This is a genomic window from Roseibium sp. AS2, from assembly GCF_038900065.1.
GTDB lineage: Bacteria > Pseudomonadota > Alphaproteobacteria > Rhizobiales > Stappiaceae > Roseibium.
In genome coordinates this window covers 1-57,392 of sequence record NZ_JBBMQN010000003.1, presented here as the reverse complement: position 1 = coordinate 57,392, position 57,392 = coordinate 1, and the positions used below count along the sequence as shown (strand labels likewise).

Sequence of the window (57,392 nt, the reverse complement as noted above, 5' to 3'; positions counted from 1 at the left end):
GTCCGATTCCCGAGCCTGCCTGTCCTCCTCATATTAAAAGATATGATTTTTTGCATATGTTATGCAATAGGTCTTTTTACTAGCATGCTCCGGATTGCCGGGTCCAGACCCGCAGCTACTCGGATCCGAGCCGGCCTTCTTCCCGTAACTCATTGATAATACGGGCATGATACTTCTGAAAATGCTCGTCGCTGTCGTAGCCCTTGTCATGAACCCAGCGGAACATGTTGAGGAAAGTCCACTTGCCGAAGGCGCCCGGCATGGTCGCGACGGCGGCGTCCGAGACGGTTCCGTCCGCCGGCACGTCCTCGGGAAGAAACACGATGGTGGGGGTGAAGACATAGCCCCATTTGCGCGCGGCGGTCTTTTCCGTCAGCTCCTCGCCGTCCAGGTCGATCACCTCCTCGTCGCCGAACATGTTGTACTGGACGACCATGAAATTCTCTTTGATGTAGTCGCTCACTTCCGGGTCGGAGAGCAGCTTTTCATGCATCTGCCGGCAGTAGATGCAGCCGCGCTGTTCGAAAATGATGGCAAGGCGCTTGCCTTCGTCCGAGGCGGTCTCGATGTCCTCGGCGATGTCGCGGAAGGTCACGGTGAACCAGGGCTGCTTGTGCAGGCCGTCTTCACCCATGGTGGCGGCAAAGGCCGTGGCGGCAAGGACCGTCGTGCCGACCGCGACCGAGATCTCGAGTGCCAGGATCAGATATTTCCAGATACGCATGTCACAATCCTCCCAATAGAACTCTTTTGATGTCAGCCGACCTGCGTGAAAACCGGGAAGGTTTCGAGCAACCAGAAGGCGATGGCGGACATCTGGCCGGTGATGAACAGCAGGCCGGTGAGGACCAGGAAGCCACCCATGATCTTTTCAACCGTACCCATGTGTTTTCGGAACCGGCCGGCGAATTTCAGGAACCGGCTTGCGAACGCAGCGGCCAGCACGAAAGGCAGGCCGATGCCCAGGCCGTAGACAGCCAGAAGGCCGGCGCCCTGCCAGGCGGAGCCGGAAGAGCCCGCGACAAACAGGATGGCGGCAAGGACCGGACCGACGCAGGGCGTCCAGCCGAAGGCGAAGGCCAGTCCCATGAGGAAGGCACCTGCAAGGCCTGCCGGCTTGCTCTCCACATGGACACGGGCCTCGCGCAGGAGCAGGCCGAGGCGGAGCACGCCGAGGAAGTGCAGGCCCATGAGGATGATGATGGCGCCCGCGATATAGGACAGGACGTCGTAGTAGCGGGCGATCTGCTGGCCGATGACACTGGCTGTCGCGCCGAGGGCCACGAACACCACGGTGAAGCCGAAGACAAAGGCGATTGCGGCGAAAATGACGCGCCGGCCGGTCTCCGCCGTGGCGGCATCGCCCTTCAGTTCGTCGACGCTGACACCAGCGAGATAGCACAGATAGGGCGGCACGATCGGCAGCACACAGGGCGAGACGAAAGAAAGCAGCCCGGCCAGAAACGCCCCGCCGAGAGAAACATCCAGCATTCATCACCTCCCTGTGAGTCTCGAGCTTGGATGCTTTAAAATATTCAAAAAATACTATATATTGCAATCAGAGAAATTCGGAGATGGCAAAATGGCCTTCACAAATCGCTTGCCGGCACTTGCCGGCGCCCTGATTGCAGGGTGTCTGGTTGCGCTGCCCGCGGCGGCTGCGGAGCTGATCATGCTGGAGCAGCCGGGCTGCGTCTGGTGCAAGCGCTGGAACGAGGACATCGGTGTTGCCTACCCGAAGACCGAAGAGGGCAAGACGGCGCCGTTGCGGCGGGTCGACATAACCGGCGCCTGGCCGGAAGATCTGTCCGGGATTGCGCGCGAGCGGCTCACGCCGACTTTCATACTTGTGGCGGACGGGGTTGAATACGGCCGGTTGCGGGGGTATCCCGGCGCGCATTTCTTCTGGCCCCTGCTGTCGGACATGCTTGAAAAGCTTCCCGAAAAGATCAACTGATCTTGTTGATCCGGGCAAGAACTTCGGGCATGTATCAGGGATGTTCCGTATTGTGCGGTGCGGCGCAGCGGGCGGATGGAGTTTAAGGCGTTCATGGACTTACCGGTCTTCGACAAAGACATGAATAAGAAGGACCTCGACCGGCTTCTGGCGCAGGCGCGCAAAGCCAGCGATCTTCTGAAGGCCCTGTCGCATGAAGTCCGGCTCGTCATCCTGTGCTTGCTGTCGGAAGGGGAAAAATCCGTTTCCGAGATCGAGGACATCCTGACCATGCCGCAGGCCGCCGTCTCGCAGCAGCTCGCGCGGCTGCGCCTGGAAGGCCTGGTCCAGTCGCGCCGCGACGGCCGCATGATCTACTACAAGCTCATGGACGACGAGGTGAATTCGATCATCACCAGCCTGTACGAGCTTTTCTGCAAGGATGTCCGGCCGAAAGCCGAGTGACACGGTGTCCTGTCACGCGGCCGGGTGCGCTGCAGCATCGACGGCGATTGCCGCTGATTTCGCCGCCTGTTAGGCTCTTTCACACAAGCCGTGTCAACGCGGCGGCCGGGAAACGTGGCCTTGAACCTTTGTTCAGGTCACCACCGTGGGAGGGAAAACGGGCATGATCGTTTCGGATCCGGTGCTGCTGGCGCCGCTCCTGGGGGTGCTGGCGGGATGCGTTCTGGGGTTTGCCGCCCGTGCGACCCACTTCTGCACGCTGTCTGCGCTCGAGCGCTACTGGTATGCGGGGGACGGCAGCAGTCTCAGGACTTGGGTCCTGGCCTCGGTTTCCGCTCTGATCGGCACCCAGGTACTGGCCGCCTTCGGGCTGGCCGACATAGGTGCGTCTTTCTATCTGTCCCCCGAATTTGCCTGGACCGGAGCCATTCTCGGCGGGTTCATGTTCGGGATTGGCATGGCGCTGGTCGGCACTTGCGGCTTTGGGGCCGTGTTGCGCCTGGGCGGCGGCAGTCTGCGGGCGCTGGTGGTGCTGACCGTCATCGGCCTGTCCGCCCTTGCCGCGCAGCGCGGCATTGTCGGGGTCCTGCGTGTTCCGCTTGTCGACGACCTGGCCGTGTCCCTGGCGGGCAGCGGCAGCCAGTCAATGGGCGACATCCTGTCCGCCTGGACCGGCCTCGATCTGCGCACTGCCTTGGCGGTCACAATCGCGCTGGCCGGGCTTTTCTGGATCTTCAAGTCGGCCGCCTACCGCAGGCAGGGCAGCAGCATTCTGGCTGCCGTGATTATCGGAAGCGTCATCACCTTCGGCTGGTGGGCGACCACCTTTGTTGCCGCGCGTTCCTTCCAGGAGGTGCAGATCGAAGCCGGATCGTTCGTGGTGCCGGTCGGGGACACCATCCTGCAACTGATCACCTATACGGGCACCTGGCCCGACTATGGCGTCGGCCTGATCGTCGGCACCCTGTTTGGCGCCGTCGCCGCAGCCCTGTGGAAGCGGGACATTCGCTGGGAGGCGTGTGACGACGCCCGTGAACTCGGCCGGCACATACTGGGCGGCACGTTCATGGGGGTCGGCGGCGTCTTCGCGATGGGGTGCACCGTCGGCCAGGGCATCACCGGGTTCTCGACACTCGCCATTTCCGCGCCGGTCGTGATGGTGTCCATGGCGCTAGGCGCCAGGGTCGGTCTTGCCTGGCTGCTGGAAGGATCGGTTCGCGGCGTGTTCCGCCGCAGCCATGACGGAGCCCGTCAGGCCGCCGCGGAATAGTCTCCTTCGTGTACAGGACCCGTTCACCGGATTGATTCACCGGAGTTTCATCCGGCGGTAAACCTGTAGGCGCCGCCGGCTTTTTCCACGCGGCCACTGCCGGGGTGGGGGAAATGAAACCCGATCACCCGCATGCGGTCCTGGGCCAGACGGTCCAGAAGCCGCCTGCGGGTCTTTATGCCCATGTCGCGGTCCTGATCCGATCCGGATGCCCAGCCCGGTTTTTCGAACGAGATGACCGAATTGGTGATCGCGTCGCCGATGACCATGACGCTTTCCGAGCCGCCGTGGATGACATAGGACATGTGGCCGGGCGTATGGCCGGCGGTGTCGACGGCCTCCACGCCCGGCAAGACTTCCTGTCCGGGGCGGATCATGGAAACCTGATCCTCGATCGCCTCGAAGCGTGACTGGGCGCCGACCACGAAGCTCTTGCGTTCCTCCGGCGTCGCGGCCAGCGTGCCGTCGGCACGCCAGTAGTCCCATTCGCCCTGGGGTACCCAGATGCTGGCCTCCGGATAGAACGGATCGTCAAAATCGTCGAGGATGCCCCAAAGGTGATCCGGATGGGCGTGGGTCAGGACAACGTCGGTGATTTCCGAGGGATCGATTCCGGTGTCTTCCAGCTTGGCCGGCAGTTCGCCCGCACTCGGCTGAAAGTTTGCCCCTGCGCCGACGTCGAACAGCACCACACGGTCTCCTGTCCTGAGCAGGGTGACGTTGCAGTCCGGGGTCAGCATGTTGGTCGCCATGCCGTGCGGTTTCAGCAGGGCGGCGATGTCTTCCTCGCTCTGTTCAGGCAGGACGAAATTCATCGGCAGGGACAGGTGGCCGTCCGAGAACACCGTGATGTCGTGATCGCCGAGTGTCAGCTGCGCCTCGGCGGACGCCGTGCGCGCCGCACCGGCCAGTCCGGCCGCCGCCACGGTCAGTCCTCCTGCGAGAACGGAGCGCCTGGAAAGGTCTTTGCGCGATGATCCGGACATGTCTTCCTCCACATATTCAAACTTTTGAATTTATCTATGTTTCCTTGAGAGAGGTCAATGCCTCATGGCCGGAAATGAGGCAGAACAGCCCTTCCGGTTGCCGAAGCGGCCGTTCTGGAGGGGGCGATGGATCTGACATTCCTGCTGGAGACGATCTCCGAACCCTGGCTGCTCGCGTTTGGTGGCCTTGTGGTCGGTGTTCTGTTCGGCGCTTTCGCCCAGCAAAGCCGGTTCTGCCTGCGCGCGGCCAGTCTGGAGTTTTCAAGAGGCACGCCGAATGACCGCCTGCCGGTCTGGCTGCTGGCGTTTTCCGCTGCTGTTCTCGTGACCCAGGTACTTGCCGCGATCAATGAGGTTCAGGCCAGCGAAGCGCGTCAACTGGCCTCGCCTCAAAGCCTGTCGGGCGCGTTGCTGGGCGGGCTGATGTTCGGGGCCGGCATGGTGCTCGCGCGGGGCTGCGCCAGCCGTCTGCTGGTGTTGTCCGCGACGGGCAACCTGCGCGCGCTGCTGTCGGGTCTGGTTTTCGCCGTGATCGCGCAGGCGAGCCTGCGCGGCCTGTTCCGGCCGCTGCGCGAATGGCTCGCGGGACTATGGACCACCGGGGATATCGGCGGCAACGATCTGGCCGCCCATCTGGGACTGACGTCCGCCATGACGATTGCGTTCGCCTGCCTCTGGCTTGCCGCCGGGCTGGTGTTTGCCTGGCGCGCCAGACTGAAGCTCTGGCAAGCGGTCGCGGCTGTCGGTGCCGGCCTCGCGATCCCGCTTGCCTGGTGGTTCACGTCGTCCACGGCGCGGCAGGCCTTCGATCCGGTTCAGGTGGAAGGGGTCACCTTTACCGGACCGTCGGCGGACACGCTGATGCTGCTGCTGTCGCCGCCGGGCAACGTGCTGGATTTCGATATCGGCCTGGTGCCGGGGGTCTTTCTCGGGTCCTTCCTGGCCGCGCTTTTGACCCGCGAACTGAAACTGCAAGGCTTCGAGGGCGGCAGGTCGATGGCCCGCTATCTGACCGGCGCCACGCTGATGGGATTTGGCGGCATGCTGGCGGGGGGCTGCGCCGTCGGCGCGGGCATCACCGGAGCGTCCATTTTCGCGGTCACGGCCTGGATCACGCTGACCGCGATCTGGGTTTCGGCGGGTCTCACCGACCGGGTGCTCAGCGGGATCGAAACCGGCCGCCTGCAGGCGGCGCAATAACCGGGCCGACGGAGCGGTCGACCGCCAAGCTTTCTTCGCGTCTGCCGTCCCGGTCTTGAGCCGAGACCAATTCGCATAAGGGGAAGGTCCCGGCTCAAGGCCGGGACGGCCAGCAATTGGTGCGTGCGCCCGGTGGCTGCCGTTAAGCGCCTGTTTACCATAATCATGTTGCCTTCCCTGCAGGATAGAGTGATTAGTTCCTTGGCTTTTTGAACTTATTGACCGTGCGTTCCCACGCCGCCGCGAGGCTGGTACAGGAGCGCTGAAAGGACGCGACATGGCGTTGATGATGAACCGCCGCACATTTGCAGCGGGGGTCGGGCTGCTTCTGGCTGGCTGCCAGAGCAAGCAAAGCTCGATATTGCAGGCCGGCCTGACGCCCCTTGCGGACGGCACACCGGATTACGCGTCGGCCTATGCGCCCGTGACCGACGGGGGATTTTCCCTTCCCGGGATCCAGTACCAGAATTTCGATCCGCAATATCTCAGGCAGGTCGTCTACTATCCGAGCAAATATCCGCCGGACACGATTGTCGTCGATCCGAAAAACAGGTTTCTCTATCTGACCCAGCCGGGGGGACGTGCGATCCGCTACGGGATCGGGGTCGGCCGGGCCGGGTTCGCCTGGAACGGGGAGGCGGTGATCCGCTTCAAGCGGGAATGGCCGAAATGGTTTCCGCCGGACGAGATGATCGAGCGCGATCCCAAATTGGAGAAATACCGGGACGGCCAGGACGGCGGGCCGCGCAACCCGATCGGCGCCCGCGGCCTTTACCTGTGGCAAGGCAACAAGGACACGCTGTACCGCATTCACAGCACCAACCAGCCGAGCAGTATCGGCACCAATGCCTCCAGCGGCTGCATCCGCATGTGGCACCAGGACGTCATCGATCTTTACGACCGGGTGAGCCTGGGTACCAAGGTTGTCGTGCTGGGGTGAGCGGTGTACCCGGGTCACCCCGGGGACAGCCATTCGCCCTGGTACAGCCATTCGAAGGCATAGCCGGCGAAAAGCGACCCGGAGACCGCCAGCAGCAGGTAAAGCAGGAACGGCCGCAGCGCGAGCACGGGAAAGATCGCGAGCGCCCCCCAGATGCTGACCACGCCGCCTGAGACCAGAAAAGCCATCGCGGCTCCGGGGGACATGCCGTTGTCGATGAGGCCGCGTGTCAGCGGCAGCGCGGCGTATCCGTCTATATAGGCGGGCGCGCCCACCAGAACCGCAGCGGGTATCGACCACCATTTGTCCGCGCCCGCGTAGGCCGCCAGCGATCCGGGCGTGACGGCTGCGTTCAGAGCATATTCTGCGGCGAAGGCCGGTATCAGGCACAGCAGGATCAGGCGGGTGGTGGCAACCGCCTGACCGGCGAACAGGTGGCGCCTGTCCTTGTGCCGCCAGATGCGCGGGGCAAAGGACCTGTCGGATCCGCAACGCCGGGCGGCCAGATTTCTTGCCAGGGCGTTGTCGCGCAGCATCGGGCGGTTGCCTACCAGGCGCGGGAGTGCCGCCGTTACGGCTCCGCCATAGATGCCCAGGGCAAAGGCCGCCAGCGTCTTGCCGACCGCGAAGGCCAGACCGAGGGTTGCCGCCGTGGTCGCCAGCATGGCCGGATCGGTGACCGGGGACGACAGCCAGAATGCCATCACCGGGGCAAGCGGAATGCCGGCGGCGAGCAGGCCGGTCATCAGCGGCAGGACGGTGACGCCGCATACCGGCGTGAGCGCACCGATGGCCGCTGCGATGACGATGGCGGCCGGGGTCCGGGTCTCGAACGCGCCGGCAACGTGACTGTCCGCGCCGCTGGCGATGATCCATGCGGTCAGGACAATGCCGAAGACGACGATGGGGGCGACCTCGCCCAGGCCCAGGATCACCGACATGGCCATGCCGGACATGAAGTGTGGCCACAGGCCGGCGGACACTCCGCTCAGTGCGAGCCCTGCCGCCGCCGCAATGCCCCATCTCATGCGCCGGGTGTTCTTCGGAATTGTCTGTTGTGCGTCCATGTCGGCCTCCGGTTTGTCCGGCTTGCACGATAGGTGGCGATGCGTCATATATAAAACGAATATCTTCAATATCAGATATATGATTTTCCGATGCAAGATCTCGACAGCGACCTTCTCAGAACCTTTCTCGCGGTTGCAGGCACCGGCAGCATCACCGAAGGCGCGCGCCGGATCGGCCGGTCCCAGTCGGCGACCAGCCTTCAGATCATGCGGCTCGAGGAGGTGCTGGGACGGGCCGTGTTCGCGCGGACCGGGCGCGGTGTGGCGCTGACCGATGCCGGACAGCGCCTGATGCCGGTCGCAAGAGACGTGACCGGGCGGCTGGACGTTGCCTTGCGCGATATCACGTCCGACGGGTTGCGTGGCAAACTGCGCCTCGGCATCCCGGACGATCACGGGCGGGCGAAACTGGCGCAGATCCTGGGAGCGTTCGCGCAGTCCCATCCGCAGGTGGAGCTGGAGGTCACCTGTTCGCTGAGCACGGAGTTTCCCGCACTGCTGTCGCGCGGGCAGCTCGATCTGGCGGTCCATGAAGTCGAGACGCCTGGCCCCCGGGAAGAGGTGATCCACGGAGACCCGACCTGCTGGGTCACGTCCAGTTTTCAGGATCTCGCGGCAGCCGATCCGGTGCCGGTTGCCCTGTTCGACCGGGCCTGCTGGTGGCGCGATGCGGCGATTGCCGCCCTGGAAAGCCGTAGCAAGCCTTACCGGATCGTGTTTTCAAGCCAGAGTGTTGCCGGGGTGACGGCGGCCGTGGAGGCGGGTATCGCCGTCGGCCTGCTGGGCCGGTCTTCGCTCACGGATCACATGAGGGTGCTGGGCGCCGGGCAGGGCTTTCCCGAAATGCCGGTCTCCCGGCTTGTCGTTGCCACGGCGGCGCATGCCGACGAGACCCTGGCCGGCACGATGACGGCAGCCATCCGCGCGGCGTTTCGGGACTGAGCCCGTACATCCGGGGCAGGGACGCAGCCTGCGGGCCTGTCCGCCCGTGCCCGCCCGTGGCCACCCGTGCCCGGTCAGATCGGCGGTCTGCGGGCAATTTCGGTGATGACGTCGAAGGCGGTGTCGACATCGGCGGCGGTGCAGTCGAACTGGCCGACCTGGAAGCGGATCACCTTGCGGCCCTCCAGAAGTGTCTGGGTCAGGTAGATCCTGCCGTCGTCGTTGATGGCGTCGACCAGTGTCTGGTTCAAGGTGTCGAGATCGTCCACGCCGGCAGGCGCATGTCGGAAAGTGAACAGCGACAGAACCGGCTCGGACGTGATCTCGAAATCCGGCTCCGCGCGCAGGCGCCCGGCAAGCGTCACCGACCAGGCGACATGGTTGCGGATGCGCCCGCGCAGATCTTCCAGGCCGTGGTAACGTAAAAGGAACCACAACTTGAGTGCCCGGAAACGGCGGCCCAGGGGGATCGACCATTCCGAATAGTTGACCACGCCGTCATGGCCGTGGGTCTTGAGGAATTCCGGACGGATCGCCAGCGTGCGGACCAGGTCTTCCGGGTCGCGGACGAAATGGGCGGAGCAATCGAACTGCGCGCCCAGCCACTTGTGCGGGTTGAACACCATGGAATCGACGCCGTCCACACCGGACCAGAGGTCCCGGAACTCCGGAACGATCATGGCCGCCCCGGCCCAGGCGGCGTCGAGATGCACATAGAGGCCGTGGTCCCGTGCGACCGCGACAACGGCGGCGACATCGTCGGAGCCCCCGACGCCGGTCCCGCCGGTGCAGGCAATGATGCCGGCGGGTGTGTGGCCCGCAGCCAGATCCGCCTCGATGGCGGCGCGCAAGGCGTCCGGGTTCATGGCCCGGCGAGGCCCTTCTACCGGAATGCGCACCAGATTGTCCTGGCCAATGCCGGAGATCCAGATCGCACGGTCGATCGAGGTATGCACCTCGTTGGAGGAATAGACCCGCAGCCGGGGCTGGCCCGACAGTCCTGCCTGGTTGCCTTGCCAGTTCAGCGCGCGCTCGCGCATGGTCAGGACGGCGGCCAGCGTCGCGCTCGAGGCGCTGTCCTGAATGACGCCGGTGAAGCTCTCGGGCAGGCCGACGGCCTGGCGCAGCCAGTCCATCATCCGCGTTTCCAGTTCGGTCGCCGCCGGCGATGTCTGCCAGAGCATGCATTGGGCGGCCATGGCGGAGACGAGCTGTTCCGCCAGCATCGACACCGGCGCGGCATTGGCCGGGAAATAGGCAAAGAAACGCGGGTGTTGCCAGTGGGTCATGCCCGGCAGCACGATCTTCTCGAAATCGGCGAAGATCCGCTCCATTTCCTCGGCGATCTCGGGCGCCGCCGCCGGCAGGGCATCGAGGATCTCGCCCGGCGCGACCTGCGCGCGGACGGGACGGTCGCGCAGGGTGCGGTGATAATCCGCGGCCCAGCCGGCGATGCGCCGGCCCCAGCCGGCAAAGTCGGTCCAGTTCATGTCTTATACCAAGCGCAGTTGAAAGGAACCCGTTTGAAGGCATTGTCCCGGCTCGCCGACGAGGCGCCTTGCGAAGGGCGGTCTGGTCGACCGTTCAAGCAGCGCAACGCTGCCCGGTGAGCCGGAACAAGCCACCGCAGGCCGCGTTTGGAGACTGTTCTGCCGTTTCGCACGTCTTGACCGATGATCCACATCGCTCTGCGACGTGCTCCTTGCCGAACAATCTCCAAACGCGGTCAAACGGTTTCCTTTCAATTGCGATTTGTATAACCTATGGCGCAGCAACCGGCCTTGCCGCAAGTCCTGGCGACTTGCAGCAGAAAACCGCCTAGGCCTCGCTCAGCCATTTCTGCAGGTCGCGTTCGGCGCTTTCCAGGCTCTCCGCGTTGATCGCCCTCAGGTTCAGGGCGCGCGTGATCGCGCGGGTGCGCTTGTTGATGGCAAAATCACGGGTGCCGGCCTCGATGCTGTCCACGCCGAGCTTGTCGTAGAGCGACAGCAGCCGGTTCTGGACCGTTCGAAGGGAAAGCCCTTGCCGTCTGGAAATCATCTTGTCGGACAGACCGAGCGCCAGATCCAGCAACACGGCGTATTCGCTGTCGGTCAATGTGTCGTGGGTCCTGACATTGCGCTGCTGGACCCTGTGTATTTCCTGATCGACGACGATCTGGGATTCCAGAAGAACCGCGCGCAGGGCGAGCTGGAGCCGCTCCCTGGTCGCCGTCTTCAGGACATAGCCATAGGACGCCTCGTTGGGAACGATCCGGGCGATGCCGCGCATGTAGGCCTCGTCGGAATAGTTCGACCAGAACAGGATGCGTGTCTGCGGCCGCTCCCGCCAGATCGTGCGCGCCGCGTCGATGCCGTTGCGCTCCTTCATCTGCAGGTCCATCACGATCGCGGAGACGACTTCCCGGCGCGCGAGGGCCTCGCCTTCGACGCCGTTGACCGCATGGAGGATCTCGTCGACTTCCGGCAGGGCCTGTCGCAGGGCGTCGCTCATGAATTCGGCGTGGAACTGGTCATCCTCGACGAGAAGCACCTTCATGCGATCTCCTCCGTGGATGCGCCGGTCATGTCTTCCGGCATGGCAGGCGGATCCAGAGGCAGCCTGACAACAATCCGGGTGCCGGATTCGCAGGACATGGTGAATTCGGCAGCCACCAGCCGTGCCCGCGTCCGCATGTGCGCAATGCCTCCGGTCGCCTTGAGGGGCAGGGATCCGGCCCGGCTGGCCGATAGCCCCACGCCATTGTCGGCGATGACCATGATGAGTTCGCCGCCGTCGCTTGTCAGGGTGACGCCGATCCGATCGGCGCGCGCATGGCGACCGGCGTTGTTGATCGCTTCCTGCGCGATCCGGAACAGCGAAATCCGTGTGCTCGAATCCAGCCGGTCGATCAGGCCGTCCGTGTCATCGGTGATCTGCAGGGTGGTCGCCTCGACGTCTTCCACGGCGCGCTCGAGATGAATTCTGAGGGCGTGGGCGAAGCCGAACATGTCCAGCACGCTGGGAACGGCGGTGTCGATGATGCCGCGCAGATCCTGGATGCAGTCCCGGATGCTTGAGATCACACGCGCCTTGTCGGCTTCGGTGTCCGCCTTTTCCAGCGCGCGCATGATGCGGGTCAGGTCAGCCAGTGTCTGGTCGTGCAGATCCATGCCGATGCGCTGGCGTTCCTGTTCCAGAACCCGGGTCAGCTCGAACGCCCCCTGCCGCAAACCTTCTTCCCTGGCCTGAGCCTCGGCCCGGACCACGGCCGCCTGCTTCGCCTTTTCGTTGGACTTGAGCGAATAGAAATAGGGTGCCAGCACGTCGGCGATCTGGTGGACCCGTTCCACGGTATCCATGTCGTAGATGCCCGGGGTGCGCGAGGAGCAGTTCAGTGCCCCGATGGTGCGCCCGAGCACCTTCATGGCCACATTCACCCGGCTGCGCAGCTTGTGCTTGATGATCGGCTGCGCCAGCGACCCTTCATAGGTGTAGCGCGGATCCTCGATCGCGTTGCCGGTGAGCATGTAGTCGGTCTCGCCCAGCAGAATGCTGCGGATCGGCGAATTGACCACCGGTGTCCGCGACAGGCTCCAGCGGGTTTTCAGGCCGACTTCATAGCTCGTGTTCCAGGTGACGGCCTCATCCACGAGGCAGACATCCAGATGATCGATCGGCAACAGGTTCTCGATTTCCGCCTTGACCGAACGCAAGGCGGAGCGAATTTCGACCTGCCCGGCCAGGTGTCTTGATATGCGCAGCAGGGAGAAGAGCGGATTGGGGTCGCTCTCTTTCCCCTTGCAGTCGGCTTCCTGTCGCATGGCAACAACAAGCTCCTCCCGTTATTGCCCTGCAGTTTGCGGCAGCCCGGCGCCGACGGCAAGGCATCTATATGGGGCGCAGACGCAGCGCAGATGCGGGAACCCGCAACTGCGGTGCGCGTGTGCGGCTTTACCGGCTGCTTTTCACCAAGCAATCTGATGGATGGAGGCGGCTGGAGAACCGTTTCCGCATAAGGACGGCGCAAATCTGCGCCAGGGAGGAAAAATGAATATCAAAGCCAAGCTTCTGGGGGCTGCCGCAATCGCCGCGGTTGTCCTTCCGGGACATTCGATTGCCGATACCGCAGACAAACGGATTGCACTTTCCAACAATTATGCCGGAAATTCCTGGCGACAGGCGATGCTCACCAGTTGGGAAAAAGTCGGTAACAAGGCCGTGGAGGACGGCGTTGTCGCAGCGGCGGACGCCTTCACCACGTCAGAGAACCAGGCGACCGAGCAGGCCGCCCAGATCCAGAACATGATCCTGCAGGGCTATGACGCCATTGTCGTCAACGCCGCGTCGCCGACGGCGATCAACGGTGCCGTCAAGGAAGCTTGCGATGCCGGCATCGTCGTCGTCTCCTTCGACGGCATCGTGACCGAACCCTGCGCCTGGCGCATCGCGGTCGATTTCAAGGAAATGGGCCGCCAGCAGGTGGAATACCTGTCGTCACGGCTGCCGGACGGCGGCAATCTCCTGGAAATTCGCGGGCTGGCCGGCGTTTTCGTGGACGATGAAATCCATGCGGGCATCGCTCAGGGCGTCGAGGAATTTCCGAAATTCAAGATCGTCGGTTCGGTTCACGGCGACTGGGCGCAGGATGTCGCGCAAAAGGCGGTCGCGGGCATTCTGCCCAGCCTTCCCGAAATCGCCGGTGTGGTGACCCAGGGCGGCGACGGCTACGGTGCCGCGCAGGCCATCAAGGCCGCCGGCCGGGATGTTCCGATCATCGTGATGGGCAACCGCCAGGACGAGATGAAATGGTGGGCCGAGGCACGTGACGCCGACGGCTACGAGACCCTGTCCCTGTCCATCGCGCCGGGTGTCAGCACGCTTGCGATGTGGGTGGCCCAGCAGGTCCTGGACGGCGCCGATGTGCCCAAGGATCTGACGGTTCCATATTTGAAGGTGACCCAGGACACGCTTGACGAAACCCTTGCGGCAACCCCTGAAGGGTCCGTTGCGAACGTCGAATACAGTCTGGAAGATGCCCAGGCCGCCATCGCGTCCGCGCAGTAGGGGAGACGCCATCTTGCAGCAAGCAACCGGCGCCGGTGAGCAAAAGCCGGATGTCCCGCTGGTTGCCTTGTCCGGGGCGAGCGTGCACTTCGGTGCCGTTCGCGCCCTGGACGGGGTCAGCTTGTCCATCAGCCCGGGCGAATGCCTCGGGCTGATCGGACACAACGGGGCGGGAAAATCCACTGCGGTCAATGTCATAAACGGGGGGCTGACGCCGACAACCGGCCGCATCGAATACACAATGCCTGACGGCAGTACGGCAACCGGCCGCCTGGCGGCCCGGGCCAGCGGCATTCGCAGCGTGTTCCAGGAACTTTCCCTGTGTCCCAACCTGACCGTTCTGGAGAACCTGAGGATCCCGCATCGCGATCTGACCGGATCCGGATGGCGGCAGCGCGCGGGCACGCGCATCCTGCAGTCCCTCGACACGATTTTTTCCGGACACAGGATCAAACCGGGCATGACCGTCGGTGACCTCACCATCGCGGAACGGCAGATGGTCGAGATCGCCTCCGCCTTCGCAGACGGCAGCGACGCGACCCGGCTGGTCATTCTCGATGAACCGACCTCCTCGCTCGATGCCTCGATCGCCCGTCAGCTGCTGGATCACGTGCGCGCCTTCTGCGCCGGCGGCGGGGCCGTCATCTTCATCTCGCACATGCTCAACGAGATCTTCGACGTGGCAACACGGATCGACGTGATGAAGGACGGCAAGATCATTGCAAGCAGACCGGCCGGGGACTTCACCCAGAAGGGGGTGATCGACGCGATGGGGCATGTCGTCGGCGACGACGCGCAAAAGCAGTCCAGGGATCGCGACACGGAGCGGATCGGCGAAGAGGTGCTGCGGACCCCGGAAGGGCTTGCCGCCAGAAAGGGCGAGATCGTCGGGCTGGCCGGACTTGCCGGACACGGTCAGGCGGAAGCGCTGGCACGGTTCTATTTTTCGCGCTCGGGAAGCACACGCCGGGTCCGCGCGCCGGAAGTCGCCTTCGTGGCCGGTGACCGGGGCCGCGACGGGGTTCTTCCGCTCTGGTCGATCCTGCGCAATCTCTCACTGACGCACCTGCCGCGCCTGGTCCGCCGCGGGTTGGTCGATGGGGCGGCCGAGCAGGCGCTCGGCAACGAATGGAAGTCCAGGATCGGTATCAGAACCGCCAGCATGGACAATCCGATCCTGTCCCTTTCCGGAGGCAACCAGCAGAAGGCCCTGTTCGCCCGCGCGCTTGCCTCCACCGCCCCCATCGTGGTCATGGACGATCCGATGCGCGGGGTCGATGTGGGGACAAAACGCGAAGCCTACGACCTGATCCGGCGCGAGGCGGCCGCGGCGCGCACATTCCTCTGGTATTCGACGGAAACCGAGGAAGTCTGCCAGTGCGACCGGGTGTTCGTGTTTCGCAACGGCCGGATCTCGGCCGAGTTGTCCGGGGCCGAGATCACGGAGGAAAACATCCTCTCCGCGTCGTTTGAAATGCAGGAAACGGGTGAAGTGCCGGAAACGGGCGAGAACCTGGAGGCCGGCCGATGAACGGACGTTTCAGGATCCTGCTGCCGGTGCTGTCCCTGGCGGTGCTGCTGGCGGCGGTGTTCTATCTGCAACCGCGAGCCATGAGCTACTTCGGTCTCAACCTGTTATTCAACCTGGCAGTGCCGATCGCTCTGGCGACCATTGCCCAGATGATGATCATCATGGTCAACGACATCGACCTGTCGATCGGTGCCTTCGTCAGTTTTGTGGCCTGCGTGACCGCGACCTATCTCAATGACGCGCCGCTGATCGGGGCGCTGATCCTGCTGGCGTCGATCCTTGCCTATGCGGCTCTGGGGGCGCTGATCCACCTTCGTGACCTGCCGGCCATTGTCGTCACCCTCGGAATGTCCTTCGTCTGGGCCGGTCTTGCGGTGCTGATCCTGCCGTCGCCGGGCGGTGCCGCACCCGAGTGGATCCGCGCGGTCATGACGGTGAAGCCTCCCCTGGTGCCCATGGCAGTGGTGGCATGCGTGCTGATCGCCGGGCTGACGCACTTGCTGATCATGCGGTCCTCGACCGGCACGTTGCTGCGGGCAGTCGGCGGCAATGCGCAGGCGGTGTTCCGGTCGGGCTGGTCGGTGGTCAGACTGAAGGCGGGCGCCTACGCGCTGGCGGGCCTGTTCGGTGTGCTGTCGGGCATGTGCCTTGTCGGCCTGGCCACGTCCGCGGACGCCAACATCGCGCTGCGCTACACGCTGCTCTCGATCGCGGGCGTCATTCTGGGGGGCGGCGAATTCACAGGCGGGAAAGTCTCCCCCGTCGGTGCCGTCCTGGGCGCGCTGACGCTGACCCTTGCCGCCAGTCTGCTGTCCTTCATGCGCCTGTCGCCCGACTGGCAGATCGGCGCGCAGGGGGCAATCCTGATCCTGGTGCTTGCCGTGCGACTGGTGTTCGCCCGCAAGGGGCGGAAATGGAAGGAGGCCGGCAATGGCTCATCGGATGGCTGACATGATCGGCTCCCTGGCGCGCAGGCCCTGGTTCTGGGCGTTTGCCGCAAGCGCGCTTGCCTTCGCCGCGACCCTTTACCTGACAGACGGTCGCGGCGGTGGCGGGCTGCTCTCGGCGGCGCTCACATTCGCGTCGTTTTCCGCGATCGTCGGCATCGGCCAGATGTTCGTGATCACCCTCGGCCCGGGCAATGTCGACCTGTCGATCCCGGCGACGATGACCCTGGCCGGGACCCTGGCATTGAAATTCATGGACGGGGCATCGAGCCTCGTGTTGCCCGGTCTGGGGATCGCGCTCCTGGTGGGACTGGGGGCCGGCTGTTTCAACTACCTGCTGATCCGCCTGCTGCGGATCCCGCCGATCATAGCCACCCTGTCCGCGTCCTTCCTCTACCAGTCGCTTGCGATCTGGTGGAACCGGGGACTGCGGATCAAGCCGCCGGAAGTGCTGGCGGAATTTACCACGGGGTCATTCGCCGGCGTTCCCAATCTTGCCGTCATCGGCATTGTCATCGCCCTTTTCGGCTGGCTTATCCTCGAGCGCTCGCTTGCGGGCCGGTGGCTTTCCGCCTTCGGCCAGAATACCCGCGCTGCACGGCTGAGCGGCGTTCCGGTCGAGACGGTCAGGGCCGTCACCTACATTTCCTGCGCCGTGCTGGCGTCTCTCACGGGATATCTGCTGGCGAGTTTTTCAGGCGGGGCCGCGCTGAACATGGGCGCGGAGTATCTGCTGATCTCGATTGCCGTGGTGGTGATCGGTGGCAGCTCCATCGCGGGCGGGAACTCGAACGTGCCGGGTATCTGGGGCGGTGCCCTGCTCATGTTCCTGGTCGTGTCGATGCTCAATTCATACGGTCTTGGGGCAGGGGTCCGCCTGATCATGACCGGAACCATCATCATTGCGATTGTCGCAGCCGCTTCGGGCAAAGGAAGGGCCGTATGAGCCAGATGTTTTCCTGCTACCAGATCGATGACCCGCGTTTCAGGTCCCTGATCCAGAAAAATGCCGGTCTGCACCGGATCGCGACGGGGTTCGAATGGACCGAAGGTCCGGTCTGGTTTGCCGATCAGCAGGTGCTGCTGTTCTCGGACATTCCGGCCAACCGCATGATGCGGCTCACCCTGGACGGTCATGTCAGCACCTACCGCCAGCCCAGCAACTACAGCAACGGCAACATTCGCGACCGTCAGGGGCGGCTGGTGACCTGCCAGCACGGCACACGCTCTGTGACGCGGACCGAGATTGACGGCAGTGTCACGGTGCTGGCCGACAGCTATCAGGGAAAGCGGCTGAATTCACCGAACGACGTCGTCGTTCAATCGACCGGTGCGGTCTGGTTCACCGATCCGACCTACGGCATCCTGAGCGACTACGAGGGTTACAAGGCGGACCCGGAACAACAGACGCACAATGTCTTCCGCATCGATCCGTCAACGGGCGCCGTCGAGGCGACGATCGCGGATTTCGTTCAGCCGAACGGGCTGGCATTCTCGCCGGACGAGCGCATTCTCTATGTGGCCGAATCCGGCTCCAGCCACGATCCGGACGTGCCGTCGGTCATTCGCGCGTTCGATCTGGATGATGCCGGCCGGATCACCGGCGACCGGGTGTTCGCCACCATCGACAAGGGACTGCCCGACGGCATGCGCGTGGACAGCGAAGGGCGCGTGTGGAGTTCGGCTGCCGACGGCATCCACTGTTTCCATGCCGACGGCACACGGCTTGGCAAGATCCTGGTGCCGGAAGTCGTCGCCAACCTGTGTTTCGGTGGCCCGCGCGGCAACCGTCTGTTCATCGCCGGGACGACCTCGATCTACATGATCGCGGTCAATGCCCACTCGGCGGTGTAAGAGAGCCATACGCTCAGACACGGGGGCCGGTACTCAGACACGGAGCCGGAGATCTCCTGCCACCTCTCCTCCCTCGGGCCTTCCCCGACTTGATCGGGGATCCATACCACGCCGCCCCGGCCAAAAGCCGGACAGGTGCATTGACGCGCCGCACGGCCCTTTCCCGCCCGCTCTGCGAGTGTGTGGGTCCCCGATCAAGTCGGGGAAGGCGCCGGGGGGAGGTGAGGGCGAGGCGAATGGGGGGCGCCTTTTCCCGCGATCGCGTCAGCCCGCCCCCGTCACCCCGCTCAGGAGCGGGGCTTGAGGTTTTCCGGGTCGTAGAGCGGGGCGTAGCCGACGCCGGCGACCTCGACCGGGTAGGTTTCCGAAAAATACTCCACGTTCAGCTTGCGGCCGACCTGACAGTAGTCTTGCGGCAGGTAGGCCAGCGCGATGTTGCTGCCGATGGTCGGGCCGAAGGCCACGGAAGTGGTGTAGGAAATCCGGCCCAGACTGTCGACCAGGGTCTTGCCGGTGTCCGGGTCCATCACGGGCAGGGCACCGACCGGGTAGCGCCTGACGCCGCTCGCATCGGTGTTCTCGCTCATGACCAGCGTGCACAACATGGCCGGCTGCTTGTCCCGGGACCGGTATTCCAGGTGTTTTTCCTTGCCCCGGAAATCGGCTTCCTTGACTTTCGGCCGGGCGAGATCCGCCTCATAGAGATTGTACTGGGTCAGAAGGTCGGCGTTCTGCAGGCGCAGGGATTTCTCCAGGCGGCGCGAGTTGGCGTATGTCTCCACACCGACGGCCATGATGCCGAGTGCGCGCAACGCATCCCAGACGGCGAGGCCGTCCTCGTATTTCATGTGCAGCTCCCAGCCCTGTTCGCCGACATAGGACAGCCGGAGAGCGGAGACGGGTTTGCCGGCGATCTCGATCTGCCGGATGGCCGCGAAGGGGAAGTTGTCCGGTTCCAGCGCCGCCGGATCGGCGACGACCTTCTTGAGATTGTCGCGGGCATTGGGGCCCCAGATGCCGATGGTGGTAAAGGTCTCGCTGACATCGGTCACGGTGACGTTGAAGCCCTTGTCCTCGGCGACGCGCCTGACATAGTGAAGGTCGCGCGGGCCGGCATCGGCGCCGTCGACGATGCGGCAGCGATCTTCCATGCGGAACACGGTCAGGTCGGCGCGGACATTGCCCTCGTCGTCGAGGAAATGGGTGTAGATGCCCTTGCCGATATTGGCGTCGCCGCCGATCCTGGCCGCGCACAGCCATTCCAGCAGCGCGACGTGATCGGGGCCCTCCACGTCGAACATGTAGAAATGCGACAGGTTGATGAGGCCGCAATCCTCGCTGAGCGCCAGTTGTTCGGCGTTGGAGACCCGCCAGAAATGACGGCTGTCCCACTCGTTTTCGCGCACCGGGACCTTGTCGCCGTATTTTTCAAGCAGGTGCTCGTTGGCGGCATAGCCATGGGCGCGTTCCCAGCCGCCGAGTTCCATGAAATACCCGCCGAGTTCGACCTCGCGCTCGTAAAACGGCGAGCGCTTGACGCCGCGGCTCGAGGCATAGGGCTCACGCGGGTGGATCGCCGGGAAATAGATCTTCTGGGCCGCCTCGGTGCAGCGGTTCTCGATGAAGTCCTCGGTGAGCTGGTGTCCGTAGAACCGGGTGTAGTCGATGGAAGCGTGGTCGATTTCGGTGCGTCCGTCGGTGATCCAGTCGGCGATCAGCTTGCCGTAACCGGGACCGTCCTTGACCCAGATGGCAACACAGTACCAAAGGCCGCGCACCTTCTGGCTTTCGCCGCAGGACGGGCCGCCGGCCGCGGAAACCTGCAAGAGGCCGTTGAAGGAATGGCTTTCGTTGTAGCCGATCTCGCCCAGGATCGGCGTCAGTTCCATGGCGCGTTCCAGCGGCTCGATGACCTGTTCCATTTCCAGGTCGCGCTGGGACGGCGACAGGCGGGCCTGGTCCTTTTCCAGAAGATCGCGCGGGTGGCACATGCGCGGCTGGTCCGGCTCGTAATAGCCCCACTCGATCTGGCCGCCTTCGGCGGTTTTCGGATCGCCGGTGTCGCGCATATAGGCGGAATTGCCCTGGTCGCGCAGCAGCGGGTAGCCGATCTCCTTGCCGGTGCCCTCGAATTCATTGTAGGGCCCGAAGAAAGTGAGCGGGTGGTCGACCGGCATCACGGGGAGATCCTCTCCGACCATGTCGGCGATGAGGCGGCCCCAGAGGCCGGCGCAGACGATGACGTGTTCGGCCATGATCGTGCCGCGGTGGGTCTTGACGCCCTTGATATGGCCGTCCTCGACGATCAGCGTCAGGGCCGGCGTGTTGGCAAAGGCCTTCAGCTTGCCGGTCTTCTCACCGTCATCGACCAGTTTTCCTGCGACGGTCTGCGAGCGCGGAATGACGAGGCCGGCGTCCGGATCCCACATGCCGCCCTGGACCATGTCCTCCTCGATCAGGGGGAATTTTTCCTTGATCTCGGCAGGGGAGACCAGGCGCACATTGGTGCCGAAGGCCTTGCCGGACGTCACCTTGCGCTTGATTTCTTCCATCCAGGCATCGTCGCCGGTGCGCGCGACCTCCAGGCCGCCGACACGGGCGTAGTGGCCCATCCTTTCGAAGAAATCGATCGAATACTGGGTGGTCCAGACGGACAGGTAATCGTGGCTGGTGGTGTAGCAGAAGTCGGAGGCGTGGGCGGTCGATCCGATGTCGGTCGGAATGCCCGACTTGTCGATGCCGACGATGTCGGTCCAGCCGCGCTCGATGAGATGATGCGCCACCGAGGCGCCGACAATGCCGCCCAGACCCACGATGACGATTTGTGCCTTGTCAGGAAAAGCTGACATGTCTCATTCCTTTTCAATGGGCCGGGAGCAGCGTGCCGATGCCGCGTTCCTCCGGTGTAGCCGATCCGTGAGGCCGCCGGCGGAAACACAGGCTGTTCCCGGCGACCCGTGCCTTGCGGGCCGGACCGCCGTTTCGTGTCGGCAGTATCGCGGCTGATTGCGGGGCAAAATAGCGTAATTGCGTCATGGGGCATTATCGCCACGACACGGCGTTCATTCCAGTGCGGGGTCGCGGTCGCAGGGAGGCCATGTCCGGGGCGCGGACGAGACCGCACGGTCACTTTGACGATCGGCGTTGGTCAAGGTCATAGTAGCGCCCGTGAGGGGAGGATTTGCCGCTGCCGGAACGCCGTTCGGCAAATGGCTGATTCCCCGTTTTTCAGGAGAAACTATGCAATGCTCGGTGCGGTCGCGGTCTTGTTTTCGTTTCAGCTCGCAGGGGAGGTGATTGCCCGCTTTCTGGGCCTGCCGGTCCCCGGACCCGTGATCGGGCTGGCGCTGTTTGCCGCGCTGCTTGCACTCAGGCCGGATCTGGTGCCTTCGGTGGAGGGCACCGCAAGGACCATCCTGTCCCACCTGTCGCTGCTGTTTGTTCCGGCAGGGGTCGGCGTTGTCGCCAATCTTGATCTGCTGGCGGACAAATGGGTCGCGATCTGCGTCGTGCTGGTCGCCAGCACGGTGATCACGCTGCTGGTCAGTGTCGGAACCTTTCTTCTGGTGGTCCGGATGACGGGAGGCGAGGATGCGTGACGCGGCCGGCATCTGGAGCTACCTGTCGACAGAGCCGCTGTGGTGGCTGAGCTGCACGATCCTGGTCTACCTTCTGGCGGACTGGATCTCCCGGCTCGCGGGCCGCAATGCGCTGGCCAATCCGGTCCTGATCGCCGTCTGCCTTCTGGCAGCGCTCATCTGGCTGACGCGGACGTCCTATCAGACCTATTTCGAGGGTGCGCAGTTCATCCATTTCCTGCTCGGACCGGCAACGGTCGCGCTCGCCGTTCCGCTTCATGCCAACCTGCCGGCAATCCGCAAGTTCGCCGCACCGATGCTGGCCGCGCTTGTTGCCGGCTCGGTCGCCGCGGTGGTGTCTACGGCGCTCCTGTCGATGGCATTCGGTCTTCCCGAACAGATCATCGTCTCCATCAGTCCGAAATCGACCACGGCCCCTGTGGCGATCGGTATTTCCGAGGCTCTCGGCGGGCTGCCGACTCTGACCGCGGTTCTGGTCATCCTGACGGGAATAATCGGCGCGGTCGTGGTGACCCCGCTGATGAACGTGCTGAAGATCCGCGACTGGCGCGCACGTGGATTTGCCGTGGGCGTGGCCGCGCACGGTATCGGCACCGCCCGGGCGTTTCAGGTGAACGAAGTCGCCGGTGCCTTCGCCGGGATCGGCATGGCGCTGAACGCCCTCCTGACGAGTGTGCTTGTTCCTGTCGTCATCGCGGCGCTGTTGTGACGAGAGCGGTGGCTGCCGGAAAAACCTGGCAGGGGAGCAAATCCGGGTGACGCCGGGGCGGTTTTCGCCAGCCGCGAGCGGCACAGCGGCCGGGCACCGGAACAGGCCATTTCAGGATCATTCCTGAAAATATTCGGGCTTTTCTGCCCGGATCTTGCCCAAAATGAATTCGATCCGCCCGAGATGTTCGGTCAGGACCGTTTCCAGACGTGACCGGTCGCGTTGCCGAAGTGCGTCGATCAGGTCGATGTGGTCGTCATAAGCCTTCTGTGCGGCGCCGATTGTCAGGGAAATGAACCGCACCCGGTCCATGTGGGCCTTCTGCTCCCTGATGAGCGCCCAGACATATTCATGCCCGGCGATCTCGCAGATGCGCCGGTGAAAGTCATCGTCCAGTGCATGGAACAGTTTCTGGTCGTTGGCGTCCGCCGCCGCTTTCTGATCCCCGAGGGTCCTGGCGAGCTCTTCTATCTGGCTGTCCGAAATCAATGGGAGGGCTGCGGTCCAGCAGGCCATCTCGAGGGCCGTGCGAACGAACTTCGCTCTCAGAACCGCTGCCTCGGAAATCTTCGAAATCACCGTTGCGCGTTGTGGCCGGATCAGCAAAAAGCCGAGTTGAGACAGGCGGAAAAAGGCGTCCCTGACCGGCTGGCGGGAAATCCCAAGGGCTTTCGCGACCTCGACTTCAGACACTTTCGTGCCCGGCGGCAGCTCCAGGGACAGGATCTGCTGGTGCAATTCCGCAAAGACCGTATCGGTAACCGACGGGATCTTTATGGGCTCGAGCACCTTCAGGGCACCGCTGTCTGTCATCGCATTTCTCTCGTTTGACTTATCTGATCATCTAGCATATCAGTTTGCTAGCTGCAACATCGGCAAGACCACCAAGGTAATTAGGAGGCCAGAATGGCACTTGGGAAAGCGGGAACGCCCGGCACATCGGAAAACCGATTGTCCCCGGATCGTCTTTTTCCGGTTGAACCGGAAGTCCGCGCCATCGCCCGGGATCTCTACGACAGCGTAAAGTCCCTGCCGATCGTCAGCCCGCACGGGCATACGGATCCGCGTTGGTTCGCTGAAAATGATGCCTTTCCCGATCCTTCCCAACTGTTCATCGTGCCGGACCATTATGTGTTCCGGATGCTGTTTTCCCAAGGCATTGACCTGAGTGCGCTGGGCGTGGCGCGACTGGACGGGGGCTGGAGCGAAACGGATAGCCGGAAAATCTGGAGGGTCTTCGCCGAGAACTTCCATCTGTTGCGCGCCACGCCGTCGCGCATGTGGCTGGACCACTCCTTCCAGGAGGTCTTCGGCTGGACCGGGCGGCTTTCGGCGGAAACGGCGGATGAGGCCTACGACCACATCGCCGATTGCCTGACCCGCCCGGACTTCCGTCCGCGTGCCCTGTTCGAACGGTTCAACATCGAAGTCATCGCCACGACGGAATCGCCCCTGGACGACCTGAAATGGCACCGCATGACCCGCGACAGCGGCTGGAGCGGCCGCGTCGTGACCGCCTACCGGCCGGACGCCGTGGTCGATCCGGAGTTTGAAGGTTTTGCGGAGAATGTCGAGACTTTCGGTGGGCTTGCCGGCGAAGACGCGACCTCCTGGCAGGGCTACCTCAGGGCGCATCGGGCCCGGCGGGCCTATTTCAAGTCCTTCGGCGCCACCTCGTCCGACCATGGCCATCCCAACGCCCGCACCGAGAACCTGTCGGCTGCGAAGGCCGAGGACCTGTTCCAGAAAGCGCTCGGCGGCACCTGCACGCCGGATGAAGCCGATGCCTTCCGCGGACACATGCTGACCGAAATGGCAAGGATGAGCCTGGACGACGGCCTGGTCCTGCAGATCCATCCGGGCAGCTTCCGCAATCATTCCGGGCAGGTGTTGAGCACCTTCGGCCGGGACAAGGGCTTCGACATCCCGACCCGGACCGACTATGTGCGTGCGCTCAAGCCGATGCTCGACGCCGTCGGCCTGGAGAAGGACCTCTCCATCATCCTGTTCACGCTGGATGAAACCGCCTATGCGCGCGAACTGGCGCCGCTTGCAGGGGTTTATCCAACCCTGAAGCTGGGCCCGGCGTGGTGGTTCCACGACAGTCCTGAAGGCATGCGCCGTTTCCGGGAGCAGACCACCGAAACGGCCGGGTTCTACAACACCGTCGGCTTCAACGACGACACCCGCGCCTTCTCCTCGATCCCTGCCCGGCACGATGTGGCCCGCAGGGTCGACTGCGGATACCTCGCATCCCTCGTCAGAACCGGGAGGCTCGACGAGGACGAGGCATATGAGGTCGTACAAGACCTCAGTTACAGGCTTGTGAAGCAAGCCTATCGGCTCTGATGAGCCATTTTGGGAGGAAGAAATGACTGTACTGAAAACCCTGACGGCATCGCTGCTAGCGACTGCCGCACTTACCAGCGCCGCGTTCGCGTGTGAAGTGACACTGAAATCTTCGGACACGCATCCGGCTGGCTATCCGACCGTCACGGCGGTGGAGCACATGGGCAAGCTGCTGGAAGAGCGCACCGACGGCCGCATCTGCGTTGAAGTGTTCCATTCCGCGCAGCTTGGCGAGGAAAAAGACACGATCGAACAGACCAAGTTCGGTGTCATCGACCTGAACCGGGTCTCCATGGGCCCGTTCAACAATCTGGTCGAGGAAACCAAGGTCGTTTCGCTGCCTTACGTGTTCAAGGGCGTCGATCACATGCACACCGTCATGGACGGCCCGATCGGCGATGACATCCTGGCCGCGTTCGAACCGCACGGCTATGTCGGCCTGGCCTTCTTCGACGGCGGATCTCGCAGTTTCTACAACAAGGTCAAGCCGATTAAATCGATTGAAGACCTTGAAGGCATGAAAGTGCGGGTCATGCAGTCCGACATCTTCGTCGACATGATGTCCGCTCTTGGCGCCAATGCGACCCCGATGCCTTACGGCGAAGTCTACTCGTCGATTCAGACGGGCGTCATCGACGGTGCCGAAAACAACTGGCCCTCCTACGAGTCTTCCGGTCACTTCGAGGTTGCCGGCTACTACACCCTGGACGAACACCTGATCGTTCCGGAAGTTCTGGTGATGTCCAAAAAGTCCTGGGACGGGCTGTCTGCCGAAGATCAGGCTGCGGTCCGTCAGGCGGCGAAGGACTCCGTGCCGGTGATGCGCGAGCAGTGGCAGGCCCGTGAAAAGGCCTCCGAGGAAAAGGTCCGCGCGGCCGGTGTCGAGGTCATCACCGAAATCGACAAGGAGCCGTTCATGGCAGCCATGGACAGCGTTTACGAAAAGCACGTCACATCGGACAAGCTGAAAGACCTGGTCGCCCGTATCCGCGCGACCAACTGATCATCTCTCACCTGCGGCCGGTTCCGGCCGCAGGTTCTTTTTCAGGATTCCGACGTGCAACCTCACCTGACCCTCACCGCGCAAGTGATGCGCCACGTCTCCACGGCAGCCCTCTGGCTTGCCGGAGGCGGCCTCGTTCTGATGACCGTTTTCATCTCCGCGCAGGTGTTCATGCGCTATGTGATGAACGACAGCCTGGTCTGGTCCGAACCGGCCTCCGTCATCCTCATGGGCTGGTTCATCTTTCTCGGGGCCGCTGTCGGTATCCGGGAAGGCTATCATCTCAGTTTCGACGTGCTGCTGTATTTTTTGCCCCAGGGGACGAAGCTGATCCTGTTCAGCATTTCCGACCTTGTCGTGACCGCCTTCGGGGCCGGCATGGCTTGGTACGGCGCAGAGCTGGCCCTGTCCGCCTGGGAGGTGAAACTGCCTTCGCTCGGCGTCTCCGGCGCCTTCGACTTCCTGCCGCTGGTCGTTGGCGGCTGCCTGGTCTTCATCTTTTCAATCGAACGCCTGTTACGGCGCGCCGCCGGGCTGCCGACCGCGCGCTTCGGCGAAACCGAACCTGAGGAGGCGTGAGTTGGAACCCCTGATCCTTTTCGGCACTTTCACGATCCTCCTGCTGATCGGCACGCCCGTCGCCTTCTGCCTCGGCGCGGCTTCGCTTGCGACCGTGCTTTACATGGACCTGCCGCCGGTCATCGTCTTCCAGCGCCTGAATTCCGGTGTCTCGGTGTTCGCGCTGATGGCTATTCCGTTCTTCATCTTTGCCGGCGAACTGATGGTGCGCGGCGACATTGCCCGCCGTCTGGTCGCCCTGGCAGGTGCGGTGGTCGGACATCTGCGCGGCGGTCTCGGGCAGGTCAACATCACCGCCTCGGTGCTGTTCGGCGGCATATCCGGGTCGGCCGCGGCCGACGCGACCGCCATCGGCGGGCTGATGATCCCGCAAATGAAGGAAAAAGGCTATTCCGTCGAATACGGCGTCAACATCACCGTGATGTCGTCGATCATCGCGCTGATGCTGCCGCCGTCCCACAACATGATCATCTATTCGATCTCCGCGGGCGGACGGCTGTCCATCGCCGACCTCTTCACCGCGGGTATTCTGCCGGGCCTGCTGCTGGCCGCGTCCCTGATGATCACCGCCTGGTTCGTCGCCAGACGGGCAGGCTATCCGACGGAACATTTTCCCGGCATGGCCGCGCTCGGCGCCCTGTTCGTCAACGCCATTCCGGGGCTTCTCCTGATCGGCATCATTTTCGGCGGCGTGCGCTCGGGCGTGTTCACCGCCTCCGAAAGCTCCTGCATCGCGGCCGTCTATGCTTTGCTGGTGACAACGCTTGCCTATCGCACCATGCACTGGCCGGAGTTCGTCGGAGCGACAAAGGCGGCGGTCAGGACCACGGCGATGGTGCTGCTTGTCATCGGCTGCGCTGCCGCCTTCGGCTGGCTGCTGGCGTTCCTGAAGATCCCGGCGGAACTGGTCGTGTTCATGAAGAGCGTGTCGGAGAACCCGCTGGTCATCCTGTTGATGATCAACATTATGCTCTTGTTTCTCGGCACCTTCATGGACATGTCGCCCCTGATCGTGATCACTACGCCAATCTTCCTGCCGGTCGCCACCGCCTTCGGTGTCGATCCCGTCCATTTCGGTGTCATCCTGGTGCTCAATCTCGGCATCGGCCTGTGCACACCGCCGGTCGGCACGGTTCTTTTCGTCGGCTGTGCCGTCGGTCGCATTTCCGTCTGGGATGCGGTGCGGACGATCTGGCCCTTCTATGGTGCGGCTGTTTTCACGCTGCTCCTGGTCACTTATGTTCCGGCACTGTCACTCTGGCTGCCGTCCCTGTTCCACTAGGTCACGAACCTGAAGGTGAAGCCATGTTCGTAAAATCGTTTCCCGAAGTCTCTGCCGATCCCGGCATCCGCCGCCAGGTGCTCTCGGACAGTGCCGAGCTGATGATGGTGGCGTTCCGTTTTGAGGAACAGGGGGCCGAAGGCAAGCTGCACAATCACCCGCATGTCCAGTCCACCTACGTGGAGAGCGGCGCGTTCCGCTTCTCGATCGACGGCGAGGAATTCGAGGTCGGTGCGGGCGACAGCTTCGTCATCCCGTCCGGCGCCACCCACGGCTGCGTCTGCCTGACACCCGGCACCCTGATCGACACATTCTCGCCGCGCCGCGACGATTTTCTTTAACTCAACTCCAGACCGGAGAATTCTCATGCCAAACGTAGAAACCCGCTATGCCATCGATCCGGAAACGGCCAAGGCCCTCGATACCCAGGGTCTGCGCGATCACTTTCATGCGGACGGCCTGTTCGAGGACGGCAAGATCAATCTTGTCTACACCCACTATGATCGCCTGATCCTGGGTGGCGCGGTTCCGGCCGGCGGCGATCTGGTTCTCGATCAGGTCAAGGAAGCGGGGACCGCCTCGCTGCTCGACCGGCGCGAACTCGGTGTCCTGAACATCGGCGAGACCGGCACCGTGAGTGCCGGCGGCAAGAGTTACGAGGTCGCCCGGGGAGACGTGCTTTACGTCGGCATGGGGTCGGGCCCGGTGACGTTTTCCGGCAAGGGCCGGTTCTACATCCTGTCCGCACCGGCCCACAGGGCCTGTCCGACAAAACTGATCACCGTGCAGGACGCGCGCCGTGTCGAACTCGGTTCGGCGGAAACCTCCAACGAGCGGGTCATCCTGCAGTTCCTGCATCCGGATGTCGCCGAAAGCTGCCAGTTGCTGATGGGCTATACCCAGTTCGCGCCGGGATCGGTCTGGAACACCATGCCCGCCCACGTGCACGACCGGCGCATGGAGGCCTATCTTTATTTCGAACTGGGTCCCGACCAGCGCGTGTTCCATTTCATGGGCAAGCCCGAGGAAACCCGGCACCTGGTGATGGCCAACGAGGAGGCCGTGATCTCGCCGCCATGGTCGATCCACTGCGGCGCCGGCACGGGGGCCTATACCTTCTGCTGGGCCATGGCCGGTGACAACGTCGATTTCACGGACATGGACATGGTTGCCATGGGGGATCTGCGATGAACGCATTTTCGCTTCAGGGCAAGCGGGCCCTCGTGACCGGTGCCAATACGGGCATCGGCCAGGCGATCGCGATCGCCATGGGCGCCGCCGGTGCGGAGGTGCTGTGCGCTGCCCGCCGGGATTGTGACGATACGCTTTCTAAGATAAACAAGGGGCGCCACGTGGCGGTGGATTTCGCCGACCCGATGGCGGCCGCGCCACTGTTCGAGAACGAGGCAATCGATATCCTGGTGAACAATGCCGGGATCATCCGCCGGGCCGATTCCGTCGACTTCACCGAGGCCGACTGGGACGCGGTCATGGACGTCAACCTGAAGGCCGTGTTCTTCACCTGTCAGGCGTTCGGAAAAGCCGCGCTGAATGCAGAGCGTCCGGGCGCGATCGTGAACATCGCCTCGTTGCTCTCCTTCCAGGGCGGCATCCGGGTGCCGTCTTACACCGCCTCCAAGCATGGCGTTGCCGGCATCACCAAGCTGCTGGCCAACGAGTGGGCGGCGAAGGGCATCAACGTCAACGCCATCGCACCGGGTTACATCGCAACCAACAACACCGAGGCCCTCAGGAACGATCCGGACCGAAACCGGCAGATCCTGGAACGTATTCCGGCAGGCCGCTGGGGTGAGGCCGGCGATATCGGGGAGGCGGCCGTCTTCCTCGCCTCGCCGGCGGCGAAATACATTCACGGCACCGTGCTCAACGTCGATGGAGGCTGGCTTGCCCGCTGATCTGCCCTGCCTGTTCCGCAAGATAGATCCGGCGCCGAAGGCCGGTATCGTTCACCTGGGCCTGGGGGCCTTCTTCAGGGCCTTTGGCGCGCTCTACATTCAAGAGGCCATGGCCAGATCCGGCGGCGACTGGGGCATCATCGGCGTCAGCCTGAAGAGCCCGCGCATGCATGACCAGCTTGCGCCGCAGGACTTCGTCTATACTGCCCAGGAACTGGGTCCGGACGGCGAGACGCTGCGCCAGGTGGAGTCCGTGGTCGATGTTCTGGTCGCGCCGGAAAACCCGGAGGCGGTGCTGGCCGCGATGGCGGATCCGGCCATCCGGATCGTCAGCCTGACCGTTACGGAAAAGGGCTATTGCCACGACCCGGCCACCGGGCGGCTGAACCTTGAGCATCCCGACATCAGGGCAGATCTGGTCAATCCCGTGCCCGTTTCCGCTCCGGGATATCTGGTGCGCGCACTGGCCCGGCGCAAGGCGGCCGGACTGCCGCCCTTTACCGTCCTGACCTGCGACAACCTGCCTGAAAACGGCCGGCTGGTGCGCGGCATCGTCCTTGAATTTGCGCAGGCGATCGATCCGGACCTCGCGGTCTGGATCGAAAGCGAGGGGAGGTTCCCCGCCACAATGGTCGACCGCATCGTACCGGCCACCAAACCGGAAGACGTGGACGCTCTCGCGGCCAAGACCGGTGTGATGGATGCAGCGCCGGTCCTGCACGAGCCGTTTCGGCAATGGGTGATCGAGGACGATTTTGTTGTCGCTTACGGCGCCGATGCGCGGCCGGATCTGGGCGCTGTCGGTGTGGAACTCGTCGCGAATGTGACCCCGTATGAGCATATGAAACTGCGCATGCTCAACGGCACACATTCCTCTCTGGCCTATCTCGGCTATCTGGCCGGACATGAAACCATTGCCGAGACGGTTGCGGATCCGGTGTTCGAGCGGTTCGTGAAAGCTTTGTGGCGGGCCGAGATCATTCCCTCGTTCCAGGCGCCGCCGGGGGTCGATCTGACCAACTATGCCGACGCGCTTTTCGCCCGCTATGCCAATCCGGGTATCCGGCACCGCACCTGGCAGATCGCCATGGACGGCAGCCAGAAGCTGCCGCAACGCATTCTCGGGACGCTTTCGGACAATCTGGCGGCCGGGCGCAGCTCACCGGGCCTGACGACCGCCGTGGCGGCCTGGATGATTTATGTGAGCGGCACGGATCTCGGCGGCCGGCCGATCGACGTGCGCGACCCGCTGGCGGAGCGCCTGCATGCGCTGTCGGAAGCGGCCAAGGACACGGCCGGCGGTGTCGAGGCTCTTCTGGGCGTCACCGAAATCTTCGAACCCGGCCTGGCCGGTGCGCTTCGGCCCGGTCTGATCAGCGCCTGCGGGAGCCTGCGGGAAAACGGTGTGCAGGCCACGCTCGAGGGTCTGGAATGATCGAAGGCTGGCGATGGTACGGAGCCTACGACCGGATCTCCCTGAATGAAATCGCGCAGACGGGGGCCGCCGCCATCGTCACCGCCCTGCACGAAATTCCCTATGGCGAGGTCTGGCCGCGACAGGCTGTTGCCGGGACACGGGACCGGATCCGGTCCGCGGGGTTCGACTGGACGGTGGTCGAAAGCCTGCCGGTCCACGAAGCGATCAAGCGCGGCGAGGGGGATCTCGCCGGACTGTTCGCGAACTACCGGCAGTCCATGGCCAATCTTGCCGCGGAAGGCATCAAGGTCATCTGTTACAATTTCATGCCGCTGCTCGACTGGACGCGGACGGACCTGGCCGCCCCGGCGGCCCGGGGCGGCACCTGTCTGCGGTTTTCGCTCACCAAAATGGCGGCCTTTGAAATCCTGATGGTCAAGCGCAAGGGAGCGGAAGCGGATTATCCGGCGGAGACCGTCGCCGCTGCCCGGGCCTGGCACGAAGCGGCGACGCAGGAAGAGCTCGACCGGCTTCACACCGCGATCATGGCGGGCTTGCCGGGGGCGTTCGACCGCTACGGCATCGCCGGCCTGCGCGACGCGCTTGCCCGCTATGACGGCATCGACCGGGACACGCTGAGACGCAATCTCAAGCGCTTCCTGGAGGAGGTCGTCCCGGCGGCGGAAGACCTCGGTCTGCGCTTCGCCATCCATGCGGACGACCCGCCGCGCGACATTCTGGGACTGCCCCGCATCGTCTGCGATGGGGAGGATATCGGCTGGATCCTGTCGGCAAACAACAGCCGGGCCAACGGTCTGACGCTCTGTGCCGGATCTCTCGGGGCCAATCCGGCCAACGACGTGCCGGCAATCGCAGCGAGATTTGCCGACCGGATCCATTTCGCCCATCTGCGCAATGTGGCCAAGGATCCCGACGGCTCGTTCGAGGAAGCCGCGCATCTGGGCGGCGATACGGACATGCCCGCATTGATCGCGGCATTGCTTGGTGAAGAGGCGCGCAGGCGGGAGCAGGGACGCGCGGATGACAGCATCGTCTTCCGGCCCGACCACGGTCATGAACTGCTGGACGACGGCACCCGGGACACGCATCCGGGATATCCGCTGGTGGGACGCCTGCGCGGCCTTGCGGAACTTCGCGGCGTCATCGTGGGACTGGGCCACGCCGCGGGACCTCTTTTCCCGGCTGTGTAAACGGGCCGTCAAGACGGACAGCGACGGCAGGCAGTACATGACGGGCATTTGCGAGGTCGCGGGTCTTGGCGGTTTCGAGGGGACTTACCGGGATGGGACATCCGGCTACTACCTCAGCAAGCCGGTCGTCGATGACGATTCAAAGGGCGTGGGCCCGCTGATGATGTGCGCAGCCCTGTCGATCATGAACCGGAAACCGGAACAGCTGGCCGCGGCGACCTGAAACAGGGTTCCCAAACGGGGATAGGTTCCGTTCACCTGTGCGTGATAATTTCCCACCAAACAATGCTGGAGAGCTGGCAATGAAGGGAATTGTCTTCAACGAATTTTTCGGACTGGTGGATGAAACCTTCGGTCCGAACATGACCGAGACAATAATTGTCGATGCGGACCTTCCGAACGAAGGCGGGTATACCGGGGTCGGCCATTACGATGCCTCCGAAATGCAGTCGCTGGTCGGGCACCTGAGCGCCCGCACCGAGGTTCCGGTCCGGGACCTGCTGCTTGCCTTCGGAAAATACCTGCTGAAATCGTTCAGCCGGAACCATGCAAATTACTTTCAGTCCTGCAGCGACATTTTCCAGTTCGCTCAGGCCGTTGAGCACCAGATCCACGTGGATGTGCTCAAGCTGTACCCGGATGCCGAATTGCCGCGTCTTGCGCCAACTCTGGAAAGCGAAACCAGGCTTTCGCTTCTGTACCGCTCCAGCCGGCACATGGCCGATCTGGCGGAAGGCCTGCTGCTGGGGGCCATTGAGCACTACGGCGACACTGTCGATCTGGAACGCACCGATCTGCCCGATGAAGACGGCGATCAGGTCGCGCGGTTCACGCTCAGGAGGAGATGACCCTGGAGCAGCTTTCCTATGAAGCCCTGGAGCGCCGCCTCGCTCGTGAGAAAAAAGCCCGCCTGGCCGCGGAAGGGCTGCTGGAGAAAAAGAGCCTCGAGCTCTTTCAGGCCAATCAGGACGTCGCGGAGCAGGCCGAACTGATCGGCCGCGAACGCGCGGTCCTTGGCGCCGTTTTCGACGCACGTCCCGCCGCGCTCGTCCTGACCAACAGCGGGCTCGAGGTCGAACGCCTGAACCCGGTCGCACGGCGGCTGTTCGCCTTGCCGGACGGCGCCGCGCCGGGCCAGTCGCTGCCGGACCTGCTTTCGGGATCCGCCGGCTTTCTGGACTGGGTCCGGGCACGTGCCGGGGCGCAGCCGGAGATCGATGACAGCACCGCGGAGGGATTTGCCAGGCAGGCGTCCGGCGAAGAGATTCCGGTCAGGATCTCCTGTTCGCTCATAGGATACAATGACCTCAGGCTCTGGATCATTCTCGACATTCGGCGGCATCTTGCCGCCGAAGAGGAAAAGAAGGTTCTGGAACGCAGTCTTGTTCAAGCGCAGAAGATGGAAGCGCTGGGCACGCTCGCCAGCGGCGTCGCGCATGAGATCAACACGCCGATCCAGTATATCGGCGACAACGTCAGCTTCCTTCAGGAAGTGTGCGGGGCCGTCGGCGCGTTTCTCGGCGCCGTCGACGGCGCGTTGGCAGCAGAGGGTGAGCCGGTCAGCCGGGAGCAACTGGCGGCGACCCTGGCTGGCAAGCGCGCGGAACTCGACATCGATTACCTGCTGGAGGAAACCCCCTCGGCAATCGCGCAATCCCTTCACGGACTGAAACAGGTTGCCTCGATCGTGTCCGCCATCCGCGAGTTCTCGCATCCCGGCGATACGGAAATGACGCCGGTGGATCTGAACGCGGTGATCGATACCACCCTGTCCGTTACCCGCAACAGCTGGAAAAACATCGCCGAGGTCGAGCACGAGCTGGATCCCGATCTTCCCGGCGTGCTCGGCCATGCGGGGGACCTGCATCAGCTCGTCCTGAACCTGATCGGCAACGCCACCGACGCGATCGCCGAACGGGCCCCCTCCGGCGGCGGGAAAATCCGCATCTCGACCGGCCTGGAACGGAACAATGTCGTCATCCGTGTGCAGGACAACGGCACCGGGATCAAGGATGCGGACCGGACCCGTGTTTTCGATCCGTTTTTCACGACCAAGGCCCCGGGAAAAGGCACCGGCCAGGGCCTGGCAATCGTCTTCAAGATCGTGAATGTCGGCCATGGCGGCCAGATCTCGGTCGACAGCACCTGGGGCGAGGGCACCACGTTCACCATCCGCTTGCCACGAAGCGAGGGCTGACGGGGAAGGGCCTTCATAGGCTCCCTTGCCGCCGGCTCACCGGCAGAGGACGTATTGCCTGAACTCCTCTTCCGGCAGGCCCAGAGCAAGCAGCAGGTCCGGTTCGATGCCGGCAACGTCCCGACCGAGAAGGTCCTTGCCGGTGCGCCTGATGGCCTTCCTGGTATTGGGGCCGAGCGATCCGTCCGGCTTGCCCGAAGTGATGCCTTTTGCGTTCATGGACGCCTGCACCTTGCGCACCAGCCCGGCATCGTATTCGTCAACCTGGCCGCAGAATTCTCCGGGAACACCGCTCAATGCGAGACTGGCGGGGATGCTTTTGAACATGGCCGCGTAGTCCCGGAATTTCTCGGCGAACAACTGCATGTAGTGAAGCATGGCGACACGGTGCGTGAAATCTTTCAGGGCCAGGCCGACTTCCGTGTTGTCGAGGCCGACGGCAATGCGCTCCATCACGGCGACGTCGGAGGGGCGGAAGCGTTTCAATCTGCCGCGCTTCTGCAGCTCGTAGATGTCGTTTTGCGCAAATTCTTCCAGCAGGCATTTGCTTTCACCGCTGCAGACATACGATTTCCATTCGCCGGTGCCGTCGCTCCTGACGCCGAGGCAGACGAAATTGCGCCCGACCACATATGTCAGGAACGTCCTTTCGTTCGACTGGAGATTGGCCAGGAGGTCGGGCGCGACCTCGTTGTACCGGCCCCTGTAGATATTGGCGCAATAGGACAGCATCTGGGGGCGGGTCATGTCCAGAAGCGGGGTGTTGGTGCCGACCACGAAGATGTGTTCCGATGCCATCTCGGCGAGCGAGGGATAATACATGCTCTCCGGAGCCGTCCGGTACATGCTCTGCAGAAAGCCGATGCCTATTCCCGAGTTGAGGAAATAGGCCGTGACTTCGGTCACGGCCGAGTTCAGCGCTCTGACGACCCGGTCGACCTGACCCGCGTCGTAGGTGCCTTCCGGCAACTGGAAAAAGGGCTGGTGTATGCCCAGCCGCGCAGTCTCATGCGCAAACCTGCGCGGAAAGAAGTAGCCTTCGTAGCGGGTGTAACCGGCCAGGAAGATCATCGAACACGCGGATTCGCACACAGCGTTTTCCGGTAGCAGCGTGTGGAAATTTTGACCGGCGATATACTTGCCGATGGCCAGCGCTTCCATCAACTGCCCGCCCGGGCTGTCGAGCATGATGACGTTGTTGTAGGGGCAATATCCGGGACGCAGGCAATCGGAAAACCCCGATGTCTCGACCAGCGTCTTCAGCTTGTCCAGGTCCCCCTTTTCGATCTGGCCCTCGATGGAAATCACCCGGCCCGTCTTCAGGCCGCCCCAGGCCGGACCGATATGCAGCGTCTCGTAGGTATGCGCCCCGTCGCCGGATATGCCGTCGTCGAAATAGGCAAGCGAAGCGTCCTTCACTGCGGCCCTGGATGTAAAGCTCGCCTTCATGCCCGTCAGGAAGGAAAAAGCCTCCTCGGTCACGGTTCCGAGATTCAGCAGGTCGTAGCCTGGCCCCGAGGCCGGGTTGGTGTCGAGCAAGCGGATTTCCGCTGCTTGCCCGCGTATCGGTGCCGTTAGGAGGCAAACGGCCAGGAGAAAAATTCCCGCCCGGGTCGGTTGCCTGCCTGAAAATCGAAACAGTCTGGAAATCATTGCAGAGGCCCCCCTCAAAAAATTCACTGTCGCTCCGGCTCAATAAATCAATTCCCTGCCGGGACTGCCAGCCGCAAGCCGCGTCACGCATCGTCTTTATGTTGCGCCGAGGCTATGATAATTTATTCATGGATATTTGAAGGCATTTTGTTTCCGGTTCAGGACCCGATTGATGAATGTTTCGACACTTCTTGTTCTGCTGACGCTCTTTCCGCTGCCTGCAGTGGCTCAGTCAACGCTTTCGCTGGACGATTTCGATCTCGGTCCGGATCCTGCACCGGTCGAGGGCAAGACGGCTCCGCTCGCGGCCCCCCGGCAGGCAGCATCGGATATGGAAACCTGTCTTCTGGACCCGTCCGCCTGCGAAAATGATGAATTCAGGTCCGGCACGTCCTTCTCGCTCGATGACGTCGTCAATCTGGGGATCGTCGACCGGGAGGAGGTCGCCGCCACGCGGCCTGCGCAGGACGGGACTGTCGCAAAGGTCACGTCCGCACCATTGCCATCCATCGATGTCGAGATCCTGTTCGACTACAACTCGGCGGACCTGCGTCCGGACCAGATCACCAAGATCGCCGAACTTTCGCGGGTTATCGGCCAGGAAAAGTTCAAAAACTACCGCTTTCTGCTGCTCGGTCACACGGATGCCAAGGGCAGCGCCAGCTACAATCTTGCGCTTTCGCAAAGGCGTGCCCAGACGGTGGCGACCTTTGTCGGCGCCAGCGCCGGACTGCAGGCGCAACGGATCATCGCCACCGGCATGGGCGCGTCGAAGCTGAAGGCCGCCACCGATCCCTACGGCGCGCAGAACCGGCGCGTTCAGCTCGTTCTCGTGCCCGTCAATTGATCCTGAATTCGGCAAAGTGATAGGTAACGAGCTCAGGCGCGGTGCCCAGGGTGCCTGAAAAGACCTCACGGGCCAGTTGTCCGGCGACCTGGCGCAGGACGTCCTTTTTCCGGGCATCCGGCAGGGCGGTCCCCAAGGCGCAGAAGAACCCGATGCGATTGGGTCCTTTTTCATCCTGTTCCTGCACCAACAGGCCGTAGCGTGAGCCCGGTGAAATCTCGTAGCGCACGAGGTCGCCGCCCAGGTCCACCGTCTTGAAGAACCGGGTCGGGATCGGCGTGATCCGCAGCGATGGCGAGATATTGAAGAAATCGGGAGCGCAGGCTTGCGGCACGTCCGCGAGAACGGAGACCTCCTCGCCAACGGCGACCGACCCGGGATAGACCGCCAGCAGTGTCCTTTGGTCCCGGCGGACAGGCGCGGTTGATCCGGTCCGCATGAAGTAGAATTCCGTCTGCATTTGGGAGAGCTGTTGTGGCCGCTGTTGACCGTTGGTCTCGGCAAGAACATCGCGTGTGACGCGTTTCATCAGGACCGAGACCTCGGTATCAGCGGTCGCCATGTGGCGGCCCAGGGCCTTTGCGAAGGGCGAGTTCTGACCGGCGCCATCGGCGGCGACGGAATTGGGCAGGGTGGCATAGGTGACCATCATGTCGCCAACGGTACGGATGGGAGCCAGTCCACGGGTGATCCCGGCCGACCGGCCAGTGGAATTGCCCTGGGTCAGCAATTCCTCGGCGAACGGATTGTTCCGACAGGCATCGATGAAGAGGAGGCTGATCGGGACCTCCTCCATCACGGTCATGAAGGATTTCAGCTGCATTGTTTCCCGCTCAATCGAGGTTGGAGTGCGCAAATCCGCATCCACCGGGATCAGGTAGTTCTGCCCGTCCTTCTGGATCCCGTGACCGGCAAAATAAAATGCGACGACGTCAAGGTCCGGCGCGCGGGCAGCCAGATCGTCGAGGGCACGTCCCATGCCGTTTTCGTCGAGGTCCAGCTGCAGGGAAACGTCGAAACCGGCCTTTTCAAGCGATCCGGCGATCAGTTCGGCATCGCGCCCGGGGTTGGCCAGACGCCCCGCGTTCTGATAGGCGGAGTTCCCGATCACCAGCGCAAACCTGTTCTCCTCGGCCTGCGCCGTCTGGGTACAAAGACCGGCTGCTGCAACGAGAGCGGCAACGAACCCGATCCCCAGTCGGCGCAGGCGCTGAACACCCCGCAGGGTATGTGAAAACCGGCCCATCCTTCATTCCTTTCACAACGTATCGCGAAATGATGCGACTGAATTTGACTGAAGTTATTCCATCCGAAGCGGTTTTCTTCAATGGCTACCCGGTTGAACGGACCGGATCCGGTCTCCGGCGTGGTTCATGTCCGAAGACCGGCCGGGCCGGGGACAGGCCTGCCGGCCCGGTCTCCGAAAACATCGTCCCCAAATGAGGATATCGGTCCGGAAGACGATGGGCGCATATAGCCGCCGATGCCACGCGGGATCTTCAGGACCTTTCGGGCAGCAGCGGAGACTTGAACATGGTCGGCAGAAATCTCCTTCCCGGTGCGCCCGGAAGCGCAGCCCTTTTGATTTGCGGGATCGGTGCCGTTGTGTTGCTGGGCGGTGTACTCGGTTTCCTGAGCTCGACCGACGCGCTCAGGACACAAAACGCGCGTCAGCAGGCCTTGGCCTATCTGTTCCATGCGCCGGCCGAACTGACCAGCCTTCAGTCTGTCCTGCTGACCGCCTCCGGTGATGCGAACCGCAATGGCGCGCGCGAAGCGCAGCAGCATTTCCAGAAGACGCTGGACGGTTTTCAGGCCGTGGCTGCCCAGGCACCGCCTTTGCCCATGGCGCCTCACGGCGACCTCCGGGACCTCCTGTCAGGCATCGCCGATGACCTGAAAAAGGTCCGCGAGGACGTTGCAGTTCTCGAACATTCCGGCCCGAAGGCCGATGTCGTTGGTCTTGCCGGGAGGATCGGTGACGCCGGCGAGAAGTTCGACGCCGTCGACTGGGACCGGATCGAGTCCCTTGCCGCCCAAAACCAGGAAGCATTCGACAACCGGGCCGACCGGCAACTCCTGCTGCTGATCGCGATCCTTCTGGTCATTCCGGTGCTGCTTCTGGTGAGCCTGTTTCAGGGCTGGAGCATCCGGCAACAACGGCGGGCGCTTGAACGCAGCGACACCCGGTTTCGCCAGATGTGCAATACCGACACGCTTACCGGCCTGGAGAACAGGGAAGCATTCCTGGAACGGGTCAACGAAGCGTTCACGGACCGGCCGGAGGCACAGGGCTATGGCGTGGTCGTTCTGAAAATCAACGGCCTGAACAATCTCAATGTCCAGTTCGGCTACAGTTTCGGAGATCAGGTGATCGGGATGCTCGGCCAGGACCTGTCGGACTATGCCGGGTTGCTGCACCATCGCAACATGATCGCGCGGACCGGCGGGGCGGAATTCTCTCTGCTGGTCCGGGGCGTGGAGACCGTCACCGAATTGCGCATTCTGGCGTTGATGCTGCTTGCGATCGTCAGCGCGGCCAAACAGTGCGGCGACATGTGTATCAGTCTGCAGGGGCATGCGGGCGTCGCGCTTGGCGGCCCGGCGGTGGGCTGCGCGCGCGACCTGTTGTTGCGGGCGGACCTTGCCATGCAGGAGGCCGCCACTGAAAGCGCCGACGGTGTCGCGGTCTATTCCCAGCCCTTGCGGGCGGCTCAGCTGCGCAAGAAAAAGATCGAGGACGAGCTGCAGTCGGCAATTGAATTCAATCACATCTACCCGGTCTATCAGCCGCAATTCGACCTGCGGACCGGCAAGATGGTCGGTATGGAAGCACTTGCGCGCTGGAACCATCCCGAACTCGGCATGATCCCGCCGCCGGAATTCATCGCCGCATCCGAGCGGGTCGGCGGCATTGTGCAGATCGGCCGGCATATCCTGAAGACGGCCTGCGAGGATGCGGTGACCATGCGCGGCAACCCTTGTGTTTCCGTCAATCTGTCCGTCCTGCAGATCGTTCAGGACGATGTGCCCGAATTCGCCAGGAGCGTGCTTCTGGAGACCGGCCTGGATCCGGGGCGGCTGAAGCTGGAAGTCACGGAATCGGTCATTATCGGCGACAGCAGAACGGTCTATGAAACACTGACCCGGTTGAAGAGGCTCGGTATCGCCATTTCGCTGGACGATTTCGGCACGGGCTATTCCGCGCTGTCCTATCTGACCGACTTCGACTGGAACGAATTGAAGATCGATCGCAGTTTCGTTGCCAAGGCGCTTCAGAGCAACCGGGCGCGGGACGTTGCCAGGACGGTCGGCGCGCTGGCGAAGCAGATGGATGCGCGGCTGACCGTGGAAGGGATCGAAACATCCGGCCAGCGGGACCTGTTCGCCTCGATCGGCTATCAGGTTGCCCAAGGGTACTTCTACAGCAAGCCGCTGTCCTTCGGTAAAATGAACAATTCGCCTTATGTGCTGACCACCCGTGATCGGCTCAACTGAGAACACTCGAGCTTGATGGGACCTTGTCCGACCGCTCCTGAAGACCGATCCCGCTTTCCGGAAAGCGGGAACGACATCAGGTCGGACAGGGTCCCGTCAACCCAGGCCGTCAACCCAGGCCGTAAAAACAGGCCGTAAAAACAGGCCGGCAAGACTGGCCGGCAACACTGGCCTGCAACACAGGCAAACAGGTATCGGTTCAGGAAAGGTCGATCATTATACAATTGCTTACCTTGTGAAGCTAACGTTGCGGGATGAGTGGTGACAGGAAGCTTGTTCTTTTCGTTGACGACGAGGCGATGATGCTGAGTTCCCTGCGGCGGGTCCTGAGACCGCAGCAGGAACGCTGGGACATGCGCTTCGAGAGCGATCCGCGCGCGGCGATCGAGCTTGCGAGTGAAACGCGGTTCGACGTGATCGTCAGCGATCTCAGGATGCCGGTACTGAACGGCATCGAGATGATCGGCCGAATGCGCGAGACAGGCTCGAACGACACCGAGTACATGTTGCTGACCGGCAACGCCGACCTTGCCTCCGCAATCGATGCGATCAATGAAACGGGGGTGTTCCGGTTCCTGACAAAGCCCTGTGCGTCGGAGAACCTGATCGAGGCCATCGAGGTGGCCCTGGCCGCGGTAGCGGCCCGGCGGGAGCAACCGGGCCACATGGCGACGGCGGCTCTTGCGGCCATGACCCCCGCCGTTGCGGTCGTCGACGGTGCCGGCAAGGTCGTCTATTTCAATGAAAGCGCCGATGAGGTTCTGAAGTCCCACCGGGGCATCGTGGTCGACAGGAACGGCACGGTCTACGTGTCCGGGACCCAGGCCCGTACCGAATTCCGCGAGGCGGTGAAAAAAGCGGCCGAGGAAATGGACGTGTCGCCGAGGTTCGTCACGGTGTCCGATCCGGAGGATTTCGAACCGCTGATGGCGGTGATCACGCCGGTCGGCCAGGGACGGGCAGCGATCATGTTCACCGTTCCCGGCCGGTCCGTGCCGCCTTCCGTCGACAGCCTTGTCGAATTGTTCGGCCTGACCCGTGTTGAAGCGGTGCTTGCCCAGACCATCGCAAGCGGGGGAACCGTCGAGGACGCGGCGACGAACTGCAATGTGACCCTGGAGACCGCTCGGACCTACCTGAAACGCATTTTCCAGAAACTGGGCGTGAGACGTCAGGTCGACCTGGTGCAGCTGATCCTGACAACGCCGGCCGCTCTGATCCGGTCCCGTTAGGAGCTTGCCTGCGGACCGTCCCCAATTGGGGATACGCAGAGCTTCCCGTCCCCGCTATCTTCGCGCGCAACAACCCTGATGGAGCGTGAGAACTGCGATGACGAGAAAGGTGAGCGTCCTGTTTGTCGATGACGAGCCGAACATCCTGAGCGCGGTGCGCCGGCATGTTCGCCGATACCGCGATGAATGGGATCTCCATTTCGCGCAGGGCGGCGTCGAAGCGGTCAGGGTGATCACCTGCGAGACCGTCGACATCATCGTGACGGACATGAAGATGCCGGAAGTCGACGGCACCCGCCTGCTCGAGTGGATCTCCGAGCATCACCCGAAGATCATCCGCTTCGTGCTGTCGGGCGAAGCGAAGCCCGACGAGATCTACCGCATCGTCGGACGCAGTCACCGTTTTCTTGCCAAACCCTGCTCCCCGGAAGCCATCGTGGCGGGCATCCGCGATGTCGTCGATGCCCAGCTTCACGACCAGCTCGAAAACGGCGCGGTCGAGATGTCGATGCTGGACAGGCTCGGAACCCCGCCGGGCATCGTCACCGAACTGCAGGCGCATTTGGAACAGGAGGAACCTTGCCTGGACCGGATCGCCGATATCGTCCGCAAGGACCCGAGCCTGTCCCTGCGCATGCTGCAGTTGTGCAACTCGGCCTATTTCAAGCAGCCCTTCCCGACGTGCAGCATCCGAAAGGCCGTCTCGCATGTGGGCGCGGACAGGCTGCGGGAGCTGCTCGAGGCCGGCAGGCTCGGTCAGCAGAGCCGGGCGAAAGCGGGCGAAAACGCTGCCGTTACGGAAGCGCATTGCCTGGCCAGGGCGACGATGGACGCCTGCGCCGAGCTGACACAAAAGCCCGACTCGCTGTCGGCGGCCTATGTGGTCGGCCTGGGGCTTCGCTGCAGCGCGGTCGATGCCTCCGGCACGCTTGCGCAGGCGGCGTTGCGCGCCGCCTTTCTGACGGTTCTTCTCGGACTGCCGGAAATTCTGAAAAAAACGCTTCTCGGGCTTGCCGAAACCAATGCGCAAGCTCCCCAGGAACACTGGCCGAAACTGATCGCGGGCGCCATCGCCGCGCAAGAATTCCAGACCCTATCGAGCGAGGCAGTCACATGAGCGAGAACCGCAAAGTCCTTCTGGTGGACGACGAAGTTCACGTCCTTCACGCGGCAAGCCGGGTCCTGCGGAAATTCGTCGACGTGACGACCGCGGACGGTCCCCAGGAAGCCCTCAAGCAGATACAGACCAACGGGCCGTTCGCGGTTGTGGTGAGCGACCAGAACATGCCCGGGGTCGACGGCATAAAGCTGCTCGGGATCATCGCCCGGAAAGCACCGTCGACCACGCGGGTCATGCTGACGGGCAACAACGACCAGCAAACGGCGGTGAGCGCCGTGAACGACGGCCGCATCTTCCGCTTCGTGACGAAACCATGCGATTCGGAGGATCTGAAAAAGGTCATCGAAGCGGGGATCGATCATCATCAGGCCATGGTCGCGGAGCGCGAGCTGCTCGAACAGACCCTGTCGGGCAGCATCAAGATGCTGGTCGAGATCGTCGCCATGTCCCGCCCCCACGCGCATCTCAGGGCCTCGCTCATTCAGCGGTGGGCGCGCATGGTCAACAAGGCGCTCGGATCGAAACCTTCCCTGGAGCAGGGAATCTCGGCCATGCTGTGCACACTCGGTTACCTGACACTGCCGGACAGTCTCGCCGACCGCTACCTGAACGGCGACAGCCTGACACCTGAGGAAAAGCGTGTCGTCAACGAGGCGGCGGCCCAGGCGCGCGACCTGGTGCTGAACATTCCCCGCATGGAAGGCATCGCAGATGCCATCTACTACTGCAGGAAAGGCTATGACGGCAGCGGCTTTCCGGCGGATGATGTGGCGGGGGAAAACCTGCCGGAGGCGGCCAGGATCCTGTGCGCGCTCATCGATCTCGCCGAAGTGGCGACGGGGCCGGCACCTTCGTTCGAGGAGTGCATGGCGGAGCTGGAACAAAATGCGCCGCGCTACGATCCCGCCATCCTGGAAGCCATGCATCAGGCTCTTGGCGGAGATCAGGTGTTCGCCGGGAATGCAGAAGCGGAAAAACTGAAGGTTTCGGTCACGGAACTTGCTGCCGGCGACACGCTTGCCTCCGATATTCGCGATGCGGAAGGACGGCTTCTGCTGGCCGCGGGCAGCCCGTTGAGCGCAGTGACCATCAAGAGATTGCGCTCGGTGGAATCCCTGAGCGAGCAGGATGCCCATATCGTGGTCTGGCGCCAGAGCTTGGCGCCGTCCGAGACCGAAAGCGACCCGGCCTCCGTTACCTGAAAATTCACCATCACAGAAAGGAGGACAATCTATCCCTAAATGGGGATCGTTCCACAGGAGACCGATTGATACGTTTCTGAAAATCGGAAGGAACCCCCATGCGGCATCATTTTACACTCTCCAAGCCTCTCAACTCTTTGCGGATTTGCGCCCTGCTCCTGGGTGCGTCCGCAGTCTTTTTTTCCGGTGGACGGACAGCGGCCGCCGAAAAGGTCTATTCCCTCGGTGTCGTCCCGCAGCAGTCGGCGACCCGTCTTGCCCAGATCTGGATCCCGTTTCTGGACCGGCTCGAGCGCGAAACGGGTTACAAGTTCAAGTTCGCGACCGCCAAGGATATCCCGACATTCGAGGCCTGCCTTTCGGACCAGGCCTATGATTTTGCCTATATGAATCCCTATCACTACACGGTCGTCCACGAGACGGCCGGCTATGAAGCGTTCGCGCATCAGGCCGACAAGAAACTGAAGGGGATCCTTGTGACCCGGTCCGACAGTTCCGTGGCCGCACTGGAAGATCTCGACGGGTACACCCTGGCCTTTCCGTCGCCGGCGGCCTTTGGCGCGAGTGTCGTGCCGAGAGCCGAACTGAGCGCGGCAGGCGTCAGTTTCGAAGCGGCCTATGTAAAATCACACGACTCGGTCTATCGTGCCGTGGCGCTTGGCGTCTTTCCGGCCGGCGGCGGAGTGCTGAGAACCTTCGGCAATCTTCCCGAAGATCTCAAATCGCAGCTCCGTGTGTTCTACCGGACCGAGGGTTATACGCCGCATGCTTTCGCGGCCGCGCCGGCCGTGCCGGCTGACGTGCGTGAAACGGTTGCGGCGGCCATGACAGGCCTGGCCGACGATGCCGTGCTCGGAGCGCTCGGAATGTCCGGTTTCGTCCCGGCCGGAGATGCCGCCTGGGATGATGTGCGTGCGTTGAACCTGACCGCCGGCCAGACGGAGATCGCGTCGGCAGGAGAAGAGACATGTCATTCAAACTGAAGACCATTCTCGGCATTGCCCTGATCGAGGTGTTCGTTCTGGGCATTCTTGTCCTGACCAGCCTCAACGACTTGCGGTCCTCGAACCAGAATGAACTGCGCACCCGGGCGCAGACCTCCGCCAAGCTTCTTGCGACGATGACCAGCGATGCGGTGGTGGCACTCGATCTGGCGACCCTGGACGTGCTCGTGGACCAGGCGCTTGCCAATGACGGACTGATCTATGTCCAGATCCGCAATTCGAACGGACTGGTGCTTGCCGAAGGCGGCAGTGTTCCCGTCGGCCTGCCGGATGACGTCGGCACCCTTGAAGACATCCACGTGGAAGACGAGCGGTTCGATGTCAGTGTGCCGATCGAAGTCGGCCAGACCGGCTTCGGTTCGGTCCGGATCGGTTTGTCGACCTCTCTTTTGAACGATGTGGTTGCGGCCGGCACGCGCAGAATGCTGACGATCGCGGGTCTTGAAGTGTTGCTGGTCGCCATTTTCGGCTATTTGCTCGGCACGGTCCTGACGCGGCAACTCAGTCATCTCAGGGACGGAGCCGTGCGCGTCGCGGCAGGTGAATTCGGCTATCACATGCCGGTCAGGGGCAATGACGAACTGGCGCACACGGCCAGGGCGTTCAACAAGATGTCGACCGCACTGGCGGATTATGACCGGATCTCGAAGAACGAGAAGGACGAGGCGGAAGCCGGCCGGAAGTTCGCCGAAACCCTGTTGCACAATGCCATCAACAGCGTGTCGCAAGCCATTTTCATCGTAGGAGAATCCGGAGAACTCCGGTTCGTCAACAGGGCCGCGCTGGATCTTTACGGTCTCGGCAGCGAGCGCTGCAAACCGGGCGATCTGTTCGAAGATGTTCTGCTGACCGCCTATGCGGCGGCTCCGGCCGCGGAGGCCGACGGTCAGGCCGAGGTCGTCCAGGACCGCCTCAGCCGGCTTGAAAGCGGAACGGTGCAAAGCTGGCAAAGCGTCTGGATGGAGGGCAGGGCCCTGCTGCATACCCAGAGGCCGATCGTTTCCGGCGGTTTTGTCATGGTCGACACGGATGTGAGCGAACTTTACGAAGCCAACGAGAAGAACCGGCGGCTGGAGCTGGAACTCATGGAAACGCACAAGCTGGAGTCACTCGGTACGCTGGCGAGCGGCGTCGCTCATGAGATCAACACGCCGACCCAGTTCATCGGCGACAATCTCAAGTTTCTGCGCGAGTCCTTCACGGACCTGGCTGACTTCATAGATGTGGCGGACACGCAGTCTCCGGCGGACAGGGCCGCCCGGCTTGAAGATATGGACTGGTCCTTCCTGAAGGATGAAATCCCCGCAGCGCTCGGGGAAGCGGCCGAAGGTGTCGAGTCGATCGGCAAGATCGTGCGGTCGATCAAGGAATTCGCGCATCCGGACGACACGGAATGCACGGAGACCGACCTGGTCAAGCTGATCGAGAACGCCGCGACCGTCTCCCGGTCCCAATGGCGCCACAGCGCCGATCTGGTGTTTGAGCCTGATTGCTCGGAAATGATCGTTCCGTGTTATCCGGGAGACATGTCGCAGGTGATCATCAATCTGATCGTGAATGCGGCCGACGCGATCTCCGAACATTCCCAGAGCCAGGACTATGCCGGCGGCAAGGGCGAGATCAGGATCGACCTGAAACGGGACGAGGAGGTCTGCACGATCAGTGTGCGGGACAACGGGCCGGGCATTCAGGCGGACGACCTGCGCCGGATCTTCGACATGTTCTTCACGACGAAGCCGCCGGGCAAGGGCACCGGTCAGGGGCTGGCCATCTGCAAATCCATTGTCGAAATCAAGCATCGGGGCAAGCTGCGTGTGCGGTCCGATGGCGGTGAAGGCAGTGCATTCGTGGTCAAGATCCCGCTCACGCCGGGCAGCCCGAACCTGACCGGCACGGCACGCTCCGAGGCCGCCTGACACCCGGTCGGCAGAGGCCGACCCAACGAATTGCTGCGAAGCCTTTTGCATTGGACCGGATCCGGTTTGCAGCTTGGAAAGAGGCTTTCGACATGAGCGGTGCCGCGAAGCGCGGTGGGGTGGATCGCGCGCGCGGCGCAAGGTTTCCAGAGAAAGTCATCCGGCGGGCCACTTCAGGCCTTCCGTCATATTCAGGCTTCCATGAGAGCCGATCTTGCGGGCCGGACCGTCCCGGCTCCACGGTCCTCAATCCCTCGTTCACCGTCCTTCGTACCGTGACTCTAGAGGCTCTGGGCCCTAGGCCCTGGTCCCACGTCCCGTGGCCCTCGTCCTGCGCATTTCGGGACCGCGCATGAACCGGGTAAGCCCACTGCGTACACATAGGTCAACTGCGGAGAACAGGGAAACGGCGTCGCCTCGCGGTGTCAGAGTGTTTGACCAGGCACGGGCCCGCACTCTGCGCGCTCGTCTGCGCGGTTCCGACATCGCCGTCGACATGTCATCTTCATTCAGGAGTGCGAGACCTGGCCGGCGAACGCTTTTTCCGCGCGAAGGGGCAGGGTCAGGCGGACCGTGGTGCCCTTGTCCGGCGTTGACTCCATGTCGATCCGGCCTTTCAGGTTCTGCACGATCATGGTGTAGCAGAGCGAGAGCCCCTGTCCCGTTCCCCGGCCGGGTGCCTTGGTCGTGAAGAACGGGTCGAACACCCTCGCAAGCACGCTTTCGGGCATGCCCGCACCATTGTCCGTCACCGTCACCACGGCGTTGCGTTTGGTCACGAAGGTCGAGATGCCGATCTTGCCGTGTGCCTCGAGGCCGGCTTCCTTGCGGTCTTCGATCGCGTGTGTCGCGTTGACGATCAGGTTGATCAGCACCTGCCGCATATGGTCCGACGCGCCCCTGATGAACGGCAGGTCACCGAACAGGTCCAGATCGACGCCGGCCACATATTTCCACTGGTTCTCGGAAACCGTGACCGCGTTTTCTATTTCGCGGTTGATGTCGATTTCACCGTCGCTGTCGCCCGCCGGATGCGAGAATTCGCGGATGGCGCGGACGATCTTGCTGATCCGTTCCAGCCCGACCTGGGACTGGTCGAGAGCGTCCGGCAGATCCTCGGTGAGGAAGTCGCCGTCCATTTCGCTCCATTTCCGGTCGGCGCACTGCTTCAGGCCGGAAAGCGCCGCCGCATCCGCCGGTGCCTCGGCCAAGGCGGTCCGCAGATCGCCGGCATAGGTGAGCAGTTGATCCGCCGCATCAGCCAGATAGCTGAGATTGTTGGTCACATACTGCAGCGGCGTGTTGATCTCGTGGGCGACGCCGCCGGCAAGCGTGCCGAGGCTTTCCATCTTCTGCCGGTCGCTCAATTCGAGTTCCAGCCGCGACCTGATCTCTCCCTGTTGCCGGCGTTTGAGAGCCTGGTCGACAATCGGGACGACGCGCAGGAACAGGCTGAGATCCTGCGAATTGAAAAGTGTCCGGCCGGGCGACCTGTAGAGCACGAGAAGCGCGCGGGCGTCGCTCAAGCCCAGCCTGCCGGCCAGAAAGGAGCCGTGCCTGGTCCTGGTGTCCTGGAGGCCGGGCACCCGAGTGCTGTCCGCGATGATGCGGGGCGCCTTTTCAAGGTACTTGCGAAAGGCGGGCAACTCCGGCCAGAAGCAGTAGTCGGCGGTTTCGGGCGAAGCCAGGGTGGGCGTGGTTCCATGGCTGTCCGCGGCGGCCAAGGGTGCATCCGGGTCGAAGACGATGGCGGCCTCGTCGAGTTCGAACAGCCGGCACAGGCAGTTCAGCATGATTTGCGGCAGGCCTTCCTCGTCGGACTCGTCCGTGAGCACCTTGAGAACCTGCATCACGCATTCGCTCTCGCGTCTGCGCGAGGTCTCCTGCTTGCGCAACCGGTCCAGTTCCAGCAGGGCGTCCCGCAAATCGTCCTCACGACAGGTCATCATGTTTCTCCGAACAGCGCGGCGGAAATCATCAGATTGCCGTGCCGGTTTTCCGCGTCGAGAACAGGCCCCTGTTCTCCGAAAGTGAATGCGGTGATGAAGGGGACGCCGGGAAGGGCCTGGGTGATCTGGCCGTGGACCTCGTTCATCCGGTCCCTGACGGTCAGCATGCAGCCGGCGCAATAGACCAGGATTGCGCCCTTGATGTCCCGGGCGTCGAGTTCGATCATGTCCATCGCCGACCTGCAGACATTCCCGGGCCTGTGAATGAGCGATTCAACGGTGCCCTCCATCAGGTGCAATTCCTCGCCCTCGGCCACATTCGTGAACAGGCTGATGCCGCCGTCGGGCCGTGCGGTTTCCGGATGGCTCAGCACGAACATGGACGCACCGGCCAGATTGCCCCTGCGCCGCCCGAGCGGCGAAAGCGTCGTTGCCTGCAGGATGTTGACGGTGTGCGAAGCCGGATCGGGGATCGGATTTGCGCCGGGAGCGTCCATCGCCGGGCCGTTCCATTCCCGGTAGAGATCGAGGGCGGGGCGGTTGTCCAGGCTGTAGACCACCCTGCCGCGGGCGCTGGTGACCGTCGCCTTGCGGTCCGTCGGCCGGTATCCACTGTGAAACGCCGTGCCGATCCGCAGAGGGGAAAACCAGGCGCTGACGACGAGACCGGCCGCGGTGGTGCTGTCCCGGTCAAAGACCTGCCAGCCGCCGGAAACCGTGTTGTCCGCCGCCGAGCCGCCGACAATCGGCACGCCGCGGCCGACCACGGACTGAATGCCGTCAATGATCGCCTCCTCGTCTCCCGGAGCGGCGCTCACCCACACCAGTTGCGGGATTTCTCCGAACCGGTCGACGGATGCCATGGCGTCCAGGATCGCTTGTGCCGCGGCCTCTCCGGGGTCGCCGTTGTAGGCGCGCAGGCCGGTGCCGGTGTCTCCTTCGCCATCATGAAAGGTCCAGATCGCCATGCCCGCGTCCGGTGCCGAGCAAAGACGCTTGTCGGTCATGGTTCCCTGGCAGGAGGTTGCGCCGTGAAGGGCGGCGGACGGATAACGATCGCGCAGGCATTCCCGGATGATGTCGACGTCGAGCGCAGCGTTCACCTGGATCATGACAAGGTCCGGATCCGGATCCGGGGCCTTGTCCGGGTCCTGGCCCGGATCCGGCGCAGCGCCTGCTTCAAGCTGGCTGAGACAGTCCCGGACCGCGGTGCGCGGGTCCCGGTCCAGGCTCGAGGCGGATGCAATGGTCACCATCTTGTCGTCTCCTGGCAGTCGGATCTGTTTTCATTCCTGAAATGTGCCCGGGGCCGGCGCTTGCCTGAACAATTGCCGGCCCCGGAGCTGGAGGTCCCTTGTGGGGGAAGGTCCCTCCGTTTGTTGCGACGAGGCGGTGGCCTCGATGCGCGGTCCCGGACGGCGTCCCTGACGCCTGGGCTTCATGCGCCCGAATGCGGGCAGATGCTCTAGGCGGCTTGCCGCAGCCTGTGCTCGAGTTCCGCGTGCAGTTTTTCGATATGGTCGCGCTTGAGCGGGAATTGCAGCGTGGTGCTGCCGTCCTCCACCTTTGCGATGCGGGCGTCGAGCGGTGCGGACAGCGCGTCGGCCTGCAACAGGACCGGGGTTCCGACGTCCCCTTCCAGGGCAACATCGATCACGCAATATGCGGACGTCACCTTGCGCATCGTCACGGTGTCGGTGTGCGCGTCCATGGTGACCCGCGCCGGCCAGTTCACTTCATGCACCTGGTAGGTCTCTTCATCCCCGCGGCTGGCAATGGCCTCAAGAAAGGTTTCCACCTCCGAGCCGAGTACGACGGCCTCGTCATAGACCACATTGCTGCCGGTCATGACGTGGTCCGCCGTCTCGGAACTGGTGTCGGCGTTGCTGCGCATCAGCGAGACGCTGTCCTGCACCCGGGAGGCATTCTGGGAGACGGTTTCCATACTGCGCGCGATCTCCGTGGTGGCATCCTTCTGCTGACTGACCGACGCGGCGATGCTGACGGCGGTTTCCGTCACGTTGCCGATCGCTTCGTAGATTTCGCTCATGGACAATTCGGCGCTCTGAGCGGTCTCCTGTACGGCGCCGACCTGTTCGCTGATATCTGCAGTCGCCCGGGCGGTCTGTGCCGCCAGTTCCTTGACTTCCGCGGCCACCACCGCGAACCCCTTGCCGGCTTCGCCCGCACGGGCGGCCTCGATCGTCGCGTTCAGAGCCAGAAGGTTGGTCTGATCGGCAATTTCGCGGATCAGGTCGACCACACTGGTGATCTGGCCGGCGACGGTCAGAAGACGGTTGAAGTTGTCGCGGGTCTGTTCGGCCTTGGTGGAGGCACCGGAGGCGATCTCCGCCGACTGGTCCGCGTTGCGCCTGATTTCCTCGATCGACGAAATCAGCTCCTCCGCCGCCGCAGAGACGGTCGCTACCATGCTCGAGGTTTCGGTTGCGTCCTTGTCGAGAACAGCGGACTGGTCGACGGTAATCGCGGACATCTCGGTGAGCGACCCGGCGGATGCCGACATGTCCGACGAAGACCGGGACATGCGCTGGAAGATGCCGCGGATGGTGTTGCCGAACACGTCGATCATCTGGTCCAGTTCGTAGCGGCGGCGCGCGACGGTCTCTTCGGTTGCTGCCTGTTCGTCGCGCAGTTTCTGGCGCTCGACCAGGGCTTCATGGAAGACGATCACCGAACGGCTCATCTCCGCGATTTCATCCCGGCCCCGGGGGGCGTCGATCTTGACGTCGAGACGGTTGTTCGTCAGGTCCTGCATGACCTGCACCAGCCGGACCACGGGCCGGCTGATCAGGCGCCCGAGGCTGAAGGCGGTCCCGAAGCCGATGATGAGGCCGGCGAGGGTGGCGGCGGATGCAAACACGAGGGCGGCGCCCGTCTGCGCATGCACCAGTTCCTCGATCGCGTGCTCCGCCGCGACCGCGATGGCGTTGATTTCCTCGAGGTCCTTGGAAATGATCCCGGCTTCCTCGACCATGACCTCATGTTCAAGCCGGCGGATGTCGCCATCGAGCGTCTCGAATTTCCCGAGGGCGTCGATATAGATATCGAGCTGCTTGACCGCGTCCGCGATCAGGAGCTTGTCCCTGGACGACACACCATCGATGGCGCTGTCGGTCAGATCCTCCCGGACGCGTCCGATTTCGGCAAGGGCATAGTCCAGCTCGGCCTTCTGGTGCGAATAGACGAACCGGTTGGCGTGATCGCGCGCGACCAGAAGGTGAATGACCGCATCGGTTACGAGCGACAGGGCCCGGGACGGTTCGGCTTCCTTGAGCTCGCTTTCCAGAACGTGCTCGAAGACGAGTTCCAGCTCTTCCTGCAGCGTGTCTCCCGCCTTGTGCAGCTTGCCGTCGACAAGATCGTTCTGCTGGTTTCTTTCCTCGGCGAGCTTCAGAAAGTTCTCCCAGTAGGCGTCGATGTGCTTGCGCGCGTCGTGGAGCCGGTCCAGTTCCTCGGGGTCGTGCATGGTTTCCAGCTTGTGCCCGATCAGGACGGTGGCTTCGTGGTAGGCGGTCACCGCTTCGGACATGTTTTCGGAACTGGACACAGAGATGAACTTCCCGGTGCGCCCCTCCAGCCTGGCGAAGGAACGCGTGATTTCAGCGGTGGCCGCCAGAACATTGCCCTGTTGCGAGAACTCGGTGAATTCCCGGTCGAGCGTGTTCAGGGTCACCACGAAGGTGCCGCCCAGAAACGCGAACAGGGTCAGAAGAACGCCGAAGGCGCAAAACAGCTTGTTGGTCAGTCGCAAATTGTAAAACCAGGTCATGTCGCCTCCGATGCGCATTCGTGTCCGCATTCCTCCGGTCGGGATCGGCCGGAGGCCTGAAAACCTGCCGGTTTCGGACTTGCGCTTGTTTTCTTGTCAAAGGATCGGGAAAAGCCCCGGGCGGCTCAGTGGAGGCCGCCGGTGTAGCGGGACAGGAGCGAGAGCCAGCATTGATAGGCCTCGCTCATGTCCGGTTCGGGACCCGCGTGATCCTGGGGGGAAACCGGCGCCGGGTCCGCGCCGCCGGCCGTGGCCAGGGAGGCGGAGATATAATCTGCACCGCCGGCTTCGCCGGTCACAAAAGCCGCCAGAACGGCGGCGCCCGGGACTTCGTGCAGCCCGGTTGCCGCGACCGGTACGAGCCGGCAGGCCGAGGGGGCCAGCGGTTCGCTGGCCATGAGAGCGTGATCGATGGGGTCCTTGCGTGCCAATTCGGGCATCCTTCTTGTCAAGGTGGCCAGCACGTCCTGCACAGTAAACGGACGGGGCAAGCCTGAAGCTTTGTTGTCGTTGAGACCTTGCTTCGACCTGTTCCGGCCGTGTGAAGGTTCGTGGTTGCAAACCTGAAATGCAGAAAATTTGAACTTAATTCGATCCCCAAATGGGGACGGGGGTCACGCACCCCGGGCTGCCGCGATCCGGATCAGGCGAAGTGACACGGCCGTTTCCGCCCGGAATAAAAGGCAATTGAAGCCGGTGCCATACCGGTGGCAACGCGCGGATTTGCGCGCTTTTCGCGTGTCCGGGCGAAGGATGGCCGTCTCCGGCCGGAGTGCCGCGACCGGAGCCCCGGCGGAGCGGTCGCCCGGGGGTGGAAAATTCTCGCTGACAGCAACGCCAGATCGAAAAGTACCTTGCCGGCGGATGCCCGTTCTGGTGCCAATGAAGGTGCAGGCGCCGAAAAAGGCAGTGCCAAGAAAACTTGAAAGTTGCAATTTTCAATCAATTGGCGAGACTGCGGAAACGGGCAGGGCGGGCAGGTCACTTGCGGGGCGCAGGACGCGTTGAAGCGTAAAATACAGGCGGGTCGGCAGAACACGGGACCTTTGAAGACGTGCCATGGGGGGTAGATGAGCTGCAGAGCGAACCTGATTTTGCTTTTCCTGACATGTGTGCTGGTTTTGACCGGTCTTGGGAACCCGGGTCCCGCACTGGCCCGATCGAACAGCTCGAACGAAATTCTGTTCATATTCAATCACGGGTCGTCGACGAACGTCCTGACCGAAGTGTTCAACAAGAACTTCGGCCATGATTGCTACTGGCTGCTCAACTCAAGACCGCACTGGGTTCGGCATCTCGACGGGAAGATCATTGGAGGTTTGAGGGTCCGGGTCGAGACACCTTGCACCGGCACCGTGCTGGGCACATCTCACGACGAAGACGGTTGTGGCGGCGAAATCTGGGTCTGCAAACGGATTGAACTGATCTTGCAAACAATCGAAGATGCTAAAAAGCGTGGCTATCCGCCCGAACGGATCTTCGTGGGGGGACATTCAGCGGGAGGCTGGGCCAGCCTGCTGATCAAACGCTGGCATCCCGGTCTTTTCAACGGTGTCATCGTCACGGCCCCCGCTTTCGAAGGCAAGCGCAGCTCGCGGCAGTGCCGGCACCCGATTTGTGATGTGAAGCCTGAAAATGGAAAGAAGAAAGACGAGGTGGGAAAAACCTGGAAAAACGAAATGCGGCGGCAGCACGACACCCATCTTGCCATGAATGCCGGTCAGCCGCCCGACTTGCGCGCGCTTGTCATGTCGTTTCCCTGCGATCCGTTCGGCTGGAACAGCGAACTTCCCTTCGCAGGCAATGACAGCGTGACAAGCCTGACTTTCCCGGAGGATCTTTCCGCAAAGCTGCAATGTGCCCAGGCGGGAAAAACACAGCGCTACAGCCCTGGCGGGCGCAAGACAGTCCGTTGTGATGAGCCGGAAAAAACGGTTCCGAGAGACCCGGGAAAACCCGCGGTTTGCGGCTCCGGGCAAAGTGGCGATCGATCCTATGCGCAGGTTTTGAATTGTCCGGAGCATCTCGCACACCTGTGCGCCCTCAATCAGCATACCGAAGTGCACCGGCAACTGAAATTCAGCGACTACATGCTTTCAGAAGACGTCGTGAAGGCCTTCATCGAAACGCATCTGGACCTGGAATTGTCCCGTGGTGCCGCCCCGAACGGATTGCCTTGCGATTTTATCGATCAGGCAAAGCTCTGCCGACGGAACGACGGCGGAAAACAAAGCTCGACGAAACCTGGTTCCGGATCAAACCAGTCGCTGCCTTGATGCCGGAAAATTCCAGTCCAACCCCGGGATACACCGGGGAACTTGTCAAATTGGGTCAGCCTTTCATCAAAGGTTGAGGGAGAATCCCGTGGCAGGTCAATTGATTGATTCAGAACTCATAAACCAAATTCTCCTGTGAGATAAAATTTAACGACGATAACGAACGCAAAAATCGCAGCATCCAGAACGATCACAGTAATTGTAATAGAAATAATCCTGTATATCCATTTATGGACTCCATATTTTTCTTGAATTTTTAATACTTTTCCAAATAACTTATACATAATTACGAAAATTATCACAAAAGAACTAAAAAATACAACAGGCATATATGGAGATGCGGCCTCCCAAATACCTAAAAAACTTATATCACTCATAAAATTTGCCTGTAATTTTCTTTGTTGGCTTCAACGCTAAGGGCTTGTGTCTACGTAATTTCCCCCAGCCGTCACCATACCGCAACGCCAGAAGAACCTGTCCGCGTCTTCCGCATTCTCACCATTGGTCACATGCACCAGCAGATGCGCGCAGCCCCTTTCCTTGGCCCAGTAGCGCACCGCCTGGACGAGGCGGAAGGCGACCTTGCCGCCGAGCAGCGTGCCGGTAAGCTTCTGGGAAATGTTCAGCGTCTGCAACGTTGCGATCAGCGTGCGGGTGCCCAGGAAATGTTCGCCTGCCTGCACGGAGGCGAAGCCAAGCAGCCCGTCTTTGGCAAGCGGTCCCTCCACCCCCGGCACGGCATAGATCAACCCGAAGCGGTCCGGCTGGCCGGTCGCCTTGTCGAAGATCGCCCGGGCCTTGTCATCGGAAAACGGAATGTCCCGGAACACCGTGTGCCGATGCGCCCCACGCGCCAGATGGATGCCGGCCCGGCAATCGGTTTCCGAGCCATCCGCCAGCCGAAGTTTCACGCTGGTTCGTTTCGGCGGGGCTAAAACGGAAGTCTTCCCGAGTGCCGCAGCTTTCGCCTGAACAGGAACCTGCCCGGCCTGTGCTTGCGCGACGGGCCTACCCATCGCCTCATCGGAGAGATCGCTGTCGTCACTCACACTATCGCCCCCATTCAGCACCGCCACGCATCTTCCGCTATAGCGTCTCAACCGAAGCCTTCGCCCCGGTCGTTTTAATCCCCACACCCCGGGCGCCTCTACCCAGGTTCGGGCGAGACATTAACGAATTGGTAATCCTTACTGATCAGTCATAGTAGATCCAGTCTATTACTTGCAGTTTCTGTATATATAGGCGCTGATATTTCGACTAATACTTCCAAGAAATTCCGTTTGATCCATAAAAATATCTGAACGATCGCTTCCGAAAATAGTCATTTCCTTCCCACTACAGTATTGATATTTTATTTGGAACGCTTCTCTGGGAGCGGAGTTTTTAAAATTGAAAACGGCTACAGACAGATTATTAATTGATTTCTTAATCTTCAATCCATTCATATATCGAAGATCGTATATTTTTCTATATTCGCCAACTGCAACGCTATGTTCACAATAATAATTATTGTATTTTATAGTCAACTTACAACCAGAAATTCTTACATTTACTTTTTGATTGTTAAATCTATGAATTGACTGCTCAAATTCACGCTCTACTATTCCCTTATTTTCTTCTGCGAAGTAGTAATAAGGGAAAAATTTATATAGAAATAATAGGAAAAAAATTATCGAGGCAACAAGAATTGCCTTGTTTTCGATTTTATTACTTATCATTCATCTTACTCAAGGTATGCAGAAGATAATTGCCCCCAACCGTCACCATCCCGCAGCGCCGGAAAAACCGGTCCGCGTCTTCCGCATTCTCACCATTGGTCACATGCACCAGCAGATGCGCGCAGCCCCTTTCCTTGGCCCATTGCCGCACCGCCTGGACGGGTCGGAGGGCGACCTTGCCGCCGAGCAGCGTGCCGGTAAGTTTTGGGAAATATTCAGCGTCTGCACCGTCGCGATCAGTGTGCCAGTGCCCAGGAAATGCTCACCCGCCTGCATCGAGGCAAAGCCCAGGAGCCTGTCTTCGGCAAGCGGTTCGTCCACCCCCGGCACGGCATAGATCAGCCCGAAACGCTCCGGCTGGCAGGTTGTCTTTTCGAAGATCGCCCGGGCCTTGTCTTCGGAAAACGGAATGTCCCGGAACGCCGTGTGCAAATGCGCCTCGCGCGCCAGATGGATCCCGGCCCGGCAATCCGCCTCCGAGCCATCCGCAAGCCGGATTTTCAGGCCGGGCCTTGAGGGTTCACGGACGTCCGTGCCGCAGGTTGTTTTCCGGCCTGCAGATTGCCTGCCCATCGTATCGCCCGGCGTGTTTATCTCGTTTGAAGACAGTTCGCCGATCACATGTTCGCCCCTGCAGGTCTGTCCCGATTGTGCGCCCTTGCACCGCCCCGGCGCTTCATTCTGGTTGCAATCCGGACTTTAGCAATGTCGGGACTGTTTACAAGCACCCCGGCTGCCCCG

At 62.4% G+C, this 57,392-nt stretch carries 50 protein-coding genes; 33 read left to right on the top strand and 17 right to left on the bottom strand.

Annotated features, from left to right (window positions below; translation table 11 throughout):
• Positions 1-115: 115 nt before the first annotated feature.
• Together WNZ15_RS09225 and WNZ15_RS09220 are read right to left on the bottom strand one after the other, a co-directional pair.
• Complete coding sequence (locus WNZ15_RS09225) at positions 116-634, bottom strand: thioredoxin family protein (RefSeq protein WP_342893191.1); 519 nt, start codon at positions 632-634, stop codon at positions 116-118.
• Between the two features lie 122 nt (positions 635-756).
• Positions 757-1,491 (bottom strand): cytochrome c biogenesis protein CcdA, encoded by a 735-nt coding sequence (locus WNZ15_RS09220; RefSeq protein ID WP_342892676.1) that lies wholly within the window; start codon positions 1,489-1,491, stop codon positions 757-759.
• Between the two features lie 91 nt (positions 1,492-1,582).
• On the opposite strand from WNZ15_RS09220, the gene WNZ15_RS09215 reads away from it, so the two are divergent.
• From WNZ15_RS09215 to WNZ15_RS09205, 3 genes are all read left to right on the top strand, one after another.
• Positions 1,583-1,957, top strand: coding sequence for a transcriptional regulator (locus WNZ15_RS09215; protein WP_342892675.1), 375 nt, complete (start codon positions 1,583-1,585; stop codon positions 1,955-1,957).
• Positions 1,958-2,050: 93 nt separating this feature from the next.
• Positions 2,051-2,401: a metalloregulator ArsR/SmtB family transcription factor gene (locus tag WNZ15_RS09210; RefSeq protein WP_342892674.1), complete on the top strand. Its 351-nt coding sequence runs from the start codon at positions 2,051-2,053 to the stop codon at positions 2,399-2,401.
• 163 nt (positions 2,402-2,564) lie between these two features.
• A complete protein-coding gene (locus tag WNZ15_RS09205; protein WP_342892673.1) occupies positions 2,565-3,671 on the top strand; it encodes a YeeE/YedE family protein in 1,107 nt (368 codons plus the stop codon).
• A 47-nt stretch (positions 3,672-3,718) separates the two neighbouring features.
• On the opposite strand, the gene WNZ15_RS09200 is transcribed toward WNZ15_RS09205, so the two are convergent.
• A complete protein-coding gene (locus WNZ15_RS09200; RefSeq protein WP_342892672.1) occupies positions 3,719-4,657 on the bottom strand; it encodes an MBL fold metallo-hydrolase in 939 nt (312 codons plus the stop codon).
• Positions 4,658-4,783: 126 nt separating this feature from the next.
• Here WNZ15_RS09200 and WNZ15_RS09195 point away from each other — a divergent pair, with 126 nt between their 5' ends.
• Complete coding sequence (locus WNZ15_RS09195; protein ID WP_342892671.1) at positions 4,784-5,857, top strand: YeeE/YedE family protein; 1,074 nt, start codon at positions 4,784-4,786, stop codon at positions 5,855-5,857.
• Positions 5,858-6,134: 277 nt separating this feature from the next.
• Positions 6,135-6,797 (top strand): L,D-transpeptidase, encoded by a 663-nt coding sequence (locus tag WNZ15_RS09190; protein ID WP_342892670.1) that lies wholly within the window; start codon positions 6,135-6,137, stop codon positions 6,795-6,797.
• A 14-nt stretch (positions 6,798-6,811) separates the two neighbouring features.
• Here WNZ15_RS09190 and WNZ15_RS09185 read toward each other — a convergent pair whose 3' ends face one another.
• Positions 6,812-7,864 (bottom strand): permease, encoded by a 1,053-nt coding sequence (locus WNZ15_RS09185; protein WP_342892669.1) that lies wholly within the window; start codon positions 7,862-7,864, stop codon positions 6,812-6,814.
• Between the two features lie 90 nt (positions 7,865-7,954).
• Between WNZ15_RS09185 and WNZ15_RS09180 the strand changes: the two genes are divergently transcribed.
• Entirely contained in the window at positions 7,955-8,806 is an 852-nt protein-coding gene (locus WNZ15_RS09180) for a LysR substrate-binding domain-containing protein (RefSeq protein ID WP_342892668.1), read from the top strand.
• 74 nt (positions 8,807-8,880) lie between these two features.
• Here WNZ15_RS09180 and WNZ15_RS09175 read toward each other — a convergent pair whose 3' ends face one another.
• The 3 genes from WNZ15_RS09175 to WNZ15_RS09165 form a co-directional block, all read right to left on the bottom strand.
• Positions 8,881-10,296 carry a pyridoxal-dependent decarboxylase gene (locus tag WNZ15_RS09175; RefSeq protein ID WP_342892667.1) on the bottom strand — a complete coding sequence of 472 codons (1,416 nt, stop codon included), beginning with the start codon at positions 10,294-10,296 and terminating at the stop codon, positions 8,881-8,883.
• 328 nt (positions 10,297-10,624) lie between these two features.
• On the bottom strand, positions 10,625-11,344 hold the full coding sequence (locus tag WNZ15_RS09170) for a response regulator transcription factor (RefSeq protein ID WP_342892666.1): 720 nt from the start codon (positions 11,342-11,344) through the stop codon (positions 10,625-10,627).
• Entirely contained in the window at positions 11,341-12,609 is a 1,269-nt protein-coding gene (locus WNZ15_RS09165) for a sensor histidine kinase (RefSeq protein WP_342892665.1), read from the bottom strand. Before WNZ15_RS09165 ends, WNZ15_RS09170 begins: the two co-directional genes overlap by 4 nt.
• A gap of 226 nt (positions 12,610-12,835) precedes the next feature.
• Between WNZ15_RS09165 and WNZ15_RS09160 the strand changes: the two genes are divergently transcribed.
• From WNZ15_RS09160 to WNZ15_RS09140, 5 genes are read left to right on the top strand one after another with little or no spacing between them, the layout of a single operon-like run.
• On the top strand, positions 12,836-13,852 hold the full coding sequence (locus WNZ15_RS09160) for an ABC transporter substrate-binding protein (protein ID WP_342892664.1): 1,017 nt from the start codon (positions 12,836-12,838) through the stop codon (positions 13,850-13,852).
• 13 nt (positions 13,853-13,865) lie between these two features.
• On the top strand, positions 13,866-15,383 hold the full coding sequence (locus WNZ15_RS09155; RefSeq protein WP_342892663.1) for a sugar ABC transporter ATP-binding protein: 1,518 nt from the start codon (positions 13,866-13,868) through the stop codon (positions 15,381-15,383).
• Entirely contained in the window at positions 15,380-16,333 is a 954-nt protein-coding gene (locus tag WNZ15_RS09150; RefSeq protein WP_342892662.1) for an ABC transporter permease, read from the top strand. The genes WNZ15_RS09155 and WNZ15_RS09150 overlap by 4 nt, the downstream gene beginning before the upstream one ends.
• Complete coding sequence (locus WNZ15_RS09145; RefSeq protein ID WP_342892661.1) at positions 16,314-17,276, top strand: ABC transporter permease; 963 nt, start codon at positions 16,314-16,316, stop codon at positions 17,274-17,276. Before WNZ15_RS09150 ends, WNZ15_RS09145 begins: the two co-directional genes overlap by 20 nt.
• A complete protein-coding gene (locus WNZ15_RS09140; RefSeq protein WP_342892660.1) occupies positions 17,273-18,184 on the top strand; it encodes an SMP-30/gluconolactonase/LRE family protein in 912 nt (303 codons plus the stop codon). The genes WNZ15_RS09145 and WNZ15_RS09140 overlap by 4 nt, the downstream gene beginning before the upstream one ends.
• Before the next feature lie 287 nt (positions 18,185-18,471).
• Here WNZ15_RS09140 and WNZ15_RS09135 read toward each other — a convergent pair whose 3' ends face one another.
• On the bottom strand, positions 18,472-21,033 hold the full coding sequence (locus WNZ15_RS09135) for an FAD-dependent oxidoreductase (protein ID WP_342892659.1): 2,562 nt from the start codon (positions 21,031-21,033) through the stop codon (positions 18,472-18,474).
• Positions 21,034-21,429: 396 nt separating this feature from the next.
• On the opposite strand from WNZ15_RS09135, the gene WNZ15_RS09130 reads away from it, so the two are divergent.
• Both WNZ15_RS09130 and WNZ15_RS09125 read left to right on the top strand, forming a co-directional pair.
• Positions 21,430-21,783 (top strand): CidA/LrgA family protein, encoded by a 354-nt coding sequence (locus WNZ15_RS09130; protein ID WP_342892658.1) that lies wholly within the window; start codon positions 21,430-21,432, stop codon positions 21,781-21,783.
• A complete protein-coding gene (locus tag WNZ15_RS09125) occupies positions 21,776-22,492 on the top strand; it encodes an LrgB family protein (RefSeq protein ID WP_342892657.1) in 717 nt (238 codons plus the stop codon). The genes WNZ15_RS09130 and WNZ15_RS09125 overlap by 8 nt, the downstream gene beginning before the upstream one ends.
• 117 nt (positions 22,493-22,609) lie before the next feature.
• On the opposite strand, the gene WNZ15_RS09120 is transcribed toward WNZ15_RS09125, so the two are convergent.
• On the bottom strand, positions 22,610-23,305 hold the full coding sequence (locus WNZ15_RS09120) for a GntR family transcriptional regulator (protein WP_342892656.1): 696 nt from the start codon (positions 23,303-23,305) through the stop codon (positions 22,610-22,612).
• Positions 23,306-23,398: 93 nt separating this feature from the next.
• Between WNZ15_RS09120 and uxaC the strand changes: the two genes are divergently transcribed.
• The 12 genes from uxaC to WNZ15_RS09060 all read left to right on the top strand — a co-directional run bounded on the left by uxaC (position 23,399) and on the right by WNZ15_RS09060 (position 34,446).
• Entirely contained in the window at positions 23,399-24,841 is a 1,443-nt protein-coding gene (gene uxaC, locus WNZ15_RS09115; protein WP_342892655.1) for a glucuronate isomerase, read from the top strand.
• Positions 24,842-24,863: 22 nt separating this feature from the next.
• Complete coding sequence (locus tag WNZ15_RS09110) at positions 24,864-25,844, top strand: TRAP transporter substrate-binding protein (RefSeq protein ID WP_342892654.1); 981 nt, start codon at positions 24,864-24,866, stop codon at positions 25,842-25,844.
• Between the two features lie 54 nt (positions 25,845-25,898).
• Positions 25,899-26,423: a TRAP transporter small permease gene (locus tag WNZ15_RS09105; RefSeq protein ID WP_342892653.1), complete on the top strand. Its 525-nt coding sequence runs from the start codon at positions 25,899-25,901 to the stop codon at positions 26,421-26,423.
• Position 26,424: 1 nt separating this feature from the next.
• Positions 26,425-27,705, top strand: a complete 1,281-nt coding sequence (locus WNZ15_RS09100) for a TRAP transporter large permease (protein WP_342892652.1) — start codon at positions 26,425-26,427, stop codon at positions 27,703-27,705.
• 23 nt (positions 27,706-27,728) lie between these two features.
• The gene (locus WNZ15_RS09095) at positions 27,729-28,046 is read left to right on the top strand and encodes a cupin domain-containing protein (RefSeq protein WP_342892651.1); all 318 of its coding nucleotides are present in this window, start codon (positions 27,729-27,731) and stop codon (positions 28,044-28,046) included.
• A 25-nt stretch (positions 28,047-28,071) separates the two neighbouring features.
• Positions 28,072-28,896, top strand: coding sequence for a 5-dehydro-4-deoxy-D-glucuronate isomerase (gene kduI, locus WNZ15_RS09090; RefSeq protein WP_342892650.1), 825 nt, complete (start codon positions 28,072-28,074; stop codon positions 28,894-28,896).
• Positions 28,893-29,621, top strand: coding sequence for a 2-dehydro-3-deoxy-D-gluconate 5-dehydrogenase KduD (gene kduD / locus WNZ15_RS09085; RefSeq protein ID WP_342892649.1), 729 nt, complete (start codon positions 28,893-28,895; stop codon positions 29,619-29,621). Before kduI ends, kduD begins: the two co-directional genes overlap by 4 nt.
• Positions 29,611-31,056 (top strand): mannitol dehydrogenase family protein, encoded by a 1,446-nt coding sequence (locus tag WNZ15_RS09080; protein ID WP_342892648.1) that lies wholly within the window; start codon positions 29,611-29,613, stop codon positions 31,054-31,056. The genes kduD and WNZ15_RS09080 overlap by 11 nt, the downstream gene beginning before the upstream one ends.
• Complete coding sequence (uxuA, locus tag WNZ15_RS09075; RefSeq protein ID WP_342892647.1) at positions 31,053-32,249, top strand: mannonate dehydratase; 1,197 nt, start codon at positions 31,053-31,055, stop codon at positions 32,247-32,249. Before WNZ15_RS09080 ends, uxuA begins: the two co-directional genes overlap by 4 nt.
• Positions 32,250-32,286: 37 nt before the next feature.
• A complete protein-coding gene (locus tag WNZ15_RS09070) occupies positions 32,287-32,472 on the top strand; it encodes a hypothetical protein (RefSeq protein WP_342892646.1) in 186 nt (61 codons plus the stop codon).
• Between the two features lie 79 nt (positions 32,473-32,551).
• The gene (locus WNZ15_RS09065) at positions 32,552-33,097 is read left to right on the top strand and encodes a heme NO-binding domain-containing protein (RefSeq protein WP_342892645.1); all 546 of its coding nucleotides are present in this window, start codon (positions 32,552-32,554) and stop codon (positions 33,095-33,097) included.
• A complete protein-coding gene (locus tag WNZ15_RS09060) occupies positions 33,094-34,446 on the top strand; it encodes an ATP-binding protein (RefSeq protein WP_342892644.1) in 1,353 nt (450 codons plus the stop codon). Before WNZ15_RS09065 ends, WNZ15_RS09060 begins: the two co-directional genes overlap by 4 nt.
• Positions 34,447-34,482: 36 nt before the next feature.
• Here WNZ15_RS09060 and WNZ15_RS09055 read toward each other — a convergent pair whose 3' ends face one another.
• Entirely contained in the window at positions 34,483-35,985 is a 1,503-nt protein-coding gene (locus tag WNZ15_RS09055; protein WP_342892643.1) for a hypothetical protein, read from the bottom strand.
• A 286-nt stretch (positions 35,986-36,271) separates the two neighbouring features.
• On the opposite strand from WNZ15_RS09055, the gene WNZ15_RS09050 reads away from it, so the two are divergent.
• Positions 36,272-36,946, top strand: coding sequence for an OmpA family protein (locus WNZ15_RS09050; RefSeq protein WP_342892642.1), 675 nt, complete (start codon positions 36,272-36,274; stop codon positions 36,944-36,946).
• On the opposite strand, the gene WNZ15_RS09045 is transcribed toward WNZ15_RS09050, so the two are convergent.
• Positions 36,939-38,192 (bottom strand): caspase family protein, encoded by a 1,254-nt coding sequence (locus tag WNZ15_RS09045; protein ID WP_342892641.1) that lies wholly within the window; start codon positions 38,190-38,192, stop codon positions 36,939-36,941. The genes WNZ15_RS09050 and WNZ15_RS09045 overlap by 8 nt on opposite strands.
• Positions 38,193-38,479: 287 nt before the next feature.
• On the opposite strand from WNZ15_RS09045, the gene WNZ15_RS09040 reads away from it, so the two are divergent.
• The 6 genes from WNZ15_RS09040 (at position 38,480) to WNZ15_RS09015 (ending at position 46,918) form a co-directional block, all read left to right on the top strand.
• Positions 38,480-40,444 (top strand): bifunctional diguanylate cyclase/phosphodiesterase, encoded by a 1,965-nt coding sequence (locus WNZ15_RS09040; RefSeq protein ID WP_342892640.1) that lies wholly within the window; start codon positions 38,480-38,482, stop codon positions 40,442-40,444.
• A 254-nt stretch (positions 40,445-40,698) separates the two neighbouring features.
• Positions 40,699-41,676: a response regulator gene (locus WNZ15_RS09035; RefSeq protein ID WP_342892639.1), complete on the top strand. Its 978-nt coding sequence runs from the start codon at positions 40,699-40,701 to the stop codon at positions 41,674-41,676.
• A gap of 97 nt (positions 41,677-41,773) precedes the next feature.
• Entirely contained in the window at positions 41,774-42,793 is a 1,020-nt protein-coding gene (locus tag WNZ15_RS09030; RefSeq protein ID WP_342892638.1) for a response regulator, read from the top strand.
• Positions 42,790-43,998 carry an HD domain-containing phosphohydrolase gene (locus WNZ15_RS09025; protein ID WP_342892637.1) on the top strand — a complete coding sequence of 403 codons (1,209 nt, stop codon included), beginning with the start codon at positions 42,790-42,792 and terminating at the stop codon, positions 43,996-43,998. The genes WNZ15_RS09030 and WNZ15_RS09025 overlap by 4 nt, the downstream gene beginning before the upstream one ends.
• A gap of 98 nt (positions 43,999-44,096) precedes the next feature.
• A complete protein-coding gene (locus WNZ15_RS09020) occupies positions 44,097-44,981 on the top strand; it encodes a phosphate/phosphite/phosphonate ABC transporter substrate-binding protein (protein ID WP_342892636.1) in 885 nt (294 codons plus the stop codon).
• Complete coding sequence (locus WNZ15_RS09015; RefSeq protein ID WP_342892635.1) at positions 44,966-46,918, top strand: ATP-binding protein; 1,953 nt, start codon at positions 44,966-44,968, stop codon at positions 46,916-46,918. The genes WNZ15_RS09020 and WNZ15_RS09015 overlap by 16 nt, the downstream gene beginning before the upstream one ends.
• Positions 46,919-47,427: 509 nt before the next feature.
• Here WNZ15_RS09015 and WNZ15_RS09010 read toward each other — a convergent pair.
• From WNZ15_RS09010 to WNZ15_RS08995, 4 genes are all read right to left on the bottom strand, one after another.
• Positions 47,428-48,867 carry an ATP-binding protein gene (locus tag WNZ15_RS09010; RefSeq protein ID WP_342892634.1) on the bottom strand — a complete coding sequence of 480 codons (1,440 nt, stop codon included), beginning with the start codon at positions 48,865-48,867 and terminating at the stop codon, positions 47,428-47,430.
• On the bottom strand, positions 48,864-50,123 hold the full coding sequence (locus tag WNZ15_RS09005; protein WP_342892633.1) for an FIST N-terminal domain-containing protein: 1,260 nt from the start codon (positions 50,121-50,123) through the stop codon (positions 48,864-48,866). The genes WNZ15_RS09010 and WNZ15_RS09005 overlap by 4 nt, the downstream gene beginning before the upstream one ends.
• Positions 50,124-50,332: 209 nt before the next feature.
• Positions 50,333-52,657 carry a HAMP domain-containing methyl-accepting chemotaxis protein gene (locus WNZ15_RS09000; protein WP_342892632.1) on the bottom strand — a complete coding sequence of 775 codons (2,325 nt, stop codon included), beginning with the start codon at positions 52,655-52,657 and terminating at the stop codon, positions 50,333-50,335.
• A 125-nt stretch (positions 52,658-52,782) separates the two neighbouring features.
• A complete protein-coding gene (locus WNZ15_RS08995; RefSeq protein ID WP_342892631.1) occupies positions 52,783-53,088 on the bottom strand; it encodes a hypothetical protein in 306 nt (101 codons plus the stop codon).
• A 795-nt stretch (positions 53,089-53,883) separates the two neighbouring features.
• Between WNZ15_RS08995 and WNZ15_RS08990 the strand changes: the two genes are divergently transcribed.
• On the top strand, positions 53,884-54,933 hold the full coding sequence (locus WNZ15_RS08990; protein ID WP_342892630.1) for a hypothetical protein: 1,050 nt from the start codon (positions 53,884-53,886) through the stop codon (positions 54,931-54,933).
• Between the two features lie 413 nt (positions 54,934-55,346).
• Here the strand turns inward: WNZ15_RS08990 and WNZ15_RS08985 are convergent, their stop codons facing one another.
• Both WNZ15_RS08985 and WNZ15_RS08980 read right to left on the bottom strand, forming a co-directional pair.
• On the bottom strand, positions 55,347-55,844 hold the full coding sequence (locus tag WNZ15_RS08985; RefSeq protein WP_342892629.1) for a hypothetical protein: 498 nt from the start codon (positions 55,842-55,844) through the stop codon (positions 55,347-55,349).
• Positions 55,845-56,750: 906 nt separating this feature from the next.
• Positions 56,751-57,272, bottom strand: coding sequence for a hypothetical protein (locus tag WNZ15_RS08980; protein WP_342892628.1), 522 nt, complete (start codon positions 57,270-57,272; stop codon positions 56,751-56,753).
• Positions 57,273-57,392: the final 120 nt, after the last annotated feature.

Excerpts from the sequence above, each read along its gene's own strand:
- WNZ15_RS09225 (WP_342893191.1), bottom strand. The coding sequence starts at position 634 with ATGGGTGAAGACGGCCTGCACAAGCAGCCCTGGTTCACCGTGACCTTC.
- WNZ15_RS09220 (WP_342892676.1), bottom strand. The coding sequence starts at position 1,491 with ATGCTGGATGTTTCTCTCGGCGGGGCGTTTCTGGCCGGGCTGCTTTCT.
- WNZ15_RS09215 (WP_342892675.1), top strand. The coding sequence starts at position 1,583 with ATGGCCTTCACAAATCGCTTGCCGGCACTTGCCGGCGCCCTGATTGCA.
- WNZ15_RS09210 (WP_342892674.1), top strand. The coding sequence starts at position 2,051 with ATGGACTTACCGGTCTTCGACAAAGACATGAATAAGAAGGACCTCGAC.
- WNZ15_RS09205 (WP_342892673.1), top strand. The coding sequence starts at position 2,565 with ATGATCGTTTCGGATCCGGTGCTGCTGGCGCCGCTCCTGGGGGTGCTG.
- WNZ15_RS09200 (WP_342892672.1), bottom strand. The coding sequence starts at position 4,657 with ATGTCCGGATCATCGCGCAAAGACCTTTCCAGGCGCTCCGTTCTCGCA.
- WNZ15_RS09195 (WP_342892671.1), top strand. The coding sequence starts at position 4,784 with ATGGATCTGACATTCCTGCTGGAGACGATCTCCGAACCCTGGCTGCTC.
- WNZ15_RS09190 (WP_342892670.1), top strand. The coding sequence starts at position 6,135 with ATGGCGTTGATGATGAACCGCCGCACATTTGCAGCGGGGGTCGGGCTG.
- WNZ15_RS09185 (WP_342892669.1), bottom strand. The coding sequence starts at position 7,864 with ATGGACGCACAACAGACAATTCCGAAGAACACCCGGCGCATGAGATGG.
- WNZ15_RS09180 (WP_342892668.1), top strand. The coding sequence starts at position 7,955 with ATGCAAGATCTCGACAGCGACCTTCTCAGAACCTTTCTCGCGGTTGCA.
- WNZ15_RS09175 (WP_342892667.1), bottom strand. The coding sequence starts at position 10,296 with ATGAACTGGACCGACTTTGCCGGCTGGGGCCGGCGCATCGCCGGCTGG.
- WNZ15_RS09170 (WP_342892666.1), bottom strand. The coding sequence starts at position 11,344 with ATGAAGGTGCTTCTCGTCGAGGATGACCAGTTCCACGCCGAATTCATG.
- WNZ15_RS09165 (WP_342892665.1), bottom strand. The coding sequence starts at position 12,609 with ATGCGACAGGAAGCCGACTGCAAGGGGAAAGAGAGCGACCCCAATCCG.
- WNZ15_RS09160 (WP_342892664.1), top strand. The coding sequence starts at position 12,836 with ATGAATATCAAAGCCAAGCTTCTGGGGGCTGCCGCAATCGCCGCGGTT.
- WNZ15_RS09150 (WP_342892662.1), top strand. The coding sequence starts at position 15,380 with ATGAACGGACGTTTCAGGATCCTGCTGCCGGTGCTGTCCCTGGCGGTG.
- WNZ15_RS09145 (WP_342892661.1), top strand. The coding sequence starts at position 16,314 with ATGGCTCATCGGATGGCTGACATGATCGGCTCCCTGGCGCGCAGGCCC.
- WNZ15_RS09140 (WP_342892660.1), top strand. The coding sequence starts at position 17,273 with ATGAGCCAGATGTTTTCCTGCTACCAGATCGATGACCCGCGTTTCAGG.
- WNZ15_RS09135 (WP_342892659.1), bottom strand. The coding sequence starts at position 21,033 with ATGTCAGCTTTTCCTGACAAGGCACAAATCGTCATCGTGGGTCTGGGC.
- WNZ15_RS09130 (WP_342892658.1), top strand. The coding sequence starts at position 21,430 with ATGCTCGGTGCGGTCGCGGTCTTGTTTTCGTTTCAGCTCGCAGGGGAG.
- WNZ15_RS09125 (WP_342892657.1), top strand. The coding sequence starts at position 21,776 with ATGCGTGACGCGGCCGGCATCTGGAGCTACCTGTCGACAGAGCCGCTG.
- WNZ15_RS09120 (WP_342892656.1), bottom strand. The coding sequence starts at position 23,305 with ATGACAGACAGCGGTGCCCTGAAGGTGCTCGAGCCCATAAAGATCCCG.
- uxaC (WP_342892655.1), top strand. The coding sequence starts at position 23,399 with ATGGCACTTGGGAAAGCGGGAACGCCCGGCACATCGGAAAACCGATTG.
- WNZ15_RS09110 (WP_342892654.1), top strand. The coding sequence starts at position 24,864 with ATGACTGTACTGAAAACCCTGACGGCATCGCTGCTAGCGACTGCCGCA.
- WNZ15_RS09095 (WP_342892651.1), top strand. The coding sequence starts at position 27,729 with ATGTTCGTAAAATCGTTTCCCGAAGTCTCTGCCGATCCCGGCATCCGC.
- kduI (WP_342892650.1), top strand. The coding sequence starts at position 28,072 with ATGCCAAACGTAGAAACCCGCTATGCCATCGATCCGGAAACGGCCAAG.
- kduD (WP_342892649.1), top strand. The coding sequence starts at position 28,893 with ATGAACGCATTTTCGCTTCAGGGCAAGCGGGCCCTCGTGACCGGTGCC.
- uxuA (WP_342892647.1), top strand. The coding sequence starts at position 31,053 with ATGATCGAAGGCTGGCGATGGTACGGAGCCTACGACCGGATCTCCCTG.
- WNZ15_RS09070 (WP_342892646.1), top strand. The coding sequence starts at position 32,287 with ATGACGGGCATTTGCGAGGTCGCGGGTCTTGGCGGTTTCGAGGGGACT.
- WNZ15_RS09065 (WP_342892645.1), top strand. The coding sequence starts at position 32,552 with ATGAAGGGAATTGTCTTCAACGAATTTTTCGGACTGGTGGATGAAACC.
- WNZ15_RS09060 (WP_342892644.1), top strand. The coding sequence starts at position 33,094 with ATGACCCTGGAGCAGCTTTCCTATGAAGCCCTGGAGCGCCGCCTCGCT.
- WNZ15_RS09050 (WP_342892642.1), top strand. The coding sequence starts at position 36,272 with ATGAATGTTTCGACACTTCTTGTTCTGCTGACGCTCTTTCCGCTGCCT.
- WNZ15_RS09045 (WP_342892641.1), bottom strand. The coding sequence starts at position 38,192 with ATGGGCCGGTTTTCACATACCCTGCGGGGTGTTCAGCGCCTGCGCCGA.
- WNZ15_RS09040 (WP_342892640.1), top strand. The coding sequence starts at position 38,480 with ATGGTCGGCAGAAATCTCCTTCCCGGTGCGCCCGGAAGCGCAGCCCTT.
- WNZ15_RS09035 (WP_342892639.1), top strand. The coding sequence starts at position 40,699 with ATGAGTGGTGACAGGAAGCTTGTTCTTTTCGTTGACGACGAGGCGATG.
- WNZ15_RS09030 (WP_342892638.1), top strand. The coding sequence starts at position 41,774 with ATGACGAGAAAGGTGAGCGTCCTGTTTGTCGATGACGAGCCGAACATC.
- WNZ15_RS09025 (WP_342892637.1), top strand. The coding sequence starts at position 42,790 with ATGAGCGAGAACCGCAAAGTCCTTCTGGTGGACGACGAAGTTCACGTC.
- WNZ15_RS09020 (WP_342892636.1), top strand. The coding sequence starts at position 44,097 with ATGCGGCATCATTTTACACTCTCCAAGCCTCTCAACTCTTTGCGGATT.
- WNZ15_RS09015 (WP_342892635.1), top strand. The coding sequence starts at position 44,966 with ATGTCATTCAAACTGAAGACCATTCTCGGCATTGCCCTGATCGAGGTG.
- WNZ15_RS09010 (WP_342892634.1), bottom strand. The coding sequence starts at position 48,867 with ATGATGACCTGTCGTGAGGACGATTTGCGGGACGCCCTGCTGGAACTG.
- WNZ15_RS09005 (WP_342892633.1), bottom strand. The coding sequence starts at position 50,123 with ATGGTGACCATTGCATCCGCCTCGAGCCTGGACCGGGACCCGCGCACC.
- WNZ15_RS09000 (WP_342892632.1), bottom strand. The coding sequence starts at position 52,657 with ATGACCTGGTTTTACAATTTGCGACTGACCAACAAGCTGTTTTGCGCC.